Annotated in this window: 64 protein-coding genes (1 of these 64 running past the window's edge); 53 read left to right on the top strand and 11 right to left on the bottom strand. The window is 41.1% G+C overall.

Features of this window, described 5'->3' with window-relative positions:
* Positions 1-155 precede the first annotated feature (155 nt).
* Positions 156-1412, top strand: coding sequence for a prephenate dehydrogenase (locus DUT71_RS07805; protein ID WP_113661966.1), 1257 nt, complete (start codon positions 156-158; stop codon positions 1410-1412).
* On the opposite strand, the gene DUT71_RS07800 is transcribed toward DUT71_RS07805, so the two are convergent.
* Entirely contained in the window at positions 1393-2550 is a 1158-nt protein-coding gene (locus DUT71_RS07800) for an acyltransferase family protein (RefSeq protein WP_113661965.1), read from the bottom strand. The genes DUT71_RS07805 and DUT71_RS07800 overlap by 20 nt on opposite strands.
* 173 nt (positions 2551-2723) lie before the next feature.
* On the opposite strand from DUT71_RS07800, the gene DUT71_RS07795 reads away from it, so the two are divergent.
* The 31 genes from DUT71_RS07795 to rplQ all read left to right on the top strand — a co-directional run bounded on the left by DUT71_RS07795 (position 2724) and on the right by rplQ (position 19524).
* Entirely contained in the window at positions 2724-3560 is an 837-nt protein-coding gene (locus DUT71_RS07795; protein ID WP_113661964.1) for a sulfite exporter TauE/SafE family protein, read from the top strand.
* 50 nt (positions 3561-3610) lie between these two features.
* Positions 3611-4000: a DUF1634 domain-containing protein gene (locus tag DUT71_RS07790; RefSeq protein ID WP_113661963.1), complete on the top strand. Its 390-nt coding sequence runs from the start codon at positions 3611-3613 to the stop codon at positions 3998-4000.
* A 397-nt stretch (positions 4001-4397) separates the two neighbouring features.
* The gene (rplC, locus tag DUT71_RS07785; protein WP_113662139.1) at positions 4398-5015 is read left to right on the top strand and encodes a 50S ribosomal protein L3; all 618 of its coding nucleotides are present in this window, start codon (positions 4398-4400) and stop codon (positions 5013-5015) included.
* A gap of 5 nt (positions 5016-5020) precedes the next feature.
* Positions 5021-5650 (top strand): 50S ribosomal protein L4, encoded by a 630-nt coding sequence (gene rplD, locus DUT71_RS07780; protein ID WP_113661962.1) that lies wholly within the window; start codon positions 5021-5023, stop codon positions 5648-5650.
* A 1-nt stretch (position 5651) separates the two neighbouring features.
* Positions 5652-5942 (top strand): 50S ribosomal protein L23, encoded by a 291-nt coding sequence (gene rplW, locus DUT71_RS07775; RefSeq protein ID WP_113661961.1) that lies wholly within the window; start codon positions 5652-5654, stop codon positions 5940-5942.
* Positions 5943-5967: 25 nt separating this feature from the next.
* Positions 5968-6792 (top strand): 50S ribosomal protein L2, encoded by an 825-nt coding sequence (gene rplB / locus DUT71_RS07770; protein ID WP_113661960.1) that lies wholly within the window; start codon positions 5968-5970, stop codon positions 6790-6792.
* Positions 6792-7058 (top strand): 30S ribosomal protein S19, encoded by a 267-nt coding sequence (gene rpsS / locus DUT71_RS07765; RefSeq protein ID WP_113649308.1) that lies wholly within the window; start codon positions 6792-6794, stop codon positions 7056-7058. The genes rplB and rpsS overlap by 1 nt, the downstream gene beginning before the upstream one ends.
* Before the next feature lie 7 nt (positions 7059-7065).
* Positions 7066-7428, top strand: coding sequence for a 50S ribosomal protein L22 (gene rplV / locus DUT71_RS07760; protein WP_113649309.1), 363 nt, complete (start codon positions 7066-7068; stop codon positions 7426-7428).
* 5 nt (positions 7429-7433) lie between these two features.
* A complete protein-coding gene (gene rpsC / locus DUT71_RS07755; protein WP_113661959.1) occupies positions 7434-8267 on the top strand; it encodes a 30S ribosomal protein S3 in 834 nt (277 codons plus the stop codon).
* A gap of 34 nt (positions 8268-8301) precedes the next feature.
* A complete protein-coding gene (gene rplP / locus DUT71_RS07750) occupies positions 8302-8724 on the top strand; it encodes a 50S ribosomal protein L16 (protein WP_113661958.1) in 423 nt (140 codons plus the stop codon).
* A gap of 74 nt (positions 8725-8798) precedes the next feature.
* Complete coding sequence (rpmC, locus tag DUT71_RS07745; RefSeq protein ID WP_113661957.1) at positions 8799-9011, top strand: 50S ribosomal protein L29; 213 nt, start codon at positions 8799-8801, stop codon at positions 9009-9011.
* A 13-nt stretch (positions 9012-9024) separates the two neighbouring features.
* Complete coding sequence (rpsQ, locus tag DUT71_RS07740) at positions 9025-9279, top strand: 30S ribosomal protein S17 (protein WP_113661956.1); 255 nt, start codon at positions 9025-9027, stop codon at positions 9277-9279.
* Between the two features lies 1 nt (position 9280).
* Complete coding sequence (rplN, locus tag DUT71_RS07735) at positions 9281-9649, top strand: 50S ribosomal protein L14 (RefSeq protein WP_113638058.1); 369 nt, start codon at positions 9281-9283, stop codon at positions 9647-9649.
* A 1-nt stretch (position 9650) separates the two neighbouring features.
* Positions 9651-9992: a 50S ribosomal protein L24 gene (gene rplX / locus DUT71_RS07730; RefSeq protein ID WP_113661955.1), complete on the top strand. Its 342-nt coding sequence runs from the start codon at positions 9651-9653 to the stop codon at positions 9990-9992.
* Positions 9992-10558 carry a 50S ribosomal protein L5 gene (rplE, locus tag DUT71_RS07725; RefSeq protein ID WP_113661954.1) on the top strand — a complete coding sequence of 189 codons (567 nt, stop codon included), beginning with the start codon at positions 9992-9994 and terminating at the stop codon, positions 10556-10558. The genes rplX and rplE overlap by 1 nt, the downstream gene beginning before the upstream one ends.
* Positions 10558-10827, top strand: a complete 270-nt coding sequence (gene rpsN, locus DUT71_RS07720) for a 30S ribosomal protein S14 (protein WP_113661953.1) — start codon at positions 10558-10560, stop codon at positions 10825-10827. Before rplE ends, rpsN begins: the two co-directional genes overlap by 1 nt.
* Before the next feature lie 165 nt (positions 10828-10992).
* Positions 10993-11391 (top strand): 30S ribosomal protein S8, encoded by a 399-nt coding sequence (gene rpsH, locus DUT71_RS07715; RefSeq protein ID WP_113661952.1) that lies wholly within the window; start codon positions 10993-10995, stop codon positions 11389-11391.
* A 15-nt stretch (positions 11392-11406) separates the two neighbouring features.
* Positions 11407-11964 (top strand): 50S ribosomal protein L6, encoded by a 558-nt coding sequence (rplF, locus tag DUT71_RS07710; RefSeq protein ID WP_113661951.1) that lies wholly within the window; start codon positions 11407-11409, stop codon positions 11962-11964.
* Positions 11965-11969: 5 nt separating this feature from the next.
* A complete protein-coding gene (gene rplR, locus DUT71_RS07705) occupies positions 11970-12323 on the top strand; it encodes a 50S ribosomal protein L18 (RefSeq protein WP_113661950.1) in 354 nt (117 codons plus the stop codon).
* 17 nt (positions 12324-12340) lie between these two features.
* Complete coding sequence (rpsE, locus tag DUT71_RS07700; protein WP_113661949.1) at positions 12341-12859, top strand: 30S ribosomal protein S5; 519 nt, start codon at positions 12341-12343, stop codon at positions 12857-12859.
* 4 nt (positions 12860-12863) lie between these two features.
* A complete protein-coding gene (gene rpmD, locus DUT71_RS07695; RefSeq protein ID WP_097132832.1) occupies positions 12864-13043 on the top strand; it encodes a 50S ribosomal protein L30 in 180 nt (59 codons plus the stop codon).
* A gap of 108 nt (positions 13044-13151) precedes the next feature.
* Entirely contained in the window at positions 13152-13598 is a 447-nt protein-coding gene (gene rplO, locus DUT71_RS07690) for a 50S ribosomal protein L15 (RefSeq protein WP_113662138.1), read from the top strand.
* Position 13599: 1 nt separating this feature from the next.
* Positions 13600-14940, top strand: a complete 1341-nt coding sequence (secY, locus tag DUT71_RS07685) for a preprotein translocase subunit SecY (protein WP_113661948.1) — start codon at positions 13600-13602, stop codon at positions 14938-14940.
* Positions 14941-14960: 20 nt separating this feature from the next.
* Entirely contained in the window at positions 14961-15746 is a 786-nt protein-coding gene (gene map, locus DUT71_RS07680; RefSeq protein ID WP_113661947.1) for a type I methionyl aminopeptidase, read from the top strand.
* 72 nt (positions 15747-15818) lie between these two features.
* A complete protein-coding gene (gene infA / locus DUT71_RS07675; protein WP_079643278.1) occupies positions 15819-16037 on the top strand; it encodes a translation initiation factor IF-1 in 219 nt (72 codons plus the stop codon).
* A gap of 1 nt (position 16038) precedes the next feature.
* Positions 16039-16155 carry a type B 50S ribosomal protein L36 gene (gene ykgO / locus DUT71_RS07670; RefSeq protein ID WP_008244551.1) on the top strand — a complete coding sequence of 39 codons (117 nt, stop codon included), beginning with the start codon at positions 16039-16041 and terminating at the stop codon, positions 16153-16155.
* A gap of 72 nt (positions 16156-16227) precedes the next feature.
* On the top strand, positions 16228-16605 hold the full coding sequence (rpsM, locus tag DUT71_RS07665; protein ID WP_113661946.1) for a 30S ribosomal protein S13: 378 nt from the start codon (positions 16228-16230) through the stop codon (positions 16603-16605).
* A 75-nt stretch (positions 16606-16680) separates the two neighbouring features.
* Positions 16681-17070 carry a 30S ribosomal protein S11 gene (gene rpsK, locus DUT71_RS07660; protein WP_113661945.1) on the top strand — a complete coding sequence of 130 codons (390 nt, stop codon included), beginning with the start codon at positions 16681-16683 and terminating at the stop codon, positions 17068-17070.
* A gap of 67 nt (positions 17071-17137) precedes the next feature.
* On the top strand, positions 17138-17746 hold the full coding sequence (gene rpsD / locus DUT71_RS07655) for a 30S ribosomal protein S4 (protein ID WP_113661944.1): 609 nt from the start codon (positions 17138-17140) through the stop codon (positions 17744-17746).
* An 80-nt stretch (positions 17747-17826) separates the two neighbouring features.
* Positions 17827-18819 carry a DNA-directed RNA polymerase subunit alpha gene (locus tag DUT71_RS07650; protein WP_113661943.1) on the top strand — a complete coding sequence of 331 codons (993 nt, stop codon included), beginning with the start codon at positions 17827-17829 and terminating at the stop codon, positions 18817-18819.
* A gap of 135 nt (positions 18820-18954) precedes the next feature.
* Positions 18955-19524: a 50S ribosomal protein L17 gene (gene rplQ / locus DUT71_RS07645; protein WP_113661942.1), complete on the top strand. Its 570-nt coding sequence runs from the start codon at positions 18955-18957 to the stop codon at positions 19522-19524.
* Positions 19525-19714: 190 nt separating this feature from the next.
* Here rplQ and DUT71_RS07640 read toward each other — a convergent pair whose 3' ends face one another.
* Positions 19715-20278, bottom strand: coding sequence for a GNAT family N-acetyltransferase (locus DUT71_RS07640; RefSeq protein WP_113661941.1), 564 nt, complete (start codon positions 20276-20278; stop codon positions 19715-19717).
* A gap of 13 nt (positions 20279-20291) precedes the next feature.
* Positions 20292-20987 (bottom strand): dipeptidase PepE, encoded by a 696-nt coding sequence (gene pepE / locus DUT71_RS07635; RefSeq protein WP_113661940.1) that lies wholly within the window; start codon positions 20985-20987, stop codon positions 20292-20294.
* A 111-nt stretch (positions 20988-21098) separates the two neighbouring features.
* Between pepE and DUT71_RS07630 the strand changes: the two genes are divergently transcribed.
* Positions 21099-22298 (top strand): class I SAM-dependent methyltransferase, encoded by a 1200-nt coding sequence (locus DUT71_RS07630; protein ID WP_113661939.1) that lies wholly within the window; start codon positions 21099-21101, stop codon positions 22296-22298.
* Between the two features lie 18 nt (positions 22299-22316).
* Here DUT71_RS07630 and DUT71_RS20595 read toward each other — a convergent pair whose 3' ends face one another.
* Positions 22317-22493: a murein L,D-transpeptidase catalytic domain-containing protein gene (locus DUT71_RS20595; protein ID WP_394341140.1), complete on the bottom strand. Its 177-nt coding sequence runs from the start codon at positions 22491-22493 to the stop codon at positions 22317-22319.
* 456 nt (positions 22494-22949) lie between these two features.
* Between DUT71_RS20595 and dnaK the strand changes: the two genes are divergently transcribed.
* From dnaK to DUT71_RS07575, 10 genes are all read left to right on the top strand, one after another.
* The gene (dnaK, locus tag DUT71_RS07620; protein WP_113661937.1) at positions 22950-24863 is read left to right on the top strand and encodes a molecular chaperone DnaK; all 1914 of its coding nucleotides are present in this window, start codon (positions 22950-22952) and stop codon (positions 24861-24863) included.
* A 181-nt stretch (positions 24864-25044) separates the two neighbouring features.
* The gene (locus DUT71_RS07615) at positions 25045-26634 is read left to right on the top strand and encodes a thioredoxin domain-containing protein (protein WP_113661936.1); all 1590 of its coding nucleotides are present in this window, start codon (positions 25045-25047) and stop codon (positions 26632-26634) included.
* Between the two features lie 155 nt (positions 26635-26789).
* Positions 26790-27011 (top strand): hypothetical protein, encoded by a 222-nt coding sequence (locus tag DUT71_RS07610; protein ID WP_113661935.1) that lies wholly within the window; start codon positions 26790-26792, stop codon positions 27009-27011.
* A 63-nt stretch (positions 27012-27074) separates the two neighbouring features.
* The gene (locus DUT71_RS07605) at positions 27075-28592 is read left to right on the top strand and encodes a TlpA family protein disulfide reductase (protein ID WP_162795975.1); all 1518 of its coding nucleotides are present in this window, start codon (positions 27075-27077) and stop codon (positions 28590-28592) included.
* Positions 28593-28851: 259 nt separating this feature from the next.
* Positions 28852-29040 carry a hypothetical protein gene (locus tag DUT71_RS07600; RefSeq protein WP_113661933.1) on the top strand — a complete coding sequence of 63 codons (189 nt, stop codon included), beginning with the start codon at positions 28852-28854 and terminating at the stop codon, positions 29038-29040.
* 42 nt (positions 29041-29082) lie between these two features.
* On the top strand, positions 29083-29772 hold the full coding sequence (locus DUT71_RS07595) for a hypothetical protein (RefSeq protein ID WP_113661932.1): 690 nt from the start codon (positions 29083-29085) through the stop codon (positions 29770-29772).
* Positions 29773-30897, top strand: coding sequence for a TlpA family protein disulfide reductase (locus DUT71_RS07590; RefSeq protein WP_113661931.1), 1125 nt, complete (start codon positions 29773-29775; stop codon positions 30895-30897).
* Between the two features lie 164 nt (positions 30898-31061).
* Complete coding sequence (locus DUT71_RS07585; RefSeq protein ID WP_113661930.1) at positions 31062-33263, top strand: peptidase domain-containing ABC transporter; 2202 nt, start codon at positions 31062-31064, stop codon at positions 33261-33263.
* Between the two features lie 22 nt (positions 33264-33285).
* Positions 33286-34569: an HlyD family secretion protein gene (locus tag DUT71_RS07580; RefSeq protein ID WP_113661929.1), complete on the top strand. Its 1284-nt coding sequence runs from the start codon at positions 33286-33288 to the stop codon at positions 34567-34569.
* 171 nt (positions 34570-34740) lie between these two features.
* Positions 34741-34968 carry a hypothetical protein gene (locus DUT71_RS07575; RefSeq protein ID WP_113661928.1) on the top strand — a complete coding sequence of 76 codons (228 nt, stop codon included), beginning with the start codon at positions 34741-34743 and terminating at the stop codon, positions 34966-34968.
* A gap of 106 nt (positions 34969-35074) precedes the next feature.
* Here the strand turns inward: DUT71_RS07575 and DUT71_RS20520 are convergent, their stop codons facing one another.
* Positions 35075-35209: a hypothetical protein gene (locus DUT71_RS20520; protein WP_262510619.1), complete on the bottom strand. Its 135-nt coding sequence runs from the start codon at positions 35207-35209 to the stop codon at positions 35075-35077.
* A 112-nt stretch (positions 35210-35321) separates the two neighbouring features.
* Between DUT71_RS20520 and DUT71_RS07570 the strand changes: the two genes are divergently transcribed.
* The 9 genes from DUT71_RS07570 (at position 35322) to DUT71_RS07525 (ending at position 48493) form a co-directional block, all read left to right on the top strand.
* Positions 35322-35879 carry an RNA polymerase sigma factor gene (locus DUT71_RS07570; RefSeq protein ID WP_113661927.1) on the top strand — a complete coding sequence of 186 codons (558 nt, stop codon included), beginning with the start codon at positions 35322-35324 and terminating at the stop codon, positions 35877-35879.
* A 157-nt stretch (positions 35880-36036) separates the two neighbouring features.
* Positions 36037-40629 carry a hypothetical protein gene (locus DUT71_RS07565; RefSeq protein ID WP_113661926.1) on the top strand — a complete coding sequence of 1531 codons (4593 nt, stop codon included), beginning with the start codon at positions 36037-36039 and terminating at the stop codon, positions 40627-40629.
* Positions 40630-40713: 84 nt separating this feature from the next.
* The gene (locus DUT71_RS07560; RefSeq protein WP_162795974.1) at positions 40714-41598 is read left to right on the top strand and encodes a hypothetical protein; all 885 of its coding nucleotides are present in this window, start codon (positions 40714-40716) and stop codon (positions 41596-41598) included.
* A gap of 19 nt (positions 41599-41617) precedes the next feature.
* Positions 41618-42511, top strand: a complete 894-nt coding sequence (locus tag DUT71_RS07555; RefSeq protein WP_113661924.1) for a hypothetical protein — start codon at positions 41618-41620, stop codon at positions 42509-42511.
* 42 nt (positions 42512-42553) lie between these two features.
* On the top strand, positions 42554-43420 hold the full coding sequence (locus DUT71_RS07550; protein ID WP_113661923.1) for a hypothetical protein: 867 nt from the start codon (positions 42554-42556) through the stop codon (positions 43418-43420).
* 155 nt (positions 43421-43575) lie between these two features.
* Positions 43576-44868 (top strand): gliding motility-associated C-terminal domain-containing protein, encoded by a 1293-nt coding sequence (locus DUT71_RS07545; RefSeq protein ID WP_113661922.1) that lies wholly within the window; start codon positions 43576-43578, stop codon positions 44866-44868.
* A 285-nt stretch (positions 44869-45153) separates the two neighbouring features.
* Positions 45154-46269: a PorP/SprF family type IX secretion system membrane protein gene (locus tag DUT71_RS07535; protein WP_240186878.1), complete on the top strand. Its 1116-nt coding sequence runs from the start codon at positions 45154-45156 to the stop codon at positions 46267-46269.
* 29 nt (positions 46270-46298) lie between these two features.
* The gene (locus DUT71_RS07530; RefSeq protein WP_113661920.1) at positions 46299-48263 is read left to right on the top strand and encodes an OmpA family protein; all 1965 of its coding nucleotides are present in this window, start codon (positions 46299-46301) and stop codon (positions 48261-48263) included.
* 17 nt (positions 48264-48280) lie between these two features.
* Positions 48281-48493 carry a hypothetical protein gene (locus DUT71_RS07525; protein WP_162795973.1) on the top strand — a complete coding sequence of 71 codons (213 nt, stop codon included), beginning with the start codon at positions 48281-48283 and terminating at the stop codon, positions 48491-48493.
* Between the two features lie 103 nt (positions 48494-48596).
* Here the strand turns inward: DUT71_RS07525 and DUT71_RS07520 are convergent, their stop codons facing one another.
* From DUT71_RS07520 to DUT71_RS07510, 3 genes are read right to left on the bottom strand one after another with little or no spacing between them, the layout of a single operon-like run.
* Positions 48597-49700, bottom strand: a complete 1104-nt coding sequence (locus DUT71_RS07520; protein ID WP_113661918.1) for a phosphotransferase enzyme family protein — start codon at positions 49698-49700, stop codon at positions 48597-48599.
* Entirely contained in the window at positions 49691-50590 is a 900-nt protein-coding gene (locus tag DUT71_RS07515; protein WP_113661917.1) for a nucleotidyltransferase family protein, read from the bottom strand. The genes DUT71_RS07520 and DUT71_RS07515 overlap by 10 nt, the downstream gene beginning before the upstream one ends.
* A 49-nt stretch (positions 50591-50639) precedes the next feature.
* Positions 50640-52220, bottom strand: coding sequence for a helicase HerA-like domain-containing protein (locus tag DUT71_RS07510; protein WP_113661916.1), 1581 nt, complete (start codon positions 52218-52220; stop codon positions 50640-50642).
* A 223-nt stretch (positions 52221-52443) separates the two neighbouring features.
* On the opposite strand from DUT71_RS07510, the gene DUT71_RS07505 reads away from it, so the two are divergent.
* On the top strand, positions 52444-55386 hold the full coding sequence (locus tag DUT71_RS07505; protein WP_240186877.1) for an FAD-binding and (Fe-S)-binding domain-containing protein: 2943 nt from the start codon (positions 52444-52446) through the stop codon (positions 55384-55386).
* A gap of 567 nt (positions 55387-55953) precedes the next feature.
* On the opposite strand, the gene DUT71_RS07500 is transcribed toward DUT71_RS07505, so the two are convergent.
* The 3 genes from DUT71_RS07500 to DUT71_RS07490 all read right to left on the bottom strand — a co-directional run.
* Positions 55954-56484, bottom strand: a complete 531-nt coding sequence (locus tag DUT71_RS07500; protein ID WP_113661915.1) for a ferritin — start codon at positions 56482-56484, stop codon at positions 55954-55956.
* A 174-nt stretch (positions 56485-56658) separates the two neighbouring features.
* Entirely contained in the window at positions 56659-57030 is a 372-nt protein-coding gene (locus DUT71_RS07495) for a hypothetical protein (protein WP_240186876.1), read from the bottom strand.
* Between the two features lie 62 nt (positions 57031-57092).
* Positions 57093-57255, bottom strand: the final stretch of a protein-coding gene (locus DUT71_RS07490) for a hypothetical protein (RefSeq protein ID WP_113661914.1). Its footprint extends 341 nt past the window's final position; only the last 163 of its 504 coding nucleotides appear in the window; the start codon falls outside the window, past its right edge; its stop codon occupies positions 57093-57095.

Genomic DNA, 57255 nt, shown 5'->3' with positions numbered 1-57255 from the left:
TAAATATCGTTTATACTAAAACAGCATAATTAGATAAATATTATAGCCAATCAGCTTGGCATGTTTCGTTAATTTTGCTCAAGTTAGGATGTTTAATCAAGAAATCAATTGATTCTGCTCATTTTTTTATGTTCCTGCAACGATAAATTTGCACAATGCGCATTGGAATAATAGGTTTGGGAGACATGGGCAAACTGTACGCCACGGCTTTTGCAAAAGCAGGCTACGCAGTTTGCGGAACGGATGTTGCCCAGCGGCTACAGGAGCTTCGGCAGGAGCTTTTACCTCAAAAAATAGAGATACTGGCCGATGGGCACGAAGTTTCCAGAAAATCGGATTTTGTAATCTATGCCGTAGAGGCCGAAAAGATTGACGAAGTGGTATCGCAGTTTGCGAAATCAACTAAATATGGCGCAATTGTAGCCGGGCAAACCTCTGTAAAGCATCCTGAAATTGCGGCTTTTGAAAAGTATTTGCCTGCTGATGCTCACATTGTAACCAGTCATTCCCTGCATGGCCCTGGTTTTAGCACCGAAGGACAAATCTTGGTAGTGATTCGACACCGGGCCACTGACGAAGTTTATCAAAATGCACTGGACACTTACAAGGCCTTAGGTTCTACCATTATTGAAATGGATAGCTACCAACAGCACGATAAAATAGTGGCAGATACCCAGGCGGTAACCCACATGGGCTTCGAAAGCATGGGGTCGGCATGGAAAAATGCGGGTTTTTATCCTTGGGATAACCCCGTTTACGCGGGCGGTATCGATAATATTAAAATATTGACAACGCTCCGCATCTTTAGCTACAAATCACATATCTACGCAGGGTTGGCTATTTTAAATCCTTATGCGCAAATTCAGGTAAGAATGTACGCCAAAACCGAAAGTGAACTTTTTGCGCTGATGATTGCCGAGAATGAAAAAGCCTTTAGAGAAAAGATACGGGCCGCCAAAGATTTTGTATTTGCCAACCACCAAGAGCTCATACTTTTAAATGGCCAAATGATGGAAACCTTTAGCCTGGGCGATCAATCACATGCCAGAAAGCCAAACTCGCATTTAAGCATTTTGAGTATGGTTTGCACTTGGCACGCTATGGGCATTAACCCATACGATCATTTGATTTGCCAAACTCCGCCCTTTCGTTTACGTTTAGGTATCGCCGAATATCTTTTTAAAAGTGAAGAACTATTGGAAGAGACCATACAGGCCGCGCTGTATGATAAGAACATGAGAAAAGACGACCTTGAATTTCATACCGCTGTACATGAATGGGCTTCTATTATTGGCTATGGCGATATGAAGGGCTACAAAGCACACTTTGAAGCTGCTAAATCTTTTTTTAGCAACAGATTGCTGGCTGGCCGTGAGCTAAGTTCCGAAATGATCAGGCAATTGATGACTTAGTTTTTTTGGGTTTGAAGTTAAGCAGGTTTTTATACCAGCCTTCTTTCATGCACGGCCGTTCAACAAATAAAAAAAACAAAGAAGATATTGCCATTACGGTAATGAACAGGATAACCGTATAAATAAAAATATTGACGTAGCCGTTTTTTGTAAATTGATATTGAAGTAAAGCTCTGCCAAATAAACTGATGATAGGGTAGTGGATCAAATAGATGGAGTAACACATCCCCCCAATGTTGGTGATGATTTTATTTGAAAGCACAGATAGCGTTTGATGTAGTAAAACATAATAACAGAAAAGGAAAATGCAGATAGCCAAATAGCAATCCCAAAAAAATAGTCCAAATGAAGTAGGAGCAAGGCTAAAGTCTCTTGCCCAGATCAGACAAAATAAAACAACCGTAATTAAATTATCCAACTTGGTTTTGGGCAAAATAAGTTGTTTTCTGATATACAGATCGGCTAGGGCCATGCCGGCCAAAAAAAACTGGATAAAGCCAAACAAGGTCCGAACATCTTGCACAAAAAGATGGTTGCTGATGATGCAGCTTAGTGCCAGTCCAATATATATATAATATCGGGCGGGGGCTAATTTACGGCCATATATCATTGCGGCCAGCACCGGCATTAATAAGTAGAACTGAACTTCTATCTCCAAGCTCCAAGTAACGTCGTTAATCAAAGGTAGATGCTGGGGTATCACCAACCAGTGTACATAAAAGATAGAAGCGAAGTAACTTTCTATAGCTTCATTGAAACTTAATGTTTTTGCAACATAAATACTGCCGATAAGTAAAATGGTTAAACTTAATATGTACGGGGGTTCTAATCGGGTCAAGCGGCGGAGAAAGAATTTTTTCAAATTTACCGGTGGCCCATTGGAGATTTTTGATTTGCAGAACGGTATGCCCAAAATGAAACCGCTGATCACAAAAAACAATGGGACACCTATGCGGCCCTTCTCAAAAACATGCTGTATATAAAGAAGGTCAATATTGGGGTAATGGTAGGTGTTTTTGGTGGTAATGTATTTTACCGTGTGGAACAGCACTACGCTAAATATGGCTATAAATCGTAGCCCGTCTATCGCCGGTATGAAGGTAATTGTGTTGGTAACTCTTTGGAATGAAATCTTCATTTGCTTTTTAGTGCAGTCTGTTTGTAATGTCTAAAGTAGAAAATAATGTTGTTTTCTTCAGGGAGTAACCGCATAAAACGAAGCTTATCCATGTTAGCCTATATGGCCTATAGGCATTCTTTTATTGCTTTTTTATTGCATAAAGCCAATTGAAGTGGTTTATATTTGCCGCCATGTCGGTATTAATATTTACCTTAATTGTACTTGTTGGAGCTTTTTTAGCTGGCTTTTTGGGCTCGCTAACCGGTCTTGGCGGAGGTGTGATCATTATCCCTCTGTTAACATTAGGTTTGGGGGTTGATATCCACTATGCTATCGGGGCCTCGATCATTTCGGTAATCGCTACCTCTACCGGATCGGCGGCGGCCTACGTAAAAGAAGGATTGACCAATATGCGGATTGGCATGTTCCTTGAAATTGCCACTACTGTTGGGGCTATTTTGGGTGCGATTATCGCAGTTTATTTAAATGCAGCCTATGTAGCTGTTATTTTCGGATGTATTCTGATATTCTCTTCCATGATGACCTTGAAAAAGAAGGTAGATCATACCACGTTGGATTATAGCAGTAAAGGAGCCAGGTTTTTCAAACTGAACGGTTCTTATCCAAATCAAGGGGTTGAAACGCCTTATGCCGTAAAAAATGTAGCCGGTGGTTTTTTCATGATGTTGTTTGCCGGCACCTTGTCGGGTTTGTTGGGCATTGGAAGTGGTGCTCTAAAAGTAATTGCCATGGACAATATCATGCGTTTGCCTTTTAAGGTATCTACCACTACCAGCAACTTTATGATGGGCGTTACCGCTGCGGCAAGTGCGGTAGTTTATTTGCACCGTGGGCAAATAGATCCGGGAATTGCCATGCCAGTTTGTATCGGCGTATTGATAGGGGCAACCGTTGGGGCAAAAGTATTGGTAAAGGCCAAAACCGATAAACTGAAGATAGTATTTGCAGTGGTAGTAACCATCTTGGCCATACAAATGATCTACAAAGGACTTTCTGGCGGATTTTAACATAACACGGCAATGTATATCCCCCTTTTTGAGGGGGCAGGGGGAGGAAAATGGAACCAACTAAAAATATAACAGATAAAGACATTCAATCTCTGGTAGGTAACCTATTGAGAGCCGGGGTTTATATTTCTATGGGCATCGTAATATTGGGTGGTATCATTTATCTTTTTGATCACAGCAGTGAAAAAATAGATTATGCGGTGTTCGATTTCAATAAGGTCTCACTTAAAACGGTAGCGGGCATTTTTTCTGAAGTATTAACCTTTAAAGGGGTGGCGGTAGTGCAGTTTGGTTTGCTAATGCTGATATTTACGCCAATAGCTAGGGTATTGATGGCTGTAGTGAGTTTTTTTATTGAAAGGGACTACCTATACGTACTGATAGGACTGATTGTTTTGGCAATTATTATGGCTAGTTTAAGCGGCGGCTTTGCACATTAGACGTCATTTTTGTTTAGCTTTTGGGAGTTTTATGCAGTGCTTGGTGTAAAATAAACCCTATTGCAGCGGGCACGAAACCAAGCTGGGCTTGGTTGAGTAAAGCGGAAAGAGGGACTTGCCTAAGCCAAGTATTGCTGTGCGGGCTTTTCAACTAAAAATACTTCCGCTGTAAATGGTTAAAAGCCAGTTTTTTAGCTTTTAAGCCGCCTTTTTTGCCAATTTAAGGCCTGTTTGTTTTTCAGGCTTTAAATATGGACTAATCAATAGCTAAATTTTTTTTAGCTAACTATTTGAAAATTAATAATTCTTGTCTATCTTTGCCGTCCCTTTGCGGGGATTGTATATCCACCTTGAACGAAGCCCTACTGCTTCGATGGGTGTTAACTTAATTAAAGAAATGTCAGGAATTATTGGAAAAAAAGTAGGAATGACCAGTATTTTCGATGCGGAAGGAAGAAATATTCCTTGTACAGTAATCGAAGCTGGGCCTTGTGTAGTTACACAAGTTAAAACCGAAGAAAAAGACGGTTATTCATCTATCCAGTTGGGATTTGATGAAGCAAAAGAAAAAAACGTAACGCAACCTTTGAAAGGTCATTACGCTAAAGCAAACACTACCCCAAAACGCAAACTTGTTGAGTTCTCTGAGTTTGAAAATGCTTTAAACCTGGGCGACACAGTAACGGTAGATATCTTCAGTGAAGGTGACTATGTTGATGTGGTTGGAACTTCAAAAGGTAAAGGTTTTCAGGGTGTTGTAAAGCGTCACGGTTTTGGTGGTGTGGGTGGTCAAACCCACGGTCAGCACAACAGGATGCGTGCACCAGGTTCATTAGGAGCTTCTTCATGGCCTTCACGTGTATTCAAAGGAATGCGCATGGCTGGTAGAACAGGTGGCGACAGGGTTAAAATTCAAAACTTGCAAGTGTTGAAAGTTTATGCTGAGCAAAACCTAGTGGTAGTTAGTGGTTCCGTACCGGGAGCTAAAGGTTCTTACGTAATCTTAGATAAGTAAGCAAGATGGAAGTTAAAGTAGTAAACATTTCAGGAAAAGAGACAGGTGCCAAGGTGCAACTTCCTGAGTCGGTATTTGGTGTTACACCAAACGACCACGCGATTTATTTAGATGTAAAACAGTATTTGGCTAACCAACGTCAAGGTACTCACAAATCTAAGCAACGTAACGAAATTGCTGGTTCTACCCGTAAATTATACAAACAAAAAGGTACTGGTGGTGCACGTGCCGGAAGCATCAAATCTCCGTTGTTCAACGGTGGTGGCCGTGTTTTTGGTCCTCAACCTCGTGACTATAGTTTTAAATTGAACAAAAAGCTAAAATCATTGGCTCGTAAATCAGCTTTATCGTACAAAGCTCAAGATAACAGCATCGTGGTTTTGGAAGATTTCAACTTTGATAGCATCAAAACTAAAAACTATGTGAATTTGGTGAACGCACTAAACTTGGCTAACGAGAAAACCTTGTTAGTGTTGCCAGAGCAAAACAACAATATTTATTTATCAAGCAGAAATATCCAGAAAGCTAAAGTAATTACCGCAGGCGATTTAAACACTTACGATGTGTTGAACGCTGGTAAACTTTTGTTAACTGCTAATTCGCTTAAAACATTGGAGGAGGCATTTGCCAAGTAATATGGAAATCTTACAAAGACCAATTTTAACCGAAAAAGCATCTGCATTGACTGAAAAAGCTAACCGTTTTACTTTCCAAGTAGACCACAGAGCTAACAAGTTGCAGATAAAAAAAGCCATTGAGCAAATGTATGGTGTAACCATCGTAGCCCTAAATACAATGGTAGTACAAGGTAAGGCAAAAACCAGGAACACTAAAGCAGGTTTAGTAACTGGCCGTAGCCCTAAATACAAAAAAGCTATTGTTACATTGAAAGATGGCGAAACAATAGATTATTACGCGAATATTTAATATAAAGATTGAATAATTAATAACTATGGGCTTAAGAAAATTTAAACCAGTTACTCCGGGTACCCGCTTCAGAGTTGGTGCTAGCTTTACGGAGATTACAGCAACCAAGCCCGAAAAATCATTGGTTGTATCTTCTAAGAAATCGGGAGGTCGTAACAATACAGGTAAAATGACCATGCGCTATATCGGCGGAGGTCATAAAAAATCTTTCCGTTTAATTGATTTTAAACGCGACAAGTTTGATATTCCTGCTGTTGTAGCTACAATTGAGTACGATCCTAACCGTACCGCACGTATTGCATTATTGAACTATGCAGACGGCGAGAAGCGTTATATCATTGCACCAGAAGGGTTGCAAGTTGGACAAACATTGCTTTCAGGCGATAAAGCTACCCCAGAAGTAGGTAATACTTTGAAATTAGCGAACATCCCTTTAGGTTCTATCATCCACAATTTAGAACTTCACCCAGGAAAAGGTGCCCAGTTGGCACGTAGCGCTGGCTCTTACGCACAATTGGCGGCAAGAGACGGTAAATATGCTACCATCAAATTGCCTTCTGGTGAAGTAAGATCTATCTTAGTTACTTGTTTGGCCACTATTGGTACAGTTTCTAACTCTGATCATGCAAACGAAGTGTTGGGTAAAGCAGGCCGCAGCCGTTGGATCGGTCGCCGTCCTCGTACCCGTCCAGTAGCGATGAACCCTGTAGATCACCCAATGGGTGGTGGTGAGGGTAGATCATCTGGTGGTCACCCACGCTCAAGAAACGGCGTTTTAGCTAAAGGCTACAAAACACGTTCACTTAAGAAATACTCAAATCGTTTCATCATAGAGAAAAGGAAGAAATAATGGCTCGTTCAATTAAAAAAGGACCTTATATTGACCATAACGTAGAGCGAAAAGTAAACTCTATGAATGATTCAGGCAAAAGGACTGTAATCAAAACTTGGTCACGTAGATCAATGATCTCACCAGATTTCGTTGGTCACACATTTGCAGTGCATAACGGCAATAAATTTATACCAGTATACGTAACAGAAAACATGGTTGGCCACAAGCTAGGGGAGTTCGCTCCAACTAGAACCTTTAGGGGCCACTCTGAAAAGAAAAAATAATTAAAAGATGGAAGCAGTAGCGAAATTAAACAATTGCCCAACTTCACCGCGTAAGATGCGTTTAGTTGTGGATCTTATCAGAGGTGAGCGTGTTGAGAAAGCATTACAGATTTTGAAGTACACCAATAAAGAAGCTGCTATAAGAGTTGAAAAACTTTTATTGTCTGCCATCAACAATTGGGAACAAAAAAACTCTGGTTCTCGCCCTGAAGAAAGCCAATTATTCGTTAAATCGATAATGGTTGACGGTGGTCGTCAATTGAAAAGATTGAGACCAGCACCTCAAGGCCGTGGTTATAGAATCCGTAAACGTTCAAACCACGTAACCCTTGTAGTAGATAGTAAAAACGTTGAAACTCAAACTAATTAACAGAAATGGGACAAAAAGCACATCCAATAGGTAACAGGTTAGGAATCATCAGAGGTTGGGATTCTAACTGGTTCGGTGGCAACAACTATGCTGATAAATTAGTTGAGGACGAAAAAATCAGAAAATACCTTTCAGCACGTATTGCAAAGGGCGGTGTTTCTAAAGTAGTAATCGAGCGTACCTTAAAACGTATCACCGTTACTATCCACACAGCACGCCCGGGAATCGTGATCGGTAAAGCTGGCCAGGAAGTTGACAAGATCAAAGAAGAGTTGAAGAAATTGACTAAAAAGGAAATTCAGATCAACATTTTCGAGATCAAACGTCCGGAGCTTGATGCTCAATTGGTAGCAGAAGGTGTTGCAAAACAATTAGAAGCTAGGATCTCGTTCCGTAGAGCAATGAAATCATCCATCGCATCAACCATGAGAATGGGTGCAGAAGGCATCAAAATCATGACTTCTGGCCGTTTAGGCGGTGCTGAGATGGCTCGTACAGAACAGTACAAAGAAGGAAGAATTCCTTTGCATACTTTCCGTGCCGATATCGACTACGCTTTAGCAGAAGCTTTAACTACCTACGGTAAAATAGGGATCAAAGTATGGATCTGTAAAGGTGAAGTGTACGGTAAACGTGATCTTTCTCCGAACATTGGCGCAGCTAACAACGCACCTGGTAAAGGTGGCAGACCAGAAGGCAACTTCGGTGGACGCGATGGCGGAAGAGATAACAGAGGCGGCGGCGACAGAAGGAACAACGACAAACGCGGTGGCGGTCGTCCTGGTCAAGGCGGAAGAGATAATAGAGGCGGTGGCAACAACAGAGGCCCACGCAAATAGTTAACCAATCGTTCAACGATAATATTTAAATAAAATGTTACAGCCAAAAAGAACCAAGTTCAGGAAGATGCAAAAAGGCAGGATGAAGGGTTTAGCAACTCGTGGTGCTGAGCTATCATTCGGATCTTTTGGTATCAAATCTTTAGAAGCTACTTGGATCACAAGTCGCCAGATAGAGGCAGCACGTATCGCGGTAACTCGTTACATGAAACGTGAAGGTCAAGTTTGGATCAGAATTTTCCCGGACAAACCGGTAACGAAAAAACCAGCTGAGGTACGTATGGGTAAAGGTAAAGGTGCTCCTGAATACTGGGTAGCAGTAGTAAGACCGGGACGTATCCTTTTCGAAGCAGAAGGCGTGCCTATGGCCATTGCTAAAGAAGCCTTAAGGCTTGCTGCTCAGAAATTACCTGTTCAAACCAAATTTGTAGTACGTAGAGATTACGTAGAAGCATAAAAAGAGAGATGGGATCAATGTTGTAAGTAACTTGTTATTATAACCGCTAGACCCATCATATAATAAATAAGAAGATGAAAAACTCAGAAATCAAAGGGCTTTCTCAAGAAGAATTAGTAGCTAAGATTGCGGAAGAAAAACAAAACTTAACAAAGTTGAAGTTTGCGCACACCATTTCGGCTATCGAAAATCCTAACCGTATTACTGCGGCTAGAAAAACCATAGCCCGTTTAAACACTGAATTGTCTGCCGTTAAAAAAGCAGCAGTAGCTACAAAAACTAAATAATTTTTAGAGCCCAATGGAAAGAAATTTAAGAAAAACAAGAATCGGGTTGGTAGTAAGCAACAAAATGGATAAATCTGTTGTAGTTGCAGTGGAACGTAAAGTGAAACACCCAATCTATGGTAAGTTCGTGAAGAAAACTACCAAATTTATGGCTCATGACGAGAAAAACGAATGCGGTATCGGTGATACTGTAGAAATCATGGAAACTCGTCCATTGAGTAAAAACAAGAACTGGAGATTGGTACAAATTTTAGAAAAAGCTAAATAAGATGGTACAACAGGAATCAAGATTAAACGTAGCCGACAATAGCGGCGCAAAACAAGTATTGGTTATCCGTGTACTTGGTGGTACTGGCAAACGTTATGCATCAATTGGCGATAAAATTGTTGTAACAGTTAAAAGTGCCTTGCCTTCAGGCAATATCAAAAAAGGAACTGTTTCTAAAGCAGTAGTGGTTAGAACTAAAAAAGAAATCCGTCGTAAAGATGGTTCTTATATCCGTTTTGACGACAATGCAGCAGTGTTGTTAAACAACCAAGATGAGCCTCGTGGCACACGTATCTTTGGCCCAGTAGCAAGAGAACTGCGTGAAAAACAATTCATGAAAATTGTATCATTAGCACCGGAGGTATTATAAAATGGGAAACAAAGTTAACAAACCGGCAAAATTAAAGATCCGTAAAGGCGACCTAGTAAAAGTTATTGCTGGCGACTCTAAAGGACAACAAGGTAAAGTACAGGAAGTACTTATATCTCAAAACAGAGTGGTAGTAGAAGGTGTAAACCTTGTATCTAAACACACTAAGCCAAGTGCTGCTAGCCCAAATGGCGGTATAATTAAAAAAGAGGCTGCTCTTCATATTTCAAACGTTCAGTTGGTTGATCCAAAATCTGGTAAAACTACTCGTGTTGGCCGTAAATTAAATGCCGACGGAAAATTAGTTAGAGTTGCTAAAATTTCAGGGGAGGAAATTAAATAATGGCATACGTACCAAGATTAAAAAGCAAATATAAAGAGGAAATTGTAGGAGCTCTTAAGGAAAAGTTCAACTACAAAACTGTTATGCAGGTTCCTAAGTTGCAGAAAATCTCTATCAACCAAGGTGTTGGTCGTTACTCTGTAGCTGATAAGAAAATCATCGATAGCTCTATCCTTGAATTGTCTACCATCACTGGTCAGCAAGCGGTTAGCGCTAAGTCTAAAAAAGACGTTTCGAACTTTAAATTACGTAAAGGTATGCCAATTGGTGTACGTGTAACCTTACGTGACAATAACATGTACGAGTTCTTAGACAGATTGATTTCAGTGGCTTTGCCTCGTATCCGCGATTTCAAAGGCATCAACGATAAAGGATTTGATGGAAGAGGAAACTACACCTTGGGTGTAACCGAACAAATCATTTTCCCAGAGATCAACATCGACAAGATCAGCAAGATTTTAGGTATGGACATTACTTTCGTAACTACTGCCGGTACTGATGTTGAAGCGTTGGAACTTTTAAAACAATTTGGATTACCATTTAAAAATCAAAAAGCAGAACAATAATGGCAAAAGAAGGAGTAAAAGCTCGCGAAGTTAAACGCCAGAAAATGGTAGCTAAATATGCTGAGAAACGTGCAGCATTGAAAGCCGCCGGCGATTACGCAGCGTTAGATAAATTACCTAAAAACTCTTCGGCTGTGCGTTTACACAACCGTTGCAAGTTAACTGGCCGTCCTCGTGGTTACATGCGTACCTTCGGTATTTCAAGGGTAACTTTCCGTGAAATGGCTTTAGAAGGTAAGATACCAGGAGTAAGAAAAGCTAGCTGGTAATTATTTAAGTGATATAAGTTTTTGAGTTATAAGTTGTAAGTTGTATTTTTGCAGCCCTTACAGCTTATAGCTCATTAGCATATAGCTACAGAACAGAATATTAACCGATAATAGGTCCGGAAATCGGGTGATGCGTACGGAAACCATTATCACAATTCAATAAAAATGAATACAGATCCAATAGCGGATTATCTTACCAGATTAAGAAATGCTATCAAGGCAAATCACAGAATCGTAGAAATTCCCGCTTCTAACCTTAAAAAAGAAATCACTAAAGTTCTTTTCGACAAAGGTTACATCGCAAACTACAAGTTTGAAGACACTACTGCTCAAGGAGTGATCAAAATTGCGTTAAAGTATAATGCAATCACTAAAATCCCAGCTATCCGTACGTTAACCCGTATCAGCAAGCCAGGTTTGAGACAGTATGCAGGCGTTGAAAACATGCCAAGAGTATTAAATGGTTTAGGTATCGCAATCTTATCTACTTCCAAAGGTGTAATGACCGATAAAGAAGCAGCCAAATTGAACATTGGTGGTGAGGTATTGTGTCACGTTTATTAATAGGAGGATAACGCAATGTCAAGAATAGGAAAAGCCCCAATTAGCATCCCAGCTGGAGTAACCGTTACCGTTGATAACAACAATTTAGTAACCGTAAAAGGTCCTAAAGGAGAGTTAACCCAGTTAGTAGATCAAGATATCACTATTTCACAAGAAGATGGTGTTTTAACCGTACAACGTCCAACCGATCAAAAAAGACACAGAGCCTTACACGGTTTGTATCGTTCATTGATCAACAACATGGTGATAGGCGTAACACAAGGTTATAAATTAGAGCAAGAATTAGTAGGTGTTGGTTACCGTGCCTCAAATCAAGGTCAAACCTTAGATTTAGTATTAGGTTACTCTCACCACTACGTGTTCCAATTACCTCAGGAAATTAAAGTAACGACCACATCAGAAAAAGGTCAAACTCCTAAAATTATTTTAGAGAGCATCGACAAGCAATTGATCGGTCAAGTAGCGGCTAAAATCCGTTCGTTACGTGCGCCAGAGCCTTACAAAGGTAAAGGTATCAAGTTTGTAGGTGAAGTGTTAAGAAGAAAAGCAGGTAAATCAGCTTCTAAAAAATAATTAAAATGGCAGGAAAAAAATTATCACGCAGAGAGCGTATTAAAAAAGGTATCAGAAAAAGACTTGCTGGATCTGAAAACCGTCCACGTTTATCAGTTTATAGAAGCAATAAAGGTATTTATGCTCAAATCATTAACGATGAAACTGGTAGAACTATAGTTGCAGCATCATCTTTATCTAAAGATTTCAATGCTTCAGGAAACAAATCAGAGCAGTCAGTTGCAGTAGGTAAGTTAGTTGCCGAAAAAGCAATCGCGGCTGGTGTAAAAGAAGTTGTTTTCGACAGAAATGGTTACCTATACCATGGTCGTGTAAAATCGTTGGCAGAAGGTGCCCGCGAAGCTGGTCTAGTATTTTAATCATTAAATAAGATATAATGTCAACTATCAATATAAAAAGAGTAAAAACTAGCGAGATTGAATTAAAAGATCGCTTAGTGAGCATCCAACGTGTTGCTAAAGTAACCAAAGGAGGTCGTACTTTCAGCTTTTCAGCTATCGTAGTTGTAGGTGATGAGAACGGCGTTGTAGGTTACGGATTAGGCAAAGCTAAAGAGGTTACTGAAGCTATCGCTAAAGGTGTAGACGACGCAAAGAAGAACTTGGTTAAAGTTCCTATTTTGAAAGGTACTGTACCTCACGAGCAAATCGGTAAATACTCTGGAGGTTTTGTATTAATTAAGCCTGCTGCTGTAGGTACTGGAGTAATTGCTGGCGGTGCAATGCGTGCCGTGCTAGAAAGTGCTGGTATCCACAACGTATTGGCAAAATCAAAAGGTTCATCAAATCCCCACAACGTGGTTAAAGCTACTGTTGATGCATTAACCAAAATGCGTGATGCTTACACCGTAGCACAAAACCGTGGTGTTGATTTAAACAAAGTTTTTAACGGATAAGATCATGGCGAAAATTAAAATCACTCAGGTAAAAAGCGTTATCGACAGAAGCGAGCGCCAAAAAAGAACCATGAAAGCTTTAGGTTTGAGTAAATTGAACCAAAGTGTTGAGGTTGAAGCTAATGCTGCAATCATCGGCATGGTTAGAAAAGTTAATCACTTAGTAGCTATCGAAGCTATATAATTTTATTATCGGAATTTGCTTAAGATTTATATCTTAGGCAAATTTTTTTGTTTAATCGTTGTTTCCTGATTAGTGAAAGCGAAGGGGCAACACAATAAGTTTCAAAAAATGAACTTAAGTAATTTAAAACCTGCAAAAGGTTCTGTAAAAACAAGTAAAAGAATTGGTCGTGGTCAAGGTTCAGGTCGTGGTGGTACATCAACCCGCGGTCACAAGGGAGCTGGCTCACGCTCAGGTACTTCCACAAAAATTGGTTTCGAAGGTGGTCAAATGCCTTTGCAACGTCGTGTACCTAAAGTAGGTTTCAAACCAATCAACCGTACTGAATACGTTGGCGTAAACTTAGACGTATTGCAAGGATTAGCAGAAAAATTTAGCTTAAGCACCATAAATTTTGCTACATTGCAGGAGCATGGTTTAGCTTCTAAAAATGACTTGGTAAAAATCTTAGGTCGTGGCGAAGTTAAAGCTAAATTAGAAGTTACAGCTCATGCTTTTTCTGCAAGTGCGCAAAAAGCTATCGAAGCTGCTGGAGGCTCAATCGTAAAACTATAAAATGAAGAAGCTACTTACTACTTTAAGTAATATTTGGAAAATTGAAGAATTAAAAGGGCGTATTTTATTTACGCTTATGATTCTTGTGATCTACAGACTTGTTTGCCAGGTGGTATTGCCGGGGGTTGATCCTGCGCAGTTATCAAACGCACAAAAGTCAGGTCTGTTAGGTTTATTAGATATGTTCGCTGGGGGTGCATTCTCCAAAGCGTCAATCGTTGCGTTAGGTGTAATGCCTTATATCTCTGCATCAATTGTAGTGCAGTTATTGGGAATTGCGGTACCTACATTCCAAAAAATGCAAAAAGAGGGTGAAAGCGGACGTAAAAAATTAACGCAGTACACTCGTTACCTAACAGTGGCCATTACTATCGTACAAGCAATTGGTTATGTGAAAACACAAATTACTCCAGAAGCAATTGTGATAGACCATACTACTTTCTATTTCTTGTCGGCAATTGTGCTTACCGCAGGTACCTTGTTTGTGATGTGGTTGGGCGAAAAAATTACCGATAAAGGTATCGGTAATGGTACGTCTTTAATCATCATGGTAGGTATCATTGCTCGTTTGCCTATTGCAATCAGCCAAGAGATAAGCTCGGTATTTGCAGGTAATGACGGCGGCTTAATTAGGCTGGTATTGGAAATTGTGGCATTGTATGCCATCATCATGTTCACTATCCTAATTGTACAAGGTGTTCGTAAAGTGCCAGTGCAATATGCTAAGCGTATTGTAGGTAACAAGCAAGTAGGTGGCGTTAGACAGTACATTCCGTTGAAGGTAAATGCAGCTGGTGTTATGCCAATCATCTTTGCTCAGGCTTTAATGTTTGTGCCAAGTGCATTGATTGGGCTGTTCCCTAATTTGCAGGAAAGTTGGTTGCACCAATATTCGGATATCACTTCGTTAACTTATAGCTTAACGTTTGCGTTTTTAATTATTGCATTCACATTCTTCTATACTGCAATTACCGTTAACCCCACTCAAATGTCTGATGACATGAAGAAAAATGGCGGTTTCATCCCAGGCGTAAAGCCAGGTTTGGCCACTTCATCTTTCATTGATGAGGTAATTTCTAAGATCACTTTCCCCGGATCGCTGTTCTTAGCTGCCATTGCAATTATTCCTTCAATTGCGGTTAAGGTTGGTATTCAACAAGAGTTTGCGCATTTCTTTGGCGGTACTTCTTTGTTGATTTTGGTAGGTGTAGTATTAGATACTTTGCAGCAGATTGAAAGCTATTTATTAATGCGCCACTACGATGGTTTAATGAAAACAGGCAGAGTAACCGGTCGTTCCGGTGTTCCAACTGTGACAAGCACCAGCGGGGCTGCATTATAAGCAAGCGGCGATAAGATTGCATGTCTAAGATCCATTACAAATCTCAAGAAGAGATTGAATTGATTAGGGAAAGTTCCCAACTGGTATCGAAAACCTTGGCCGAGGTGGCCAAAGTAATCAAACCCGGTATTACAACCATATCATTAGATAAGCTGGCATACGAGTTCATCAAAGATCACGGAGCTGTGCCAGCTTTTCTTAATTACGGCGGTTTTCCCAACTCTCTTTGTATTTCTCCCAACGAACAGGTAGTTCACGGTTTCCCTAATGATTATGTCATCAAGGAAGGTGATCTGATTTCGGTAGATTGTGGCGTAATCAAGAACAACTACTTTGGCGATTCGGCTTATACTTTTTCTATTGGCGAAATAGATGAGGAACGCAAGAAACTGGTAAAGGTTACACAGGAGTGTTTAGCTTTTGCCATTGAGAAGGCGGTAGTTGGCATGCGCATAGGCGATATTGCCCACGCGGTACAAGCCCATGCCGAAGCTAATGGTTTCGGGGTAGTGCGGGAATTGGTGGGACATGGGGTGGGCGTTCAGCTCCACGAAAAACCAGAAGTGCCCAACTACGGTAAACGAGGAAGCGGTATAAAACTGGAAGAAGGAATGGTGCTGGCGATAGAGCCCATGATCAATGCGGGAACGGCAGCGGTAAAATTTTGGTCGGATGGTTGGACTGTTACCACAAAAGACAATAAGCCATCTGCACATTTTGAACATACTGTTGCCATAAAAAAGGGCAAAGCAGATGTTTTAAGCACTTTTTCGGTAATTGAGGAAGTTTTAAGAGAAAAAAATTAAATATTTCAAAAAAAATATTTAATTTTGCAACCCTGTTTAGTGGACACCTAATTAAGTAAAAATCAATAGAATATGGCTAAACAAGCCTCAATTGAGCAAGACGGAGTAATAAAAGAAGCATTATCGAATGCCATGTTCAGGGTAGAACTGGAAAATGGACATGAGATTATTGCACATATATCAGGTAAAATGAGGATGCACTACATCAAAATTTTGCCTGGGGATAAAGTAAAACTTGAGATGTCGCCTTACGATTTAACAAAAGGCAGAATCACTTATAGATACAAATAAAATGAAAGTTAGGTCATCAATTAAAAAGCGTAGTGCTGATTGCAAAGTTATTCGCCGCAAAGGCAAACTTTACGTAATCAACAAAAAGAACCCAAAGTTTAAACAACGTCAGGGTTAATTAAAAACATTGGAATGATCCGTACAACGGTGGCCCGCCGTTCGGTCGTTCGTTAAAAAACAATTTACAAATATGGCAAGGATATCAGGTATTGATTTACCAAGAAACAAGAGAGGCGAGATCGGATTAACTTATATCTACGGTGTAGGTAGATCAACTGCTCAAAACATTTTGACCCAAGCAGGAATCGATTTCAACAAAAAAGTACAAGATTGGTCAGACGACGAACTGTCTGCCATCCGTACCATCATCAACGATCAAATCAAAGTAGAAGGTGCTTTGCGTTCAGAGGTTCAATTAAACATCAAACGTTTAATGGATATCGGATGCTACAGAGGTCTCCGTCACAGAAAAGGTTTGCCAGTTCGTGGTCAACGTACTAAAAACAACTCTCGTACCCGTAAAGGAAAGAGAAAAACAGTTGCTAACAAGAAAAAAGCATCTAAATAATAATTAGATTACAGATTTACGGTAGGGGATTACTGAGTTAGTTCAAGTTCGTAAGTCAAATCGTTAAAAAATAACATGGCTAAGAGTAAAAAAGTTACCAAAAAACGTCTTGTTGTGATTGAACCGGTAGGTCAAGCTCACATCAATGCTACGTTCAACAACATCATCGTTACCTTAACAAACAATAACGGACAAACCATTTCATGGTCTTCTGCTGGTAAAATGGGTTTCAAAGGTTCAAAAAAGAACACCCCTTATGCAGCCGGTCAAGCTGCATCTGATTGCGGTAAGGTGGCTTATGATTTAGGTTTACGTAAAGTTGAGGTTTTTGTTAAAGGCCCAGGTTCAGGCCGTGAGTCTGCAATCAGGACTTTGCAAGTAGCAGGAATAGAAGTAATGTCTATTAAAGATATCACTCCACTTCCACACAACGGATGTCGTCCTCCTAAGAAAAGAAGAGTTTAATCAGTTTAATTTTTAAAGCTAAGAGTCGCCCGATGCGGTCGGGTTGATACTTTAAAACAACAAAAAAATGGCAAGATATACCGGACCAAAGTCCAAAATCGCCCGTAAGTTCAGAGAGCCAATTTTCGGTCCTGACAAAGCATTAGAAAGAAAAAATTATCCTCCAGGCCAACACGGTGCCTCAAAAAGAAGAGGAAAGCAATCTGAGTACGCAGTACAGTTGCAGGAAAAACAAAAAGTAAAATACACTTACGGTGTGTTGGAAAAACAATTCCGTAACTTGTTTACAAAAGCCTCTTCACGTCAAGGGATCACTGGTGATAACTTGTTACAATTGCTAGAAGCACGTTTAGACAACACCGTGTACAGATTAGGTATTGCTCCTAGCCGTTCAGGTGCTCGTCAATTAGTTAGCCATAAGCACATCACTGTAAACGGTGAATTAGTAAATATCCCATCATATCAATTGAAAGCTGGTGATGTTGTTGCAGTAAGAGAGAAATCGAAATCTCTAGAGGCAATTTCAAATTCAGTGGCTGGTAGAGCAATCAACAAGCACTCTTGGTTAGATTGGAACGCTAAAGAATTATCAGGTAAATTCTTATCATATCCTAACCGTGATGAGATCCCTGAAAACATTAAGGAAAACCTTATTGTAGAGTTGTACTCTAAGTAATAGATTTGGTTAAGGCCCTTATGGGCTTTAACTATTTTTACGTTACACAACATTAATAAACGATCTAAAAACATTAATAAATGGCAATTTTAGCATTTCAGAAGCCAGATAAGGTAATCATGCAGAAATCAACAGATTTCGATGGTCAATTTGAATTTCGTCCTTTAGAGCCCGGTTTCGGTGTAACAATTGGTAACGCCCTAAGAAGAATTTTACTTTCTTCTTTGGAAGGCTATGCTATTACCAGCATTCGTTTTTCAGGCGTTTCTCATGAGTTTTCTACTATCAAAGGTGTAGTTGAAGATTTGACAGAGATCATCCTTAACTTGAAACAAGTTCGTTTTAAGAAAACAGGTGAGTCTGGTGATTCTGAGAAAATCTTTATCATTGTAAATGGTCAAGAGCAGTTCCTGGCAGGAGATATTACTAAGTTCTCAAACAATTTTGAGGTGTTAAACCCAGAGTTGGTGGTTTGCAACATGGAGAAAAACGTTACTTTGGAAGTTGAACTAACAGTTAACAAAGGACGTGGCTATGTTCCAGCTGAAGAGAACAAAATTTCTGATAGTGTAGTTGGCGTAATCGCGATCGACTCGATTTTTACGCCAATGAAAAACGTAAAATACACGATCGAGAACTATCGTGTTGAGCAAAAAACCGACTATGAGAAATTGATCTTAGATATTTCTACCGATGGATCTATCCATCCAGAAGAAGCTTTGAAAGAGGCCGCTAAGATTTTGATCCAACACTTTATGCTATTCTCCGATGAGAATTTAGTATTGGAATCTCAAGCTAAAGAGGAAACTAAAGAAGTTGATGAGGAAATTTTGCACATGCGTAAAATCCTTAAAACTGAATTGGTAGATCTAGATCTTTCGGTACGTGCGTTAAACTGTTTAAAAGCAGCTGACATTCGCACTTTGGCTGATCTGGTATCATACGACGTTGCTGATATGTTAAAATTCAGAAACTTCGGTAAAAAGTCGTTAACTGAAATCCAGGAACTGGTAAAATCTAAGCAATTATCGTTTGGAATGAACCTTTCTAAATTTAAGTTAGACGAAGAGTAAAAAAGTTATAGGATGTAAGTTCTACGTTATACGTATCACTTATAACCTATCACTTAAAGAATTAAAATTAATTCACTGTGTGTAATTCCCTCAGATTAAGTTCAAAGAGACGGTACACACTTTATAAACAATAAAATGAGACACGGTAAAAAACACAATCACTTAGGAAGAACTACTTCGCACAGAAAAGCGATGTTGGCTAATATGGCTTCTTCTTTGATCACGCACAAGAGAATCACTACTACATTAGCTAAAGCAAAAGCTTTACGTGTTTATGTAGAGCCAATCATCACTAAATCTAAAAACGATACTACTCACTCACGTCGTACAGTATTTGCTTACTTGAAAGACAAAGAAGTAGTAACAGAGTTGTTCCGTGACGTAGCAGCTAAGGTTGCTAACCGTCCAGGTGGTTATACTCGTATCATCAAGTTAAACAATCGTTTAGGTGATAACGCAGAAATGGCGTTGATCGAATTGGTAGATTACAACGAAGTATACGGAAAAGATACAGCAGTTGCTGAAAAGAAAACTACGCGTAGAGGAAGAACAAAAGCTAAAAAAGCTGATGCTCCTGCTGCAGAAGTTAAAGAAGAAGCGGCTCCAGTTGCTGAAGTTAAGGAAGAAGTTGCTGAAGCCCCTGCGGCAGAAGAAGCTGCTCCTGAGGCGCCAGCTGCTGATGATGCAGAAGAGCAAAAAGCGTAATCTAACTAACTTATTATGCTTAAGCCCTTTAGGATTTCCTGAAGGGTTTTTTTATGCGCAAATGCGGGGGGATTTGATATTTTGTGAATAGAAATTGATGGGCCACAACGTTTTGTTAATGCTATTGGGTTTGTGCTGTGTGTCTAAAACAAAGCTAAAATAATCCTATATCCACACTAAATAGGCGGGCTTAATTCTTCTTCTTGAATTGTAGGTGTTCCAGTTTTTTGCCTACCAGCGTTTTCTCTCCAACAACTTCAAAGCCTAATTTTAAATACAACCTTTTGGCGTTTGGATTATTGCAGTCTACTAACAAGCCAAGTGTTTCATTTCTTTTGTAAACGTACTCATCAATTAGAAACTGAAATATTTTTGACCCGATGCCCTTACCTTGTTGGTTGGGATTTACCCCAACACAATCAATGTAATATTCACCAGCTTGGGTTTCATCTTCAGGGTTAAATGGCCTATTGAACATTGCTTGTATCTGCCGAGCTACGGGTTCTCTTAGCTCATGTAATTTGCTACCATCATATACCAATGCTGCTGCTATAATTTCATTTTCAAATTCAACCAGCCAACAGTTCTCGTAGGAATATTGATTATTCGTTTCTTCAATTAAGCTGTGGAGGAATTGTAAGGCTTTTTCTGCAGAATTTTCGCCTATAAATTGATAGGAAATTTCCTCCATGGCTAGGAAGATATAGCTGGCAATAATTTTAGACTCCTCACGTTTTGCTTTTCTGATCAACATACTGGGTTTATTTTTAGGTTAAAATGCTTCCAGGTTCAATTTCATAAGGAGCTTTGCCTTGCTCGAATATTCTGGTTTGAAAGCTACCTTCTACCGTAATCCTATCCTTAATCCTTCTGATCCAATTTCCCTCTCTCAAACCAACCACTTTAATGTTGTTTTGGGTCAAAAACTCTAATATTCTGGTTTCCCTGGTTTCGCCGTTGTGCTTTAATTTTGGTTGTGGGTCCAGATAATGTGGATTGATATTGAAAGGAACCAAACCCATGCAGTCGAAACTTGGAGGATATACAATGGGCATATCGTTAGTGGTTTTCATATTTAAACCACCAATGTTGGTTCCTGCACTACAGCCTAAATAGGGTTTCCCCTTTGCTACGTTTGTCTTTAAAACGCTCATCAAGTTAAGTTCGTGCAGTGTTTTAACCAGCAGGAAGGTGTTGCCACCACCCGTAAAAAAACCTTGCGCTTTTTCAATTGCTGCTACTTTATCTTCAAATTCATGGAGGCCCTTAAGCCTAATTCCCAATTCTGAGAAGAAACCTGCGGCTTTTGCGGTGTAATCGTCATGAGAAATTCCTCCCGGACGAGCGAAAGGAATAAAGATGATTTCATTTACCCCTTGGTAAAGTTTAATGAGTTCTGGTTTAAGGTAAGCCAAATACGTTTCGCCAAATAGGGTAGAGGTAGAAGCGAGGATGATATTCATACCGGTTTAATTAGTGCTTGGCAAATATAACTAAGGTGCTGTACTGTTGTGCCTACGAATAACGATTTATTATTCGCATAATCGTATTTTTGCACTTCAGTAATAATTAAGATGGATCAGCACGGAACAACCTTTGTAAATGAAATTAAGAAAGTGATTGCGGGATCGGCTTTTGTAAAGTTAGCCTTGGGCAACTACAAAGGTACGGAGGCGGGCCTGAAGCAGTTGTACGTAAAGCCGGTATTGATTAAGAACAAGCAGCAATTGGCTTTCAATTACAGATACAAAACACGAGATATTTTCAAAAACTTTGAGATTGCGGAGGGTTTGTCGCTTATTGATGGGTACTTAGCTGGCGATTTCCATGTGGCTACTTTATTTTCTACCAGCGAAGAAATGATTTTGGAGAGAAATGCTAAAGGCAACTTTAGGTTAAGAACTAAGCCGTTGGAAAAGAAAAAGGAAGCAGATCTGTCTCATAACAAAGAAAAGAAACGATTGATTTTAGCAAAAGACAACCTTTATCTTCATGAACTGGGACTTACCGATGAACGAGGAACGGTGTTTAAAAATGCGCAGGATAAGTACAAGCAGATTAACCAATACATCGAAATTTTAAGCTCGTTGATTAGAGAGCTGCCTGAGGGCACGATTAAAAATGTGGTGGATATGGGTTCTGGGAAGGGCTACCTTACTTTTGCGCTGTACGATTATTTACTTAACCACCAGCAAAAGGCCCATGTGGTTGGGGTGGAGTTTAGAAAGGATTTGGTGGATTTGTGCAATAAAATAGCGGTTAATGCAAAGTTTGAACAGCTTTCTTTTGCAGAGGGAACCATAGAGAGCTACGATACAGTAGCGATAGATCTTTTGATCGCTTTGCATGCCTGTGATACTGCTACGGATGATGCCATTTATAAAGGGATAAAGGCTAATGCCGATTTAATTGTGGTGGCCCCTTGTTGCCATAAGCAGATCCGTAGAGAAATAGAAAAAGGGAAGGCGCAGAACGAACTAAATTTCTTGACCAAGCATGGAATATTTTTAGAGCGCCAGGCGGAAATGGTGACTGATGGGCTGCGTGCCTTAATTTTAGAGTACTTTGGCTACAAAACTAAAGTGTTTGAGTTTGTATCCGGAGTGCATACCCCAAAAAATGTGTTGGTAGTAGGGATTAGGAATAAGGAACAAGGATTAAGGAGTAAAGAACAAAGAACAAAGAGCAAGGATGAGGTATTGCAAAGGATTAAGGAGACCAAGCAATATTTCGGAATTGGCTATCATCATTTAGAGCGTTTGCTGGAAATCTAGTTTTTACTCACTGTAAATCTACAATAAAACGGGTTTTTTCTTTTTGATCAATAGGTGATCTATTTGTGCGGTTTGTTGGTTGGCAATTACTGGACAGCCCGCACTTTGGCCAAATAGGGCTTGTGGATAGATCTCATAGTGGGGAACTGGTGTGTGCCAATGCAATACAATTATTCTTTTGAAGGCATTAAATATAGCGATTTGTATTTTTCCAGGCCTTGCATTTTTTATCGTGGTGGTGCAGGGGATACGTGGTTTGTTGTATAGGCCATTGTGCCATAAACCTGATGGAAGCGGATATCCTTTTTGTTAGCTGTTTTGAGACAGATTGCTTCGTCGTTCCTCCTCGCAATGACGCGATAGGGGAGGCATCAGACAAAAAGATAGTAGCGGACAGCAGGACAAGCTTAGCTATGAAATACTGCCAATCATTTCCAAATCATCTTAGGCTTTACCACACGCTCCTTTTCGCCTTTTACCTTAAACCTCCTTCAGCTTTCACCTCAATTTCTGCCAAGCTGTCAGCATGAATTTGGATTTCTGTTTACATTTTTGCCGCTTTTTTTGACAAAATCCTGCCAAAACTCTATTGGCACATCGCTTGTTAATAAGAAATAGAACGAAAAAATAATTAAGAAAATATATATTAAAATGGGAAAAATAATTGGTATAGACTTAGGAACTACGAACTCTTGTGTTGCGGTAATGGAGGGTAATGAGCCTGTGGTTATTGCAAACAGCGAGGGTAAACGTACTACGCCATCTATTGTTGCTTTTACGGAAAACGGCGAGCGCAAAGTAGGCGAGCCTGCTAAACGTCAGGCAATCACAAACCCAACAAAAACGATTTATTCTATCAAACGCTTTATGGGTAACAGCTTTAACGAAGTGGACAAAGAAGTTGGAAGAGTGCCTTATAAAGTGGTAAAAGGAGATAACAATACGCCTCGTGTGGAGATTGATGATAGAAAATATACACCACAGGAAATTTCGGCAATGGTTTTACAGAAAATGAAAAAAACCGCTGAGGATTTTTTGGGCCAGGAAGTAACTGAAGCGGTAATTACTGTACCGGCTTACTTTAACGACGCACAACGTCAGGCAACCAAAGAAGCTGGGGAAATTGCCGGTTTACAGGTAAAACGTATCATTAACGAACCTACTGCAGCAGCTTTGGCTTATGGCTTGGATAAGGCCCACAAAGACATGAAAATTGTAGTGTTTGACTGCGGTGGTGGTACACATGACGTTTCTGTATTGGAGCTTGGTGATGGTGTATTTGAAGTAAAAGCTACTGATGGTGATACTCACTTAGGTGGTGACGACTTTGACCACGTTTTGATTGAGTGGTTGGCTGAGGAGTTTAAAAACGAAAACGGTATGGACTTGCACAAAGATCCAATGGCGTTACAACGTTTAAAAGAAGCTGCTGAAAAAGCTAAAATTGAGCTTTCGAGCACTACTTCCACTGAAATTAACTTACCTTATATTACTGCCGATGCTAGCGGCCCTAAACACTTGGTCCGTACATTAAGCCGTGCTAAATTTGAACAGTTGGCTGGTGACTTGATCAAACGTACCATTGATCCTTGTAAATCGGCCCTGAAAAATGCTGGTTTATCGGTAGGTGATATTGATGAGATTATCTTGGTAGGGGGTTCAACCCGTATTCCTGCTATTCAGGAGGCCGTAAAAGCTTTCTTCGGTAAAGAACCTTCTAAAGGTGTAAACCCTGATGAAGTGGTTGCTATCGGTGCTGCTATTCAAGGTGGTGTATTAACCGGTGATGTGAAAGATGTATTGTTATTAGACGTTACGCCACTATCGTTAGGTATTGAAACTATGGGTGGTGTAATGACCAAGTTAATTGAATCTAATACAACCATTCCAACTAAGAAAACGGAAACTTTCTCTACTGCTGCTGATAACCAGCCTTCTGTAGAAATCCACATTTTACAAGGTGAGCGCCCAATGGCTAACCAAAACCGTACCATTGGCCGTTTTATGTTGGATGGTATTCCGCCAGCACCTCGTGGTGTACCTCAAATTGAAGTAGCTTTTGATATTGATGCGAACGGTATCTTACATGTAAGTGCAAAAGATAAGGCCACTGGCAAAGAACAAAAAATCCGTATCGAAGCATCTTCGGGCTTAACTGATGCTGAAATCCAAAAAATGAAGCAAGAAGCTGAAGCTAACGCTGAGGCTGACAAACAAGCTAAAGAGGAGGCAGATAAAATCAACGCTGCCGATGCATTGATCTTCTCTACGGAGAAACAATTGAAAGAGTTTGGCGATAAGTTGTCTGCGGATAAAAAAGCGCCAATTGAAGACGGTTTGAAGAAACTGAAAGATGCGCATACTGCTCGTAACTTTGCAGACATTGATGCGGCACAAACTGAATTGCAAAATGCTTGGAATGCTGCTTCGGAAGAAATGTACAAAGCAGGTCAGGAAGCTGAGCAGCCTCAAGGTGATGCAGCAGGCCAGGCGGGAGGCCAACAAAATGGCGATACCGTAACGGATGTTGATTACGAAGAGGTAAAAGACGATGATAAGAAGTAATAAGCATCGCTTATCAAACGAAAAGTCCTGGTAGTAATATCAGGACTTTTTTGTTGGAAAATTTTGCGATAAGCCTAAAAATAAGCGCTTTAAATTGCCGAATGGCAAAGTGTGCAAATTTTGCACACTTTGCCATTTTTGTTTTTTACTCGTTAAATTGGTTTTAACTAACCTAATATGTATGAAATTAATCGCTCGCTCAGTTGCCAATGCGATTGAGGTACCTCGGCTCTTGCTAAAGGAGCTAGGTATAAAAATCAGCAACCAAACCTTGGCCAATAAACTAGAAGAGCATCCGGATTTTCCAAGCTTAATGGCGGTGAGCGATTGTCTTAATGAATGGCATATCCCAAACGCAGCTTATCGGATCGCTAAGGAAGAATATAATGCCCAAGAACTACAGTTCCCGTTCATTGCACAAACGCCAGCTAACGGAGGAATGTTTATGTTGGTACATCAGATAGCCCATGGTACAGTTATTTATAGCGATGAAAGATCTAAAAGGAAAGAAATAAGCGAAGAAGAATTTTTAAAAAGATGGAGCGGCATTTTGCTCTATGCAGAAAGAGGACCGAAAAGTGGCGAAGAAGGATATGTGGGGAAGCAGCTGCGTGAAACCATCGCTAACCTAAAAATGCCCGCTGTAGTACTATTGCTGGCTATTGCTATTTTACAGACCCTCAATTTTAGCGAAATGAGCTGGGGCTACGGACTACTGCTATTGCTCAAATGCTTTGGAATTGGTGTTTCTGTGCTGCTGCTGCTGCACAGTATAAATGCCAATAACCCTTTGGTACAAAACTTATGTAGTTTGGGCAAAAAAAATAACTGTAATGCCGTTTTAAAATCCGATGCCGCCCAGGCCACCTCGTGGCTTAGCTGGAGCGAAGTAGGGTTTTTCTATTTTGCCGGCAGTTTCCTGGCTTTGCTTTTTGTTCCTTCATCTTTAACGTTCATTATTTGGCTCAACATGCTCTCCATACCTTACACCTTTTGGTCTGTTTTTTACCAATATCGACATAAAAACTGGTGCGTGCTATGTTGTACCGTACAGGCCATTTTATGGTTAGAATTGGTTACTGCCGCGCTGCTGTTGCCCGCTAGCTTTGATCTCACGACTTCCAACATAGGTATTTTGCCAACACTGCTTTTATGTTTTTTGGCTCCGGTGCTCCTTTGGTATGTTTTAAAACCGATGTTGCGCAAAGATGCCGAACATCAAATGCTTAAAGGACAATTAAAAAAATTTAAGTACAACAGCGAGCTATTTGTTCATGCCCTAACTAAACAACCACGTTATGCTGTGCCTAATGAAATAGCGCCAATTAATTTAGGTAACCCACAGGCCTCTACGGTAATCACTATGGTAAGCAACCCCTTTTGCGGGCCTTGTGCCAAAGCACACGAAATTTTAGATAAATGGTTAAAAACCAGAGACGATATACAGCTTAAAATTGTTTTTACCACTGCTGATCATGACGATGATCAAAGAACAAAGGTAGCGCGCCACATAACGGCATTAAGTTTAACCAATCAGGCAGAGTTAGTTGAAAAAGCCTTGAACCACTGGTATGCTCAGCGTGAAAAAAAATATGAAGAATGGGCAAGCGCTTATCAAGTGAATATGGGAGACGAGGTAAACGAAGCTTCTAAAAAGCAAAAGCAGTGGTGCGAAATGGCAGAAATAACCTTTACCCCAACCATATTGATTAATGGCTACAAACTGCCAGAACCGTACAGGTTAGAAGATATTAGGTATTTGATCAATTAAGATATGCCTAAGTCCGGACAGCGATAGCAAAAAAGGGGCAGCACGATTGCAAGCGACACTGCCCCAGCAACGAGTAAGGGCGTTCACCTTTACCGCCGTAAGCAGGCCAGCGTGGTAGGCCTGCAAAAACTTAAACAACCAAATTTATAAAAATCATGAACAAACAAAATTTGCTCAGCAGAGCTGAAATGAAAAAGGTAATGGGCGGTAACATTACACCTGAAGTTGTAGAGGATGGCCTAGGTGGTGGCGATGCCAATGATAATGTAAAAGCTTGTTCAGGTAAAACTGAAGGATCATCTTGTAGCTATTCAGGAAAGAACGGAACCTGTGTAAAAGGTACTTGGACTTCACTTTATTGTAACGTTCCGGGGTAGTAATTACTTACATTGTTCTGGCAGGCCTTTTACCAAGCCTGCTAGAACAAAACAAAAATGTATATGACTAAAACGAAAGGACTAGGTTTCCTTTATATATTCTGCTTTTTGCTCTTGTTGTCAGGTAAACCACCTGTTGACGGCTTAATAAATAGCCCTGCTATCGTTGCTGGTACAGCTAAAGTAACTGGCGTAATAAGAGCAAACAGCACAAACCAAGATAGTACTATGGTAACTATCGTAGCCTTACATCCAATTTCCGGAGAAAATGTTCAATACAAAGCGCTTGTTGATCAATTTGGGAAGTTCGCTATTGATGTTGAGGTGGAAACAAACATTTCTTTGATTGGCTTATACACTAACTTAAATACCAATAAACTCCTTTTTATTAAATTAGAAAGTGGCGGCGTTGCTAACATTGATATTGCCTATAATTCTGACAATGATATTGAAAATATCAACGTTAAGCCCACTATGAATCAGAATGATATAACCAAAGGCTTTGAAGTGATGGATAATATGATTCGATACAGGCCAAATAGGGCGCTTCAACCCTTGTATGATAAAAGTGCTGACTATTTTCTAAACCATATTAAAACGGCTATTTCAGAAAAATTAGCAATTGTAAAAAAAGATACCTTACTATCAAGAGAATTGAAAGAAGTGCTGGTTAATGACCTACAGTTATGGATGTATAAAATAAATGCCTTTAGTTACGAAGAAATGATGATGCTTAATTATCGCAATACAAGTAATGATACAAGTAAAAAGCCTGATATCCAAAAGATTGACAGGTCTTATTATCGTTTTTTAAAAAATCTTAGGCTCAATGATATACAATATTTGAACTGCTTCACATTTCAAGATTTTCAAAAGGAAATTCTCCAGAACGACCTCATAGGGCTCCCAGAAATAGGAGAAACCGATATTGCTACTTGGCTAAAAAGTGTAAAAGTTATTTTATCTGACTTAGTTGGATTTGACAATGGCCTATATTATGATATTTTGGCTGCTAATGCCTACGGCAAACAACTAAGCGAAGAATTAAGGCCACTAAGCGAAAAACAAAAGAAAAATATAGTAAGTTATTGGAAAACCGGAGAAATTGCTAAAATTTTATTGAGAAAAAATCAAAAGGTTGTTGAAGCAAATAAATTCAAATCACCCGCCGTTGTAAATGATGTTTCATCAGTTGCGAATGATAAAGTTGTAGAGGCAATTCTTGCCAAACATCAAAATAAAGTTGTGCTTATAGATCTTTGGGCAACATGGTGTAGCCCATGTTTGGATGCAATGCAGGAATTTAGGGATACAAAAAAAGACTTTAAGGATAGGGACGTGGTATTTGTGTATATCACCAACGGATCTTCACCTCGAAAATTATGGGAAGAGAAAATCAAAGGGATAGGCGATCAACATTATTATCTGGCAGATAGTCAATGGAAATATATCATGGACAAGTTTGATTTTGAAGGTATTCCATCCTATCTATTATATGATAAACAAGGCCTGCTCAGGAATAAATTTACGGCTTTTCCTGGAAGTAATGAAGTTAAGGGAATGATTAACAGTTTATTATAGCAAAAACAAAATTTTCAATGAAATTGACTACAGTGCACATCTTGAGAACGAGTTTACCTCATCCTAAACCTGGCCCATTGAAAGATACTTAGCAATTGATTGATAAAAGACCTTCCTGGTTGGGAAGTTTGAAAAAAAAGGGGCAGTACGATTGCAAGCGACACTGCCCCAGCAACGAGTAAGGGCGTTTACCCTTATCGCCATAAGCAGGCCAGCGTGGAAGGCCCGCAAAACTTAAACAATCAAATTTATAAAAATTATGAACAAGCAGAACTTGCTCAGCAGAGCTGAAATGAAAAAAGTAATGGGAGGTAACAACACTACACCTGAAATTGTAGATGATGGCTTTGCATGTGAAGATTGGAAGACAAAGCCAGATATTTGTTACAATTGTTGCATTACAGTGCATAGTGCAGATGACTGTGCTAATAATTATTGTAAATATTAACCAACTGCCGAGCCTTAGGGCTCGGCTTAATTAAATTATAAATTGAAAGTATTTCTGGTTGTTATTGCTTTTTGTGTTGTTTCTTTTTTAGCAACAGGGCAAGTTGTAAAATTTCGAATTGAAGGAATGGTGCTGGATACGGTAAGCCATAAATTTGCGTACCTAACGACTCTTTCTCAACAGCGAACCATATCAAGTGATAAATTGTTTGTAATGGCTCCCATCAAGAATGGTAGGTTTAATTTTGAGGGAGAGTTTGAATTGAACGGTGAATTTTATCAGAATGCCTGTTTGTTTTTCGATAAGAGAGCTAACATCAGCAAGAAGGAAGTAGCTTCAAAATTTTATAATTTAATTTGGGTTGTGGGGAGGGACGAAAATCTTAAGCAGATTATTTTAGAAGATATGAATATAAAATTATCGGCTGGTAATATTAGAGATAGCATGGAATTATTAAGGGAAGGAAAGTTCACAAAACAATTAAAAATTCTATCGGAAATGAAAAAGACACCTAAAGGACTGGAGTCTTTTATAGCGATGTTTCCAGACTCTCCAGTATCTTTTTATAGCTTAGAAGGAATATATGAAGCTTATATAGATCGGAATTTTGAAAGACTTTTGCGTGATGTAGGAGAACCATACGCTATGTTTAACTTATTGTCTGAGCGGTTAAAGAGGAGTGAAAAAGGTAAAAGACTGAAAGAAAATATGGATAGCTTTTTTAAAAAATAGATGAAAGAATTCCTTGTTGCGATGATGATTTTCTTCCTTTTTGGGGAAGCTAAAGCACAGCATCTTGTAGTAACTGGCCCCGCTGGTGCAGGAGTTAAAAAACTTGAGAAAATAGTGGTGTTTAGAGATGGACTGGCTCAATATAGTAGTTCTCTCGATACCATTTGGCCTCATCAAAACACTTTTACCTACGAAAGGCAATTAAAAGAACCAGAACATTATACTTTCAAATTTAATTTTGTAGGTGGTGCGGATGAAGTAATTGAGTTCTGGGGAACTTCCGGTAGATATCATATAGACTTTGATGAAAATTTGCGTATGGTGATACGGCAAGGAGATAAAGTATTCGATTCGAAGATAAGAAAGCTGGAGAAGGATATTGCGAACTATAATTTAAAATTACAGGATCTATTAAAAAATTTAAATTACGAAAACCAATCTATCGAAAGTGTTGAAAAGCAAATTCAAAAGATCAAAGATTCCATAGCGGATGAAATAGACCAAAAAATTTATAAAAAATACCAAAACTATTCTTCTGAACCGATAGCTCTTTACGCCCTTATCAAATATGCTGAACGCCCTTATGAAAAGCAACGAGTAAAAGACAAACCGCAAGAAATTTCCACAATTTTAGAAAGCTTATCTCCGGAAATTAAAAATCTCCCCTCTGCAAAACTTGTGAGAGATAAACTTAATACCGCTAAGAATCTAGTCGTCGGTAAGATGTTTCAAGATGTTGAGCTACCTGATACTTTAGGTGTCATGCGTCGTATTTCTTCTTATAGGGGTAAATATGTTTTGATAGATTTTTGGGCAAGTTGGTGCACCCCCTGTCGTGATGAGTTTCCAAATTTTATAAAAGTTTACAATAAGTATATGAATAGCGGCTTCGAGATAATAGGAATTTCTTTAGATACTAAAGAAATATTCTGGAAAGAAGCAATAAAGAAGGATGGGATAAGTCGATGGCCTCAATTGATTGATCAACGTGGCATAACAAGGGAAAAGTATGCTATCAGGTTTATTCCAGAAAATTATTTACTAGATCCCGATGGGAAAATCGTTGCTAAAAACCTAAAAGGAGAAGACTTGTTGAAATTTTTGGAGCAGAAATTCAAAGAATAGCTTGGGTACACTTGAACAAAAAGGCAGCTCATTACAGTTGTTGATGTTGGCTTGATTAAAAATAAGAGAATTAACTTGGCCCCGATATAAGAATCAGCATAAGTGCATAAACTTAAACAAATCATCTTAAAATTTTTGTGGCATAATAGCTAATTTCTAATAATTTGAAAACGTTCCCCTTCTATAAACAACCCGACCAAATGGACTGCGGTCCAACATGCTTACGCATGATCGCCAAACACTATGGCAAAAATTTCAGCCTGCAAAAACTAAGGGATATCGCTGGGATCAATAAGGAGGGGGTATCATTATTTGGCATCAGTGAGGCGGCCGAAAAAATAGGATTTCGTACCATGGGTAGCCGTTTAACGTCGCAACAACTAAGAGAAACAGAGCTGCCGGTTATTTTACATTGGAACCAAAACCATTTTGTAGTACTTTTTAAGGCCCCCGCTAAATCTTCTTCAAAAAAGGCCTGGCATATTGCTGATCCCGCCAAGGGCCTGATCAAATATACGGAAGAAGAATTTTTGCAGCATTGGCTGAGTACACACCATCATGGGCATAGCCAGGGTATCGCCTTAATGTTATCACCAACACCACAATTTTACGAGCAAGAAGGCGATAAAAGTGAAGCGTTAAATTTCAGCTTTTTGTTACGTTACCTGTATCGTTATAAACAACTTATTGCCCAATTACTCGTAGGCTTGGGCATCGGCAGTTTATTGCAGTTAATCGTGCCATTCCTCACCCAATCAGTGGTTGATATCGGGATCAATACCCGTAACCTCAACTTTGTTTATATTGTACTTATTGCACAAACCATGCTCTTTATAGGCAGGATGAGCGTGGATTTTATCCGCTCCTGGATATTGCTGCACATCAGTACAAGGATCAACATTTCTATCCTTACCGATTTCCTCATTAAACTGATGAAATTGCCCATGGGCTTTTTCGATACCAAGATGACCGGCGATATTATGCAGCGCATGAATGATCAAAGACGTATCGAATCCTTTTTAACAGGGGCATCGCTGAATACTATTTTTTCATTGTTCAATCTGCTGGTTTTCACTTTGGTGCTGGCCTACTACAACATTAATATCTTCTTTATTTTTTTGGTAAGCAGTGTGCTGTACACTTTATGGGTAGTGGCCTTTTTGAAACGCCGAAGAGAGCTTGATTTTAAAAGGTTTGATATCTCCTCAAAAAACCAAAGCAGTATCGTACAGTTAATTGGCGGTATGCAGGAAATTAAGCTGAACAATTGCGAGCAGCAAAAACGCTGGGAATGGGAACATTTACAGGCAGGTTTGTTTAGGTTCAGTATCAGAAGCCTTTCCTTGGGACAGATACAGCAGGCAGGTGCTTTCTTTATTAACGAAGGTAAAAACATACTGATTACCTTTTTGGTTGCCAAAGCAGTGATAGATGGCCAGCTAACATTGGGCGGGATGATGGCCATTCAGTACATTGTGGGGCAAGTGAACAGCCCTATCGAACAATTGCTAGGCTTTATCCAGCAACTGCAGGATGCGAAAATCAGCTTGGAAAGGCTAAACGAGATACACCAAATGGAAGATGAGGAACCGGTAGATAAGACCTTTGCGAAAGTGCTGCCGGCCAACCACTCCATCAGTTTGGTGAACATCAGCTTTGCTTACCCGGGCGCTGGAAACGAATCCGTACTAAATAAGGTTAACCTGCATATCCCACACGGTAAAACCACTGCTATTGTGGGAATGAGTGGAAGCGGTAAAACAACGATCCTAAAGCTACTGTTGAGATTTTACAGTCCCCAAAATGGAGAAATTAAGGTTGGGGCAGGACATCTTGACCAGATCGGTTTTGGCTTTTGGCGTGATCAATGTGGGACCGTGATGCAAGAAGGGTTCATTTTTTCAGATTCCATAGCCAAAAATATTGCAGTGGCCGACGAATATCCTGATATGGAAAAGCTCAGACATGCCATCAAAGTGGCCAACATCGATGACCTGATCCAAAGCCTTCCATTAGGCCTCAATACCAAAATAGGTGCAGAGGGCAATGGACTTAGCCAAGGACAGAAACAGCGGATATTGATTGCCAGGGCAGTTTACAAGGACCCGGCCTATATTTTCTTTGATGAAGCTACCAATGCCCTGGATGCCAACAACGAAAGCATCATTATGCAAAACCTCGAAGCGTTTTTCAAGGGAAGAACAGTAGTTGTGGTAGCGCATCGCTTAAGTACCGTTAAAAATGCCGACAACATTGTGGTGTTGGATAAAGGCGAAATTGTAGAACAGGGTAGCCATGAGTTGCTTGTGAAACAACGTGGAGAATATTATCACTTAGTTAAAAACCAGTTGGAGCTGGGAAATTAGTAAGCCATAAAGAAATTAGCCCATGCCTGTAACCAGAGAAGAAATATTGAATAGAAACAGTGATGAAATAAACGAAATCATTACTGCAGTGCCACGGTGGATCGTACGCTGGGGAATTTCACTCGTTTTTTGCGTTTTGCTGCTGATCATTTTGGGCTCGGCTTTTATCCGCTATCCTGACGTGGTGAAGGCACCGCTAAAGATCAATGCACTTAACGCTGCAAAAGGAGTAATTGCCCATCAGCAAGGCAAGCTGGTTAAGATTTTGGTAAAAGATAATCAGCCGGTAGTTGGTAACCAGGTGCTTGCCTATATAGAAAGTACGGCAAAACACGACGACGTGATTAAACTTAGGTCACATTTGGCAACCCTGAGCCAAAAAATAAATACGCAAGAGATAGACATTCAGCAGCTTCCAAGCGGACTTAACCTTGGAGAGCTCCAGAGCTCCTATCAAAATTTTTATCAAGAGTTCCTGAGGTATTCGGCTACCCAGCATGGTGGATTTTACCTCTCACAAAAAAAGTACCTACAACAGGACCTGAGCGAACTGGGCAAGCTACAGCAGCAAATCCTTAAACAAAAGCTCATTCAGCAGCAGGAATTTGCCAATATCGCCGAAGAATATGAAAACTACAGAAAGCTGAAAAACAAAAATGTAATCTCTAATAGCGAATTTAAGCAACAAGAAAATAAGTATCTTGCAGGTAAATATCCGCTGGAACAAACAGCAACTGCCCTAATCAACAACAATACCAGTTATTTGGCCAAGCAAAAAGAATTGGCTACGCTCGAAAATACGATCAGGGAAGAACAGAGCAAATTTATTCAATCATTGAACAGCATGATCACCGAAACCGAGAGTTGGCTTCGTAATTACGTGATCAGGGCTACCACAGCTGGTATGTTAAGCTATGTAGGTATCCTACAGGAAAACCAAAATGTAACCGCCAACCAGGAACTATTTGTCATTAACCCCGGCAACGCAAATTTTTTTGGCGAGATGCAGATTCCTCAGTATAACATGGGAAAGGTTGGTCTTGGGCAAAGGGTATTGGTAAAACTTCACAGCTATCCATTTGAGGAATATGGTGCCATTAATGGAAAAATTAGCTACGTAACAGAAGTTGCCGTTAAAGACAGCGTGTTTTTTGCCAAGATAGATTTCATGGATTTGAACAAAAATGACCAGAAAAATTCGATTTCGCTCAAACAGGGGATGATGGCCGACGCAGAAATTATTACAAAGGAGAGTTCGCTGTTGCAACGGTTTTTGAGAAATATCAACAAGCTCTTTAGCCAATAGCAACTTTGCGGAAACATCAGCTTCGACAATAAGGCCAAGCTGAAAATTTTATCGGATCTATTGATGAAATAATGCTGAAAAAGGGGCTTTTTATGCTGTTTGGATCCATTTTTTTGCTATCTTTGATTGATAACGGGCAAGACTTACCAGTCCTCTTTGCCCGCTATATGTATGAAAAGAAACCCTTCAAGACTTCAGGAGCTTGCCAAGCGATATCTGGCGCATACCATATCCAAAAACGAACTTCACGAATTATTTGATTATGCCAATGATCCTTTGTTCACACTAGAGATAAAGGACAAATTAGCTTCGTTATTTGAGCAGCTTGAGCCCCAAGCCCTGCAAGAAGAACAACAAAAAGCGATTCTCGACAATATTTTCAACGCAAGGAAACCCTAAAAACATAGAATTTTCGAAGACATTCTGATCTTTTTACCGTGATTTTTCCTGCCAACAGCAGGAGAGTTTCATAGCCATCTGGCAGAAAAAAACGGTAGAAATCTTGTCATCGAGACCAATGTAATGGCACTTCCAAGTCGCCCATTTCTTGCTCCAGCCAAAACTCGTAAAACTCCTTGTGATAGTCATTCCATTGTGGATAAACTTGCTCAAAATTGGATATTAAGTAGAGAATATTCATCTATTTAAAAAAGGTTATTGATTCTTTTACAGTTGTTTAGTGCAAAATCAAAAAAATTTTTTTTGGCTTCGTTTTTGATAAGGTTGTTCCACAAACCTAGAAAAACATATTTATGGCAATTGAACAATTGTTAGACGAAAGCGATTTGCTTAAAAAAATCGCCTACGGCAATCAGGCCGCATTCGAAACTTTATTTAAACACTATCATCAAAAAGTTTTCGCCTTTGGCAGAAAAATAACCTGTTGCGATGAAGTTGCCAGAGAACTTGTCCAGGAAATCTTCCTGAAACTATGGCAAAGAAGGGAAGCTTTTTTAACAATCGACAATTTTGGTCCTTATTTGAACAAGATGGTACGAAATCATTGTCTCAATATTTTCCGTAAACTTTCCCATCACCAGAAATACAAAAAGGAGTTTCTTCATACCACATTAAGCTACGAAAATACTACCCAACAGGATTTGTACTATCGGGATGTTAAGCACCGTCTGAATATTGCCCTCATGTCTTTGTCGCCTAACCAACGGATGGCCTATATGCTTTGCCATCAGGAGGGTCTCAAGTACAAGGAAGCAGCCCAGAAGATGAATATCTCTGTGCAGACCTTGCACGAATACGTAAAAATAGCGCTGCGCAAGATCCGTTCGCAGTTAAATCCGCTATACAACTAAAATTATTTTTCGGGCATCCCCCCCTCCAAAGAAAGCTTTGTGTCTTTATTCATGGAAAGAAAATCACTGGCTTGTAAATCGCCAGCGGTACCCTTTCTAAAGAATAAAAAGGGGCTGTAGCCCAAGTACATCATCTATTAAGGAAAACAACCAAACAATGAAAAAGCAATGGATATTTCTTGTTGCATTGGCATGCAGCATCTTAACCGTATCGGCACAACAACAAGTGGGAGATGGAACGGTTAACGGTAACAGATTGCCCAACAAAGACGCAGTTCTCGAACTTAGAAGCGCCAACAAAGGTTTTTTAAATGTAAGATTGCCACTGAAGAGTACCACCGATGCTGCGCCTTTATCCGTACATATTGCAGGGATGATGGTGTTTAACACCGCAACAACCGCCGACGTACAACCGGGAATTTACTACAATGACGGAACAAAATGGATTGCCGTAGGAAAAGGTCAAGCAACAAGTATTGATTACAATCCCGTTACTTTTGTACTGTCCTATATAGATGCTTCGGGAAGGCCAGTAACCATTAACCTAAAGGATATTGTGAAGGTTAACGAAACCATCACCACCTTGGTAGATAACCGGAACGGAACCTATATTTACACCGCTGAAGATGGAAAGCAAACCATTGTAGATATTCCTGCACAGGTAAAAGCCAACGAAACACTAACGATGCTCGTTTATGATCCGCTGACCAAAAAACTGATCTATACTGATGAGAAAAAGGTAGCCAACACGATCGACATTAGCAGTATGGTGAAATCGAACGAAACGCTTACGGTACTGGGCTATGACGCTACCACCAAAAAGCTCACTTATAAAGATGAAGCAAGTACGGTGACCATTCTTGACATGGCACAGCTCGTAGCGGGCAACGAAACCATCACCACCTTGGTGAATAACCAAGATGGGACCTACACCTATACTAACGAAAAAGGAGACAAAGTGATCATCGATGTCCCAGCAGACGTGGTGAAGAATTTCCAGGAGATTATTGGAAATACGCAGGTACTAAATCAGTTGGTCCAAAGCCTGACCAATACCTCTGTAGGTGGAAACGTTTCTTACGATGGGACGAAGTTTACCTACGTGGACAATACAGGCACAACCCACACGCTTGACATCAGCACATTGGTAAAGGCCAACGAGACCTTGACCAAGCTGGCCTATGACAATGCGACCAAGGTGCTGACCTACACCGATGAAAAGGGCATTGCCAACACCATCGACATCAGTGCGCTGGTAAAGGGGAACGAAACCTTGACGGTACTGGCCTACGATGCGGTAGCCAACACCCTGACCTATAAAGACGAAGCTGGGACGGTGAACACGCTTGACATCAGCACCCTGGTAAAGGCCAACGAGACCTTGACCAAACTGGCCTACGATAACGCCACCAAGCTCCTGACCTACACCGACGAAAAGGGCGTAGCCAATACCATCGACATCAGTGCCCTGGTAAAGGGGAACGAAACGTTAACGGTGCTGGCCTATGATGCGGTAGCCAACACCCTGACCTATAAAGACGAAGCTGGGACGGTAAACACGCTTGACATCAGCACATTGGTAAAGGCCAACGAAACGCTGACCAAACTGGCCTACGACAATGCCACCAAGCTCCTGACCTACACCGACGAGAAGGGCGTAGCCAACACCATCGACATCAGTGCGCTGGTAAAGGGCAATGAAACCCTGACCGTGCTGAACTACGATGCGGTAGCCAACACCCTGACCTATAAAGACGAAGCTGGGACGGTGAACACGCTTGACATCAGCACATTGGTAAAGGCCAACGAGACCTTGACCAAGCTGGCCTACGACAATGTGACCAAGGTGCTGACCTACACCGATGAAAAGGGCGTAGCCAATACCATCGACATCAGTGCGCTGGTAAAGGGGAACGAAACGTTAACGGTACTGAACTACGATGCGGTAGCCAACACCCTGACCTATAAAGACGAAGCTGGGACGGTGAACACGCTTGACATCAGCACATTGGTAAAGGCCAACGAGACCTTGACCAAGCTGGCCTACGACAATGTGACCAAGGTGCTGACCTACACCGATGAAAAGGGCGTAGCCAATACCATCGACATCAGTGCGCTGGTAAAGGGGAACGAAACCTTGACGGTACTGGCCTACGATGCGGTTAATAATACATTAACGTACAAAGACGAAGCTGGGACGGTGAACACGCTTGACATCAGCGCCCTGGTGAAGGCCAACGAAACGCTGACCAAGCTGGCCTACGACAACGCCACCAAGGTGCTGACCTACACCGATGAAAAGGGCATTGCCAACACCATCGACATCAGTGCGCTGGTAAAGGGCAATGAAACCCTGACCGTGCTGAACTACGATGCGGTAGCCAACACCCTGACCTATAAAGACGAAGCTGGGACGGTGAACACGCTTGACATCAGCACATTGGTAAAGGCCAACGAGACCTTGACCAAACTGGCCTACGACAATGTGACCAAGCTCCTGACCTACACCGATGAAAAGGGCATTGCCAACACCATCGACATCAGTGCGCTGGTAAAGGGCAATGAAACCCTGACCGTGCTGAACTACGATGCGGTAGCCAACACCCTGACCTATAAAGACGAAGCTGGGACGGTGAACACGCTTGACATCAGCACATTGGTAAAGGCCAACGAGACCTTGACCAAACTGGCCTACGACAATGTGACCAAGGTACTGACCTACACCGACGAGAAGGGCGTAGCCAATACCATCGACATCAGTGCGCTGGTAAAGGGGAACGAAACCTTGACGGTACTGGCCTACGATGCGGTAGCCAACACCCTGACCTATAAAGACGAAGCTGGGACGGTGAACACGCTTGACATCAGCACATTGGTAAAGGCCAACGAGACCTTGACCAAGCTGGCCTATGACAATGTGACCAAGGTGCTGACCTACACCGATGAAAAGGGCGTAGCCAATACCATCGACATCAGCGCCCTGGTGAAGGCCAACGAAACGTTAACGGTGCTGAACTACGATGCCGTGGCAAATACATTAACGTACAAGGACGAAGCAGGTACAGTAAACACACTCAACATTGGTGCACTGGTACAAAACAACCAGAGAACCAGTTCGGTAGTTAATGGAACTACTACTACGGTAACTTCGGCGGTAACGGGTAACAATACCGCCTATACTGTAGAAGTAACGCCAACGGGTGTCCAATCGAACCAAAAACTAACGACCCTTTCTGATGGTACCAATACTACGGTGTCGTCTACAACCACAGGCAATACTACCGACTATAAGGTAAACGTACCTACGGCAAACGGCACTGCACTAGGTGTAGTCAAACAAGCGGCCACCAACCCTACAGTGAATGTTGCTGCCGATGGTACGCTATCGGTAAACACTTCGGCTTCGGGTATAGGCAAAAACCTAACTTCTAGCAACCTTACCGTTACTGGGGGAACAGGTGCAACACTAACTGATGCCACCGTTAATATTGCCAATAATTCGATTACTGGAAGTCTTATTCAAACGGGAGCAGTAGGTACAAATCATATCCAGGATAATGCAATTACCGCAAACAAAATCCAGGATGATGCAGTAACGGTAGCAAAAATAGCCAATGCGGGCACCAGCCAAGTGTTAACCACCGATGCTTCTGGAAATCCAACTTGGGTAAACCAATCGGCTTTGCCGTATCAAAATATTTATACAAACGACGGTACTCTTGCCGCCGATAGGGTAGTAAGTATGGCCGGTAATAGACTTTTTTTTAGGGATGTTACCCGGCCGGTTGCAAGCCCCGAAACGAGAGAAACACAATTTAATTATGCCAATGGCGCAGTGATTACAAATGGTACCACAACAGGTAGGTCAAATCTCCGATTGATTTCGGGCAATAGTACTTTGGATTTGTTCCAGGATTTAAATAGTGCGGCACAGATTATAGTGAGCGGCACGTCAACTTCTTTGGTTGTAGGTTCGGCAACTGCCATCCCTTTACAATTAAGGACAGGCGGCACTCAGCGGATGATCATTCACGGTACAACTGGTAATGTTGGTATTGGTAACGTTGCTACTCCAAGCAATCCATTACATATTAATGGCGGTGCAAATCCAGTTCGTTTTGAAGGATTACAAACTGGCGCCACAACCGATCAAATAGTAACTGCTGACGCTACTGGGGTTCTAAGACAAATGCCCCTGGCAACGGTGGTTTCCGAACCATGGCAAATTCAAGGCACTACTAATCCAGCAACGACCAATAGCCAAAATATTTACCAAACGGGTAAGGTGGCCATTGGCGCTGGTGCCACTGCGCTTACCGGAACAGATGCTACAGCGCAATTATATGTTAACGGAACCATAAACACTGCAACTTCAACTTATGCAGACTATGTATTTGAAGATTATTTTCAAGGTTCGTCAAAACTGAATGACAAATATGCCTTCAAGACCATTAAGGAAGTAGAAGCCTTTATCAATAAAAACAAACATTTGCCAGGCGTAACCGGAATTAAGGGTTTGAGACAAAATGAAAGGGGAGAGTACGTGTTCAACATTTCGGAATTGTCGGTACAGTTGCTTGAAAAAGTAGAAGAGCTTTACCTGCATACCATTGCGCAGCAAAAACAATTGGATGCCAGAGAAAAGGAAATTGCAGATTTGAAAGCCCAGCAACGTAAAATGGAAGAACGTTTACAGCGCTTGGAAGAAAAGATGACGACTAAGGAGAAAGGAACAAGGAGCAAGGAATAAGGAGCAAGGAGTAAGGAGCAAAGAATAAGGAGCAAGGAATAAATTCCTAATAAACCGATCAACCTATAAAATAAGAGAAAAGAGATGAAGCGATTTTTGATTTTGATGATGCTATGGGTAAGTAGCCTACAGCTTTTGGCCCAAAATACAGGTGTTAACACCAAAACGCCAAGCAGCATACTGTCGGTAAACGGCTCTTTTGCTGCCGATTATAAAATCGTAACCGCAAACACTACCTTGGGCATTACCGATAATTATGTGGCCTATAACGGAAGCGCTGCAGGTACCATTACCCTGCCTGCAGCCATTAGCGGTACCGGTAATTTTAAAGGGCGTTTGTATTGTATTAAAAACACCAGCAGCTCTTTACTTACTGTTGCCGCTAGCGGATCCGAACTGATTGATGGAGCTAGTACTACAGATGCATCCTCGGTAGTGGTGCCCGCAGGTTTTTATATAGAGCTGATCAGCAAGGGCACTACCTCGGGCAGCACCTGGGAGCTTTCGGTTTTGGTAACCACCACCACCACAGCAATGATGCAGCCGGTAAATATAAGCGTAGCAACACCACAAGGGGCATTGGCAATTAGCTCGTTTAACGTTCCAAACGGTACGGCCTACGTAACCATTCCCGGTAGTAGCGGTACCTTTACGTTGCCCGCTGCCAAACCCGTATTTTTAAATTTAGCCCTGGGGCTTGATGATTTGACAACTGGGAGTGGTTTCCCCTATTTCCGTTGCGAGCTGTTTCTTAACGGCGCGGCTACCGGCCTTTTCCAAATTGTACAGGAAACATCCGTAGGCAACCAGTTGCAGGTCAATATATCAGGGGTGCGTAGTTTGCCAGCAGGAGTGCCACAAACCCTTGATGTTCGGATCACCCGATGGGCCAATAATGGTACGCCAACGGCGACTACCCAAAGCTTTGGGATTTTATCGATGGTATTAACGGCCACAACCATTAATTGATTTATAGTAAACGCCAGCGATGTCACATTTAATAAAATATTTTGTATTGGTGTTTATAATTACCCTAGCCACCCAAAGTTTTGGGCAAAACGTGGGAATGAATACCAAAACGCCGAGCAGCAGACTAACTATAAACGGTTCTTTTGCCGCTGATTATAAAATCGTAACAACCAACACCACCCTGGGCATTGCCGATTATTATACGGCCTATAACGGAAGCAGCAACGGCACCATTACCCTGCCGGCAGCCATTGCTGGGGCGGGTAATTTTAAGGGGCGTATTTACTGCATCAAAAATACCAGCAGCATGGCCCTTACCGTTGCGGCTAGTGCACCCGAACTGATAGACGGGGTTGCCCCCATGCCTTCGGTTATAATACCGCCAGGCTATTATATCAAGCTCATTAGTAAAGGCACTACCTCTGGTGGCACCTGGGAATTTTTTATGCTCGCCAATGGCAAAACCGATGCAATAGACCAAGTATCTGGTGCTCCTTATGCGGTGCCTACAACTGGTGCGCCGGTAGCAACACGATTTTTCGTGAACCATACCAGCCCTGTAGTCGTGTATAACAGCAGTAACACTTTTACCCTGCCAGTAAGTAAACCTATATTTTTTAGCTTTGCCCTGGGAGTAGATGATTTTACAACACCTCCTGCCATTCCAAGCTACCCCTATTTCCGCTGCGAGCTGTATATTGATAACCAGCCCTCGGGCCTTTATCAAATTATACGGCAGGGTGGCGCTGGGGTGAGTTCACAATTGCAGTTTAATTTTTCGGGTATCCTCAATTTATCGGCAGGCAGCCATACCATTGACGCCAGGATCATCAGATGGTATAATAATGGATATACGGGTAACCAAGATTTTAGGCCTTTGTCGGTACTTTTTGATGCGGTTTATCTCAATTAAACAGGCGAATAATGAAACTTCGCTCCCTAAAAACTATAAACAATGAAAACAATAAAATACCATGTGATGAAATATTTAAAATTTTGGGGCCTGATGCTTTCCGTGCTATGTCATTTAGGAGTCAGCGCACAAACCGGCGTCAATACCAAAAGCCCCGATCCTTCGTCAAACCTTACGGTCGATCCGCTTAGGGGCGGGGCGCCCAGGGGAACTTTGCTCAGTGCCATGACCTCGGCGCAGCGCCTGGCCATTGCCTCGCCCGCCACGGGGCTGCTTGTTTACGACCTCGATTTAAAATGCCTGATGAGCAACAATGGCACGCCAGCAGCACCCGTTTGGTCCTGCATTGGTTCAGGAAGCAGCGCTACTTCAACAGGGGTTTTCATAAAGCACTTCCATTATGCACTGCCTAATAATATTCCGAAAAGTACCGCTGATTTTAGCGCACGAAGTGGTCCGGTAACAGCTAATCAAACACTTCTTTCCAATTGGCTGGCTACCAATGATGCTGCACAGGTAGCCCAGTTACCTATGATGGATGGGATCAGGCTGGATATTGAGTTCTATGATGGCACCTATTATCGTTCCTTAATTGTCAATACCAATTCTACGGCCGTATCATTGGCAGGAGTAACCGATATGGGAATTTCGAACAAGTACCAATGGTCGCTTCCGTTGTCGTTACCGGCAAACAACTACTTTAACATTGATAGCGATCAGATTTTGGGCTGGTCATCCCAGGGGGTTCTGGAACGGAGCGAAGCGGTATTCAGGATTTTAGGGGATAATGGTGCATTGTATAAAATTACCTTTTATGGCTACAATAGTACGGGTAACACTTCGGGGAAGTATCATATCCACTTGATCTTGGAAAAATTTGATCCGCAAAGCGGAGGAGTACATAATTAGTAGAGAGTTTGAAGGAACAAGGAACAAGGAACAAACCAACCAATGCGCTACATGCTGAGATCCTTGGTTGTACTCAGGATGACAAAGATGAACGGACAATGAACCAGTGAACCAATAAACCAAACAACCAACAAACCAAACAACCAATAAATAAAATGTACCTAGCAAAAAACATCATCATTACTTTATGCGCTGTGGCCGGCAACTTGGCCTTGTACGCCCAAAATGGCAGTGGTAGTTTTACCAACGATAATTCTTTGGTGAACATTGCCTCGGGTACCACCGAAATACGTTATGCCGAGAGCGTGTACTTTGGCCCGCAGGCTAATTGGGTGATAGATGGTACCTTGGAAATTTACAGCAGAAACATTTGGATAGCCCCCGGAGCTACGTTTTCGGGCACTGGAAAAATCGTGATCTACAACCCTGGGGACAATCCTTTTTACCCTCAAATGTCAAGCGGGCCAACTTATATAGACGGCAACAATGGTAATTTTATTGATTTGATCATCGAAAACCACAACCAGCAAAACCTTACCCTTGCCGAGGTAAGTGATCCGGGTTATAACACGGCCAATCCAAGTGGCGAAATGGCTGCACAATTAAACATTGGCGGGTCGCTTGATCTGGCCATTAACAGTGCCCATATCTTTCTCAACGGACATAATTTGGCCTTTGGCTTAAATGGCAAAATAGATAATGCCAGCCGCAATAGAATGGTATTAACAGGTAATAGCCTTAAAGGTCATCTTATTAAAGAATTTGGAACAGGCGGTACATTTATTTATCCTTTGGGCATTACGCCAGCTGATTATGACCCTGCCACGCTAACCGCAGGAGCTCCTGGCAAAATATACGTTACTTTGGTTGATTATTTTGCGGCCAATAAGCCTATCCAAAAGCCCGCCTTAGGAATGGACCGTGTTTGGAATATCTACGCTACTCCCCAAATTAAGGCAACAGGTCTTTCCCTGCAGCACAACAGCAACAGTAACGGCGCATTGTACATTGACCGAACCGCTTCCATTGCAATATGCCAACAGGCAAGTTTATGGAATAGTGTGAGCACAAGTAATCCCGCCTTGGGGCTTCACAGCACTTCAAATGTTTTATTGTCAACAGATGCCCAGGCCAACAACAGCTTTTTTACCAAGCTTTCGGCCTCGGTTAATACACTTACTATTCCCAATCTTTTTACGCCAAACGGCGATGGGGTGAACGATGCTTTTGAGATTAGAGGCCTAGAGCTGTTTGCGGAAAATGAACTGCTTATTGTAAACCGCTGGCAAAATGAAGTATTTAAAAGCAAAGATTACCGAAATACCTGGACCGGCGAAGGCTTAAATGAAGGTACATACTTCTATGTGCTACGGGTAAAAGAAACGCAAGGTTCCGAATGGAAGGTATTTAAAGGATACATCACCCTGATCAGAAGCTTTAAAAAATAGTCCAGTCACATCAGAAACTGTTTAAATTTTGTTCAATAATAATTTTATGGATCCCAGATATATCATTGCTTGTGAAGATTCTAATAGGAACTTGAAGGCCTTACCCAAAAACTCCTTAAAAAAGACTGAATACCAATACAGTGACGATATAGGCCGCTTCGTGCCTCGCAGTGAGGCTCCTATTATCGTCTTTGCGAGGAGGTACAACGAAGCAATCTCTAGGCTATATAAATTATTTCGGCTGAAATTTAAACAGTTTCTCAACCAAATATCATCAAAAAACCTATGAAAACACTAGCAGATTATTTAAACGCAATTCCACCATCATTCGTCTTTTCAAAGATTTCTCCACAAGGTTTAGGTGAAAAAGCCCTGTCGTGTTTGCAAGGGGCGGTGCATTCTGATAAAATATTTGCCGTAAAATTTAACAGGCTTCTGAGAAAACTGATGCTGTTGATCTCAATAATGGTCATTAAAAATTGGGCCTATGCACAACAGGACGCCCAATTTAGCCAATACATGTTCAACGGCATTTACATTAATCCGGCTTATGCAGGCTATAAAGAACAATTGAATGCACATGCCTTTTATCGTAATCAATTTGTAGGGGTTGATGGGGCCCCCCAAACCATGTCGTTGGCTATTGACGCTATAGCCAACAAAGGAAATGTAGGTTTGGCTCTGCAAATTTCCAATGATATCATTGGCGCACAGCGTAATCTCTCTGTTTATGCCAACTATGCCTATCGTTTGCGGCTAAACGGTTATAACGATGAAAGGCTAGCTTTTGGTTTGGGGGTAGGGGCTATACAATTGGGCATTGACGGGGCCTTGCTTAATCCCAATGATTTCGAAAACCAACAACCACCGGGCATGCAAAGTACTATTGTGCCTGATGCCAGGGCTGGAGTTTATTTTGCCAATGACCGTTTTTATGCCGGTCTGTCGGTAGACAATCTCATTCCACAGCTCGTCAGCATGAGTAATTATCCTTTTATCATCAAACCAAAACCACATTATTATTTAACCGCTGGCATGCTGGTACCGCTTAATGAAAACATACAGTTAAAGCCATCGTTTCTCATCAAAGATGATAGGGGCGGGCCCACCAGTTTAGATCTTAGTACCTTCTTTATTTTGAATGATAAAATTTGGCTGGGAGGTGCCTATCGTACGGCAATTAAGCTGTATAGTAAAAGCTATTTGCAGAATGACCTTCGTAACATGAGTGCGGCGGTGGCTGCGGCGCAGTTTTTTGCCAGCGATACTTTCCGTATAGGCTATGCCTATGATTTTTCGGCAGGTGGGTTAAGCGGTAATTTGGGCGGTAGCCATGAAATTTCGATTAGCTTCCTTTTTAAAAAAACTTATCTAAGAGTATCCAATCCCCGACCTTTTTAATCGAGTAGTCATTCCAAATCTCCATCTCTATGAAAAATATGCTTATAGCCATTGTTCTCTCATTTGTAAGTGTGCCCTTGGGTGTCATGGCACAATACATCATCAAGGAGGCCGATGTACAATTTGAACTTTACAATTACAGCGAGGCCATTAAACTATACGAACAGGCATGGAAAAAAAAACCAACGGTTCGTACGGCCAGAAGATTGGCCTTTTGCAACCAGATACAGCAAAATTACCAACAAAGGGAAAGCTGGGCCGCTTTGGCGGCAGTAAGGGTTGATCGCGAGCCTGAGGATGTTTTAAATTACGCCAAGGCCTTACAGGAGAACGGAAAGTATAGCGAAGCCAAAATCCAATATCAACAGTACAAGCAGTTAAGGCCTGATACAAGCCCAGTACTTACCAGTAGGTGGATACAATCTTGCGACTCGGCCCTTAAATGGATGAAGGAACCCCGCTCAATACAAATTGTTAACCAAACCGTACTCAACAGTCCACAATCAGAATGGGCTGCGGTAAGCAAGGGAAATAGCATCATCTTCGTTTCCAACCGCAACCAAATGCCTGCCCTCGAAAAGGCTAAGGTGCCATTTCTGAAATTTGATGGGAAAAAGATGCCAGATGAAAATATAGATGGCTACCTGGGACACCGATATTTCAGCCTGTACTTCAGAAATGGAGCGGATAGCGTTAAGATTTTTCCACTGGAAGCCGGCATAGGCTATCATGTAGGGCCGGCAAGTTTTACAGGCGATGGCCGACAGATGTTTTTTGCGATGGCCAGGATACCCGAAAACAGCAAGGGCACCAAGTTAAAGATATTAGACGGCAAATTGGTTACCGCAACCGTAGGCATTTACCAGGTAACTAAAGATGCGAATGGAAACTGGGGCAAACCAGAGGCATTTAAATATAATGACCAAGCATACAGCAACACTGATCCCTATATTTCCAATGATGGCCGCTACCTTTATTTTGTTTCTAACCGTGCGGGAGGAGTAGGCGGAACCGATATTTATGTGAGCGCTAAAAATAATGCAGGAGAGTGGGGAGCGCCCATAAATTTACGGGAAATCAATACTGAAGGTAACGAGAGGACACCGGCATTTGACCTGGCAAATCATTTTTACTTTAGCAGCGACGGCTATGTGGGAATGGGAGGGCTTGATAATTATGTTGCCAATATGAAAAATGGCCAGCTGGTAAGCTTGCCCCAAAACCTTGGCTATCCTTTAAATTCGCCACAGGACGATTTTGCATTTACGTTTGACAGTAGTAGCGCCGGCTATTTTGCCTCTAACCGTATAGGCGGATTGGGAGAAGACGATATCTACCACTTTGCACAAAAGGCCGAAGGCGCCTACCGCCTTAGTGGGGTGGTTTATCAAAAAGGTACTAGACTGCCCCTGGCAATGGCCCTAGGCACTTTGCGCAATAGCAACGGGGAAAAAATGCAAGTAGAAACAGATGCCTCAGGCAAATATAGCTTTAGCTTAGATGCCCAGTCAAATTACGAGCTTACATTTGAAAAAACCGGATTTGGAAGTGAAGTAGTTTCTGTTGAAACGAAGGAAGTTCCCTTGGTAATAACGCAATTGGTTAGGGATCTCTTTTTAGAGAAAATACAGCTTAACAAATCCATCAGGATCGAGAACATCTACTACACTTTTGACCACGCCTATATCACACCAGCTGCTGCAATAGAATTGGATAAGTTGGTAACGTTAATGAAAGAAAATCCAACGATATGGATTGAAATCGAATCGCATACCGATAGCCGCGGCAATGCCCGATATAACCTTGAACTATCACAAAGAAGAGCCGAGGCAGTAGTACAATATCTGGCGAATAAAGGAATTGATAAAAGCAGGTTAACGGCAATTGGTTATGGAGAAACGAAATTAGTGAATGATTGTGCCGATGGTGTAAAATGTTCTGTAGAGGCACACCAGCTTAACCGTAGAACTGAATTTAAGATCGTTAAACAATAATCTCTAGTGAAATGGGCATGCTTGAAGATAGATTGCAGTTAATGATTTCCCATCAGCTACGCAGGTATTTGGGAAATATTAAAGGTATTTTTATTATCATGGAGGCAAGTGGTACACAGGAGAATGACTTTGTAGAAATGAGAGAGGCCTTAAGAGAGTCGATAGAGGCCTTAGAAGGAGCGGTTAAGGAGATGGAACATGAATTGAGAGCGAATCACTCAGGGCGTTAATTGTTTCTCCGTATTTTAGAAGTAATGATTAGGCTTAGGAAGACTTACGAAGTTTTTTGAAACTTCGTAAGTCCTTAAGGTTATATGTCACAAAGCGTTGTTTTTAGGACCTGTGGATAGAAGTTGCCGTAGTTTTTGCAAGGCAGTTTACAATAAGCTGCTGGAGTTTATCTTCGTTTTTTACCAGCTCCATCAATAATTTGAACTGGTTTTTGGTTCTATCCAGGTTTTGCGTAGCATAGTTGGTTGGATAATAAATGCTTCCGTTAAGGAAATCTGCCAAGAAACGTAGCGCCTGCATATAAATAATGTATTTTCCGCTGAACAAAATCGCTTTTTTCTCTGTTTCAGTAAGGATGTTGCCCATTTCCGACAAATAACCATCTATCATTGCAGCAAAATAATCCATGCGAATGGTAATTTTAGAAAGATCTGTTTCGTTTTCAGAAAATTCACAGAGATAGGTGCGCATCATATCGCCAAGATCAGATATAAATTTACCAGGCATCAAAGTATCCAGGTCAATTACGCAAACGCCTTCATACGTGTGTTGGGCCAAAAGTACATTGTTGATTTTGGTATCGTGGTGCATCACCCTATTGGGTAAATCATTTTTTAGGTTCTGGTATTCTGTGAGGATAGATTTAAAGCCTATTGCAGTTTCAATTTCTTGCGCTGCCTGTTCCCTCAACGTGGTCGAACTGTGTGCCAAAGCTGTTTGAAACTGCTCAAAACGCAGGTCTAGGTTATGAAAACCTGTAATGGTTTCATGAAGTGTACTGCTATCAAAATTATCGAGCAACCTGCTGAGCTTACCAAATTGTTTTGCCGCTTCGTAGGCTTGTTGAGGTGCCGTTAAAGTGTCTAGAGCAATGGTTTGGTCCACAAAAGGGCTCAATCTCCAGTACTCCCCTTGATGCGCAACCATAGTTGCGCCATTACGGTTGGCCAAAGGCGCAGGAAACAGATAGTCGGGAAACTTCTTGGTTAAAAAGTTGGCAATTTGTTTGATGTTTTCAGCAACCGCTTGTGGATTGGCAAAAACATTCGTATTGATTTCCTGAAGCACATACTTTTTTTTGCCTACGGTTTTTTGTGTTAGCAAATAGGTTCTGTTGATATGTCCAGAACCTATTTGTTGTATTTCAATATGTTGGTTGTTTAAGCCGTATGATGCTAAAATACTTTCATCAACTGTTAATTCCATAGTTTTTGCGGGTAGTTGCCATTTTTGATAAGTTCATCAATACTTGCTTGAACCAACGGCTTGTCTTCTTTATAAGTTACACCAAACCATTGGTTATCTGTTGGTACTACTTTAAAAGAAGCCTTTTGTGTATTTACCAAATGTTCGCCTACCAAAGGGATAAAAAACTCAGCTTTAGGCTTGTCTTTGTTTTCTAAGGCAAAGGTTTTGAACAGGTCTTCGGTGATTTTAAAAACAGCCGGAGTAAAACCCCAGAAATTCATCGAAACAGGTGTTTCAAATTCCAAAGGAAACTCTTTGCCATCCTCCTCATAAACAATGGTGTCATTTTTCTTGTAAACTTTTGTGCGTTCCACAATTTCGGTCAGGTTGCCTGCTTCGTCAGCCTTGCAAACACCTCTTGAAACCGCACCAAAGTCTGACAGGGTTTTGCCAATCTTATACCCAATGATACAGTAATAAGTATCGTTTACGTCAGAAGTCAGGAAATCTGCCATTTTTTTAAAGGCATCGTAGCCATAAAAATCATCGGCATTGATTACACAGAAAGGCTCATTGATCACTTTCCTTCCTGAAAGGATGGCGTGTGCCGTTCCCCATGGTTTCTCTCGGTAAATTTCTTGGTCAATGCCAAACTGTTTAAGGTCAAAGTTTTGGTAAACATAATCTACTTCAATCTTTCCCTTTAACTTTTCGTCAAAAATGGCTTTGAAATTTTCGGCAAATTCTTCTTTAATGATAAATACAACTTTTCCAAATCCGGCTTTAATTGCGTCATATATAGAATAATCGATGATGGTTTCGCCATTGGGGCCAAAACCGTCGATTTGTTTCATGCTACCATAACGGCTGGCCATACCGGCAGCCAAAATCAATAACGTAGGTTTCATTAACTGTTTAGTTTTTAATTGAATATTTAGTTGTTGCCAAAGTTAAGTTTTAGAATCCAAAAAGCCCACCTCCAGAAGATTTAGTTGAACGAGTTTTTTTGCCGGTGAGCATTCCAAAAATACCCCGAACAATCTCTTTTCCGATTTGCCTGGTAATGGTGGCTCCCATAATTTCTTCTACTAAACTTTTTTCGCCAGGTTTTGGTTTGCTCTCTTGTTCAATTCTTTTACGTTCTTCTTCTTCGGCCTTTATTTTGTTTTCATTGGCTTGAGTTTCATTTATTTTATCGGTAAGCATTTCATAAGCACTTACCGGGTCTACCGTTTCTTTATATTTGGTAAATAAAGGGCTTGCTTGCATCAATTTTTCGCAATCTAAAGTAGCCATTGGTCCCATTATTGCCCTTGGCGGGGTAAGTAAGGTTGCCGCAACCTCCGTTGGGATACCTTTTTCGTTTAACACGGTAATAAGCGCCTGTCCCGTGCCTAAAGAAGTCAACACTTTGTCGATGGTATAGAAATCGGATTTAGGGTAGGTGTTCACGGTTTTTTTCAAGGCATCTACATCATTCGGCGTAAATGCCCGTAGAGCGTGCTGCACCCTGTTCCCTAACTGTGCCAATACGCTTTCCGGAATATCCATGGGCGATTGGGTACAGAAAAATACCCCAATTCCTTTTGAGCGGATGAGCCTGATGATGGTGTTGATCTGCTCTAAAAATGCTTTTGGGGCGTCGTTGAACAATAAATGGGCCTCGTCAAAAAAGAAAACCAATTTTGGCTTATCTAAATCTCCGGCTTCGGGCATGGTTTGATAGATTTCGGCCAAAAGGCTCAACAAAAAAGTAGAGTAAAGCACCGGTTGGTTTTGTACATCGGCAATGTTCAGTAAACTAATTACCCCCTTGCCATCCACACGATTAAATAGGTCTTCGATGTCAAAGGAAGTTTCTCCAAAAATACCTCCCAAACCCTGTTGTTCTATGGCAACAATTTTCCGTAGAATGGTACTTGAGGTAGCCGTAGAGATAGATCCGTAGCTGGATTTAATCTCCTTGGCACCATCGCCTTCAGAAAGATAGCCAAGCAGCTTTTTCAAATCGTTTAAATCTACTACGGGCATTTTATGATCGTCGGCATATTTAAACAGTACTGCTAAAACTCCAGATTGCGTGTCGTTAAGTTCGAGTATTTTGGAAAGGAGTACTGGACCAAATTCCATAACCGTAGCACGCATCTGTGCCCCAAGCTTTCCCGTTAAGGAGTAGATTTCGATCGGGAAGCCACTAGGTGCGAAGGGCTTATTCAACTGTTGTGCCCGCTCTTCAATTTTAGGGTTGGTACTGCCAGCTTGGTTTAAGCCAGAAAGGTCGCCTTTTACGTCGAGCATGAAAACAGGCACGCCCGCATCAGATAGCTGTTCGGACAGCAATTGCAGGGTTCTGGTTTTTCCGGTTCCCGTAGCACCGGCAATAAGGCCATGTCGGTTCATCATGCGTAGGGGTAAATTTACTTCGGCCTCTGCCAAAGCCATACCATCCAACATGGCGGCGCCCAAATAAATATATTCGCCGCTAGGGGAGTAAGAGGCTTTTATTTTTTCGATAAAGGTATTTTGATTGGCACTCATAAGCTTATTTTGAAATCTCAAATTAGCAAAAATCAATTATAAACGGTGCTAATAATGATAAAAACATTAAGAAATTAAGATAATTAAGATTTGGAGGATATGCTTAATGTTTCTTGATACCTTAATTTTTCAAAACAATATATTTCAACTTATCTACTGGTTTTTGCAGTTTTTTGCAGTTTTTATTTTTAAAAAACAGCGCTAAAATGCTTAATTTTACCTTGTGTCAAGTTATATTCACCTTTCGGCCCCATTCCAACAGCTAGCAAATAGTTTTAGTGGAGAATTATTTTACGACCAATCTGCTGCTCATGAGGCGCAAAAGCTGGTTTACGCTACAGATGCGTCAGTTTATCAGGAAAAGCCTTTGGCCGTTGCGGTTCCCAAAACTACTGCTGATATTAAAACACTCATTAACTTTGCTAACCAACATCACTTAACGCTTATTCCCAGGGCTGCGGGCACCTCGCTTGCAGGGCAGGTAGTGGGTAATGGTTTGGTGGTGGATATTTCGAAGTATTTGAATAAAATATTAGAAATTAACCAGGAAGAGCAATATGTTAGGGTACAGCCTGGAGTAATTAGGGACGATTTGAATGTTGCCCTAAAACCTTTTGGATTAATGTTTGGTCCTGAAACGTCTACGGCAAACCGGGCCATGATTGGCGGGATGATTGGTAACAACTCATGCGGTTTGCACTCCATCGTGTGGGGCGATACCCGGCAAAATCTGTTAGAGGTAAAAGGCTTTTTGAGCAACGGGCAAGAAGTGGAATTTAAGGAGATGCCCCTTGCCCAGATCGCAGAAAAAGCTCGGGAGAACAGTTTGGAAGGAGTAATTTACAAAGGTGTTTCTGAAATGGTTAACAAGCCTGAAAATATCGAGGCCATTGAAAAAGGATATCCTAAAAAAACACTTACCAGAAGAAATACCGGCTATGCCCTAGATTTTTTGATCCCAGAGGAAGGAAAAGAAACCTTTAATATGTGCGAACTTATTGCTGGTTCCGAGGGCACGCTGGTTTTTGTAACCGAAGCTAAACTAAAATTGCTGCCCCTGCCACCAAAACAGGAGGCACTGGTTTGTGTACATTTTAATTCGTTGGCTGAGTCGCTTTTGGCTAATATCATCATCTTAAAACACCAGCCAATGGCCTCAGAATTGGTAGATAAATACATCATGGATTTTACCAAAGGCCATCCAGTATACCAACACAACCGTTTTTTTATTGAAGGCGAGCCCGAAGCTTTGCTGATGGTTGAGTTTTTTGCCGAGACACAGCAGGAGCTTGATTTTAAAACCGCTGGGCTAATTGCCGATTTGAAATTGGCGGGCTTAGGCTATGCTTATCCGGTAGTTTACGGCCAGCAAACCAAATTGGCTTGGGATGTGAGGAAGGCAGGGCTGGGGCTGATCAGGAATTTGCCAGGCGATAACCAACCGGTAAACCTGATAGAGGACTGTGCGGTAGCTCCAGAAGATTTACCCGCATATATCGGAGAACTTCAACAAATTTTAGATAAATATAACCTAAAGGCATCTTACTATGCACATGCGGGCGCTGGAGAATTGCATGTAGAACCCATGATTAACCTGAAAACCTCCGCAGGGAAAGAGCTTTTTAGAACGGTACTGAAAGAAACAGCGGCTTTGGTAAAAAAACATCAGGGCTCATTGAGCGGCGAGCATGGCGATGGCCGTTTAAGAGGCGAATTTATCAAAGATGTACTAGGTACGGAAGTGTACGAGCTTTTAAAAGAAGTTAAGCAATTATTTGATCCATTGGGCATATTTAACGCCAATAAAATTGTGGATACGCCACCGATGAACGAGTTTTTGCGTTATGAAGCCGACAAGCAAATTAAACCGGTAAAAACTATTTTCGATTTTTCGAAGAACGAAAGTATTTTGAAATTGGCAGAAAAATGCTCGGGTTCTGGTGATTGTAGAAGAACCCATATCAGTGGAGGCACCATGTGCCCGTCTTATATGGCTACTCGACAAGAGAAAGATACCACTCGTGCCAGAGCAAATATTTTAAGGCAATTTCTAAGTAACGATACAGGCGATAATCCTTTCAACCACCAGGAAATTAAAGAGGTAATGGATTTGTGCCTGAGCTGTAAAGCCTGTAAATCTGAGTGTCCTTCGAGCGTTGACGTGGCCAAAATGAAAGCGGAATTTTTGCAACATTATTATGATGCCAATGGCGTGCCTTTCCGTACTAAAATGATTGCCAACTTTACCAAATCGCAACGGTTGGCCGCTATTGCGCCGGCTGTTTATAATGCCTTGATCAGCAATAACTTTACGGGAAAGCTGATCAAAAAAGTAGTTGGTTTTGCGCCAGATCGGTCTTTGCCAAAAGTTGGTAAAACCACTTTACGCAGTTGGAAAAAACAGCATGATAAAAAACAAGCTCCGCAAAGCAAAGCCCGCAAGGTGTATTTGTTTTGTGACGAGTTTACCAATTATAACGATGTAGAGATTGGGCAGACTACCGTTAAGCTGTTGGAAAAATTAGGATATGAAGTGATTATTCCAGAGCATTTGGAAAGTGGCAGGACTTACCTGTCGAAAGGGTTGTTGCGCGAGGCAAAGGTATTGGCCAATAAAAATGTAGCGCTGCTTGCAGATTTGGTGGATATAGATGCGCCGCTATTGGGCGTTGAGCCATCGGCTTTGCTTACTTTTAGAGATGAATATCCTGAATTGGTAGACGCCGATTTGGTACAGAAAGCCAAGCATTTGGCGCAAAACTCCTTTTTAGTGGAGGAGTTTTTATGGAATGAATTTGAAGCAAAGAAGATAAACGTTAACCAATTCACTTCAGATCACCAATTGATCAAACTGCATGGCCATTGCTATCAAAAATCGCTGAATGCACTTGCGCCAACGGAAAAAATCCTATCAATGCCTAGCAATTACAAGGTGGAGGTGATTCCTTCGGGCTGTTGCGGAATGGCAGGTTCTTTTGGCTACGAGGCCGAACACTACGAGGTTTCTATGCAAGTGGCGGAGTTGGTGCTATTGCCCGAAGTACGTAAACAAAAGGGTGATACCATTATTGCTGCCGCGGGAACAAGCTGTAGACATCAAATTAAGGATGGGACACAGAGGGTCGCAAAACACCCGGTTGAAATTTTATGGGAAGCATTGAATTAGACCCACCTATTAATGCACTATAGGCTTATGTGAAAAGGCTCTTTTCATTGTTGGCTGGCAGTGTTGCTGAATTTTTATTGCCTTGGAAAACATCAGCGACGAAAGAAAAGAAATACTGCCCTATTGGATGTATTGGCTTATGCTGATGTACAATGAAACGCCATGTTCATCAAATTAGCAACATACAGCGTGCCCAAAGCAATGCCCTAGCCAAAAGGACAGTTTCTGCATCGCTTGCCCTTTAGGTATTTCTCGCAACAGTTTTTCTTTTTCTTGTCTTTTTTGTCCTGTTTCGAGCCCTTTTTCTTTTTATCTTTTTTAGACATAAGTGATGTTTCGTCATTGCGAGGCACGAAGCAATCTTGTTTTTAATAGATTATTCTGGAGATTGCTTCGTGCCTCGCAATGACGCTTAAATTTTCAAAATAAACAAAAAAGGTGCATACTTGTTGTACACACCTTTAATTATTGTTTTGTTTTGTTGTCGCTTTGCTAGTAGACTAAGTTGGTTTTTATCTCTAATGTTTGGGATCCCGCCACGTTCAACTTTCTACTTTTAATTTTTAATTAAGCTTCGCTGTCGTAAGAAATTTGGCCAACGTGCTTGTCAATTTGCCACCTTCCAGTGCCTTCTTCACCAATCACATCGAACAATTCCAGGGCTCTGCGGGCTTTGTATTCTTCTTCGCGTTGTTCTCTGAAGAACCAGTTCAGAAATTCCAAAGTCACATAATCTTGTTCTTTGTGGCAACGGGCAGCAATATTTTTGATAGATTGTGTTACGCTGATTTCCTGTTCCAAAGCTTCCTCAAATACCTCGCGGAAGGAATTATACTCTTGTTTGATATTGGTTACGTCGGGAGAAATTGCAGTTCCGCCCATGTCCAATACATATTTAAAGAATTTCAACTGGTGCTGTCTTTCCTCTTCTGCTTGTTTAAAGAAATAATCAGCAGAAAAATCGTAACCATTTCTGTTGCACCACGAAGCCATTGATAAGTAAATAGCTGACGAGTGTGCCTCTTTTTTTATTTGTTGGTTGATCAGTGTTTCTACATCTGATGATAGTAAACACTTTACACGCATAATATCTTTCATTTCCTTGTGTCCTTAGTTTTTAACGGTAGTGAAACGCTATGATAAAGTCAGTTGTTAAACCGTGTAAAAGGTCATTTTGTTTCGTTAATTATTTCCTTTGACACTACAAAGTTACAGCGATAATGTTCTGTAAAAGAAAATATTAATAATATGGAAAGAGTCTAAGTCTTAGTTTTAAAAGGCTAGACGATAAAGGCAGTCGTAGATGATGTGGTTAAGTTCCAACATTACAAAAGTACCCTGTAATAGCTCTTTAAGTTTGATGAGTTCCAATAAAGAAAGCACATAAGAATGGTCGCAAGCACAAATGAAGATGATTTCTACATCGGCAGTTTTATCACTGCTTAAAAGTTTCTCTTCAATGTCAACTTGATAAACCGCTTTTTTGAGCTTAAGAAGATTTCTATAATCAAAGCGGGCTAACTTACCAGCAAAATCAATGTACCAGCAATTTTCTGAATCCGATTGAAAAATAGCACCACTTTCGGTAGCGAATACTTCTTCAAACGTGGCAACAGGAAATAATGCTTCTTTGATTTTTTGCACAGCAGGTTAAATATTTATGCAAAAATAATACTATTTAGATTTAATACAAATAAAAATTCAATTTATGGAATATTAACCACTTCCCTTTTTTTCTTGAGGTTAGCAATAGAAAGTACAACAGCCACCAGTAAGGTAAAACCTAAGATGGCGAATAGATAAATATTGCCAAAGGGCTTATTTTTAAGCTCATAAATATTCTCGTCATCGGCATATACTTCGTACACC

Source organism: Pedobacter nanyangensis (assembly GCF_003313505.1).
Classification (GTDB): Bacteria; Bacteroidota; Bacteroidia; order Sphingobacteriales; family Sphingobacteriaceae; genus Pedobacter; species Pedobacter nanyangensis.
This window is presented reverse-complemented; position numbering and strand designations above follow the sequence as displayed.

Bases quoted from the DNA above. Each gene is read 5' to 3' on its own strand.
- DUT71_RS07550 (WP_113661923.1), top strand. From the start codon at position 42,554: ATGAAAACAATAAAATACCATGTGATGAAATATTTAAAATTTTGGGGC.
- DUT71_RS07615 (WP_113661936.1), top strand. From the start codon at position 25,045: ATGAAATTAATCGCTCGCTCAGTTGCCAATGCGATTGAGGTACCTCGG.
- rplQ (WP_113661942.1), top strand. From the start codon at position 18,955: ATGAGACACGGTAAAAAACACAATCACTTAGGAAGAACTACTTCGCAC.
- DUT71_RS07555 (WP_113661924.1), top strand. From the start codon at position 41,618: ATGTCACATTTAATAAAATATTTTGTATTGGTGTTTATAATTACCCTA.
- rpsE (WP_113661949.1), top strand. From the start codon at position 12,341: ATGTCAACTATCAATATAAAAAGAGTAAAAACTAGCGAGATTGAATTA.
- rplC (WP_113662139.1), top strand. From the start codon at position 4,398: ATGTCAGGAATTATTGGAAAAAAAGTAGGAATGACCAGTATTTTCGAT.
- dnaK (WP_113661937.1), top strand. From the start codon at position 22,950: ATGGGAAAAATAATTGGTATAGACTTAGGAACTACGAACTCTTGTGTT.
- DUT71_RS07650 (WP_113661943.1), top strand. From the start codon at position 17,827: ATGGCAATTTTAGCATTTCAGAAGCCAGATAAGGTAATCATGCAGAAA.
- DUT71_RS07565 (WP_113661926.1), top strand. From the start codon at position 36,037: ATGAAAAAGCAATGGATATTTCTTGTTGCATTGGCATGCAGCATCTTA.
- DUT71_RS07800 (WP_113661965.1), bottom strand. From the start codon at position 2,550: ATGAAGATTTCATTCCAAAGAGTTACCAACACAATTACCTTCATACCG.
- rpmC (WP_113661957.1), top strand. From the start codon at position 8,799: ATGAAAAACTCAGAAATCAAAGGGCTTTCTCAAGAAGAATTAGTAGCT.
- DUT71_RS07545 (WP_113661922.1), top strand. From the start codon at position 43,576: ATGTACCTAGCAAAAAACATCATCATTACTTTATGCGCTGTGGCCGGC.
- DUT71_RS07610 (WP_113661935.1), top strand. From the start codon at position 26,790: ATGAACAAACAAAATTTGCTCAGCAGAGCTGAAATGAAAAAGGTAATG.
- rpsC (WP_113661959.1), top strand. From the start codon at position 7,434: ATGGGACAAAAAGCACATCCAATAGGTAACAGGTTAGGAATCATCAGA.
- DUT71_RS07535 (WP_240186878.1), top strand. From the start codon at position 45,154: ATGAAAACACTAGCAGATTATTTAAACGCAATTCCACCATCATTCGTC.
- map (WP_113661947.1), top strand. From the start codon at position 14,961: ATGTCTAAGATCCATTACAAATCTCAAGAAGAGATTGAATTGATTAGG.
- rpsK (WP_113661945.1), top strand. From the start codon at position 16,681: ATGGCTAAGAGTAAAAAAGTTACCAAAAAACGTCTTGTTGTGATTGAA.
- DUT71_RS07600 (WP_113661933.1), top strand. From the start codon at position 28,852: ATGAACAAGCAGAACTTGCTCAGCAGAGCTGAAATGAAAAAAGTAATG.
- DUT71_RS07515 (WP_113661917.1), bottom strand. From the start codon at position 50,590: ATGAAACCTACGTTATTGATTTTGGCTGCCGGTATGGCCAGCCGTTAT.
- DUT71_RS07575 (WP_113661928.1), top strand. From the start codon at position 34,741: ATGAAAAGAAACCCTTCAAGACTTCAGGAGCTTGCCAAGCGATATCTG.
- rpsM (WP_113661946.1), top strand. From the start codon at position 16,228: ATGGCAAGGATATCAGGTATTGATTTACCAAGAAACAAGAGAGGCGAG.
- rplO (WP_113662138.1), top strand. From the start codon at position 13,152: ATGAACTTAAGTAATTTAAAACCTGCAAAAGGTTCTGTAAAAACAAGT.
- DUT71_RS07640 (WP_113661941.1), bottom strand. From the start codon at position 20,278: ATGTTGATCAGAAAAGCAAAACGTGAGGAGTCTAAAATTATTGCCAGC.
- rplD (WP_113661962.1), top strand. From the start codon at position 5,021: ATGGAAGTTAAAGTAGTAAACATTTCAGGAAAAGAGACAGGTGCCAAG.
- rplE (WP_113661954.1), top strand. From the start codon at position 9,992: ATGGCATACGTACCAAGATTAAAAAGCAAATATAAAGAGGAAATTGTA.
- ykgO (WP_008244551.1), top strand. From the start codon at position 16,039: ATGAAAGTTAGGTCATCAATTAAAAAGCGTAGTGCTGATTGCAAAGTT.
- rplF (WP_113661951.1), top strand. From the start codon at position 11,407: ATGTCAAGAATAGGAAAAGCCCCAATTAGCATCCCAGCTGGAGTAACC.
- secY (WP_113661948.1), top strand. From the start codon at position 13,600: ATGAAGAAGCTACTTACTACTTTAAGTAATATTTGGAAAATTGAAGAA.
- rpsH (WP_113661952.1), top strand. From the start codon at position 10,993: ATGAATACAGATCCAATAGCGGATTATCTTACCAGATTAAGAAATGCT.
- DUT71_RS07570 (WP_113661927.1), top strand. From the start codon at position 35,322: ATGGCAATTGAACAATTGTTAGACGAAAGCGATTTGCTTAAAAAAATC.
- DUT71_RS07560 (WP_162795974.1), top strand. From the start codon at position 40,714: ATGAAGCGATTTTTGATTTTGATGATGCTATGGGTAAGTAGCCTACAG.
- rplB (WP_113661960.1), top strand. From the start codon at position 5,968: ATGGGCTTAAGAAAATTTAAACCAGTTACTCCGGGTACCCGCTTCAGA.
- rpsD (WP_113661944.1), top strand. From the start codon at position 17,138: ATGGCAAGATATACCGGACCAAAGTCCAAAATCGCCCGTAAGTTCAGA.
- rpsS (WP_113649308.1), top strand. From the start codon at position 6,792: ATGGCTCGTTCAATTAAAAAAGGACCTTATATTGACCATAACGTAGAG.
- rplW (WP_113661961.1), top strand. From the start codon at position 5,652: ATGGAAATCTTACAAAGACCAATTTTAACCGAAAAAGCATCTGCATTG.
- DUT71_RS07790 (WP_113661963.1), top strand. From the start codon at position 3,611: ATGGAACCAACTAAAAATATAACAGATAAAGACATTCAATCTCTGGTA.
- DUT71_RS07590 (WP_113661931.1), top strand. From the start codon at position 29,773: ATGAAAGAATTCCTTGTTGCGATGATGATTTTCTTCCTTTTTGGGGAA.
- DUT71_RS07530 (WP_113661920.1), top strand. From the start codon at position 46,299: ATGAAAAATATGCTTATAGCCATTGTTCTCTCATTTGTAAGTGTGCCC.
- rplR (WP_113661950.1), top strand. From the start codon at position 11,970: ATGGCAGGAAAAAAATTATCACGCAGAGAGCGTATTAAAAAAGGTATC.
- DUT71_RS07795 (WP_113661964.1), top strand. From the start codon at position 2,724: ATGTCGGTATTAATATTTACCTTAATTGTACTTGTTGGAGCTTTTTTA.
- infA (WP_079643278.1), top strand. From the start codon at position 15,819: ATGGCTAAACAAGCCTCAATTGAGCAAGACGGAGTAATAAAAGAAGCA.
- DUT71_RS07520 (WP_113661918.1), bottom strand. From the start codon at position 49,700: ATGGAATTAACAGTTGATGAAAGTATTTTAGCATCATACGGCTTAAAC.
- DUT71_RS07510 (WP_113661916.1), bottom strand. From the start codon at position 52,220: ATGAGTGCCAATCAAAATACCTTTATCGAAAAAATAAAAGCCTCTTAC.
- rplX (WP_113661955.1), top strand. From the start codon at position 9,651: ATGGGAAACAAAGTTAACAAACCGGCAAAATTAAAGATCCGTAAAGGC.
- pepE (WP_113661940.1), bottom strand. From the start codon at position 20,987: ATGAATATCATCCTCGCTTCTACCTCTACCCTATTTGGCGAAACGTAT.
- DUT71_RS07805 (WP_113661966.1), top strand. From the start codon at position 156: ATGCGCATTGGAATAATAGGTTTGGGAGACATGGGCAAACTGTACGCC.
- DUT71_RS07525 (WP_162795973.1), top strand. From the start codon at position 48,281: ATGCTTGAAGATAGATTGCAGTTAATGATTTCCCATCAGCTACGCAGG.
- DUT71_RS07580 (WP_113661929.1), top strand. From the start codon at position 33,286: ATGCCTGTAACCAGAGAAGAAATATTGAATAGAAACAGTGATGAAATA.
- rplP (WP_113661958.1), top strand. From the start codon at position 8,302: ATGTTACAGCCAAAAAGAACCAAGTTCAGGAAGATGCAAAAAGGCAGG.
- rpsN (WP_113661953.1), top strand. From the start codon at position 10,558: ATGGCAAAAGAAGGAGTAAAAGCTCGCGAAGTTAAACGCCAGAAAATG.
- DUT71_RS07500 (WP_113661915.1), bottom strand. From the start codon at position 56,484: ATGAAAGATATTATGCGTGTAAAGTGTTTACTATCATCAGATGTAGAA.
- DUT71_RS20520 (WP_262510619.1), bottom strand. From the start codon at position 35,209: ATGAATATTCTCTACTTAATATCCAATTTTGAGCAAGTTTATCCACAA.
- rpmD (WP_097132832.1), top strand. From the start codon at position 12,864: ATGGCGAAAATTAAAATCACTCAGGTAAAAAGCGTTATCGACAGAAGC.
- DUT71_RS07605 (WP_162795975.1), top strand. From the start codon at position 27,075: ATGACTAAAACGAAAGGACTAGGTTTCCTTTATATATTCTGCTTTTTG.
- rpsQ (WP_113661956.1), top strand. From the start codon at position 9,025: ATGGAAAGAAATTTAAGAAAAACAAGAATCGGGTTGGTAGTAAGCAAC.
- rplN (WP_113638058.1), top strand. From the start codon at position 9,281: ATGGTACAACAGGAATCAAGATTAAACGTAGCCGACAATAGCGGCGCA.
- DUT71_RS07630 (WP_113661939.1), top strand. From the start codon at position 21,099: ATGGATCAGCACGGAACAACCTTTGTAAATGAAATTAAGAAAGTGATT.
- rplV (WP_113649309.1), top strand. From the start codon at position 7,066: ATGGAAGCAGTAGCGAAATTAAACAATTGCCCAACTTCACCGCGTAAG.